Genomic DNA, 57,391 nt, shown 5'->3' with positions numbered 1-57,391 from the left:
CGTCAGACGACGACCAGCTCGCGCGGCGTGTTGTTGAGCCGCTCGTAGCCGCCGTCGGTGCAGACCACGATGTCCTCGATGCGCGCGCCGTGGCGGCCGGGCAGGTAGATGCCGGGCTCGACGGAGAACGCGAACCCGGGCTCCATCGGCTCGCCGTTGCCGGCCACGATGTACGGCTCCTCGTGCGTCTCGATGCCGATGCCGTGCCCGGTGCGGTGGACGAAGTGGTCGCCGTGGCCGGCGGCGGCGATGACGTCGCGGGCGGCGGCGTCGATCGACTCGCACGACACGCCCGGACGGACCGCGCGGCAGGCGGCGTCCTGGGCCTGGCGCAGCACCTCGTAGTAGGCGGCGAACTCGGCCGGCGGCTCGCCCACGCTGTACGTGCGGGTGGAGTCGGAGCAGTAGCCGTTGTGCAGCGCGCCGCCGATGTCGACCACGACGGGCTCGCCGGCCTGGATGACCCGGTCGGACACGTCGTGGTGCGGGCTGGCGCCGTTGGGGCCGGAGGCGACGATGACGAAGTCGACGGTGGCGTGGCCGGAGGCGAGGATGGCCTCGGCGATGTCCCTGGCCACCTCGCGCTCGGTGCGCCCGGCGCGCAGCAGCCCGGGCACCTGCCGGTGGACGCCGTCGATGGCCTCGCCGGCCTGCCGCAGCGCCGCCACCTCGGCGGGTGACTTGCGCATCCGCAGCTCTCGCAGCACGCTGCCGGCCAGCACCTGCTCGGTGCCGGGCAGCGCCTCTCGGAAGCGCAGCGACGACATGGCCCACATGCGGTCGGCCAGCCCCACCCTGGCCGGGCGGCCGAGGCGGGCGGCGGCGATCGCGTACGGGTCGTCGGTCTCGTCCCACGCCACGAACTCCAGCCCCAGCCTGGACGCCGGCGACGCCTCGGCGGCGGGCAGCTCGAGACGGGGCACCATCATGTACGCCTCCCCCGAGGCCGGCACCACCAGGCACGTCAGCCTCTCCAGCGGCTTGGCGTCGTAGCCGCTGACGTAACGCAGGTCGGGGCCCGGCGTGAGCAGCAGGGCGTCGAGACCGGCTTTGGCGGTGGCCTCCTGGACGGCGGCGAGACGGGACACGGGATACAGATCTGAGGACGTCACAGGCCCAATCTACTCGTACGTCCACCGCCTAAAATCCGCGAAAAGGTCTCACCACGCCGCATCTCATGGCTACTCCAGGTTCACGGTCGATCACGTATTGTGGGGCCAATTGTCCAGTTCCCTGCGCTTCGAGAGTGAGACCATGGTCGACGTCATAGGCGCGGCCGAGCTGCTCGGGCACGAGAGCGAGGCCGAGATGCTCGCCGTACGGCTGGCGCACGCCCAGCGGCTGGGCAACATGGGCTGGGCGGAGTGGCACCTGCACACCGGCGAGACGACCTGGTCCGAGCAGGTCTACGTGATCTTCGGCCGCGACCCCGACGACGGTCCCATCGCGCTGCCCGACCTGGCCGAGCACGTCGATCCCGCCGACGTGGCCACGCTCGACCGGCTGCTGTGGTCGGTGGTGCAGGGCGTAGAGCCGGTGCAGGCGGAGTTCCGCATCCGCCGCGACGCCGGGGACGTACGGGACCTGCGCGTCGTGCTCGAACCCCTGCCGGGCCCCGGCGGCACGATCGGCATGCACGGCGTCATCCAGGACATCACCGGCCGCCGCCGCGCCGAGCGCATGGTCTCCGAGTCGCGCCGCCAGCTCCTGGAGGCCCGCGAGCAGGCGGCCGAGGAGCGGCACGTGATGCTGGCGCTGCGCGAGGCGATCCTGCCGGCGCCGGTCGGCTGCCTGGACCTGCCGCACACCAGGGTCGCCGTGCGGTACGTGCCGGCCGAGAAGACCGCGAACCTGGGCGGCGACTGGTTCGAGACCGCGCCCGCCCCCGACGGCCGGCTGCTGCTCACCATCGGCGACGTCTCAGGTCACGGCCTGCCGGCGATCTCCCGGATGGCCCAGCTCCGCCACGCCCTGGTCGGCCTGGCGATGACGGGGCAGGCCGCCAACCGGCTGCTCGACTGGCTGAACGACCTGGTCATGCACCAGCTCAAGGACACCACCGCCACCGCGATCGTGGGCCACCTCGACCCGGCGACCCGGGTGTTCGCCTGGGGGCAGGCGGGGAACCTGGCGCCGATCCTGGTACGCGACGGGGTGGCCAGCCAGCTCGCCAAGCCCAGAGGGGTGCTGCTGGGGGCGGCGTCCGGCAGCCCGTACGAGCTGGCCACCACCCGGCTGCTGCCCGGCGACCTGCTGCTGATGTTCACCGACGGGCTGGTCGAGCGGCGGGTCCGCGACATCGACGTGGGCCTGGACCTGGTACTGGCCGCCGCCCGCCGGCTGTCCGCCCACGACCTGGACGACGGCCTCGACGCCCTCCTGACCGACATCGGCGGCCCGAACCCGGAGGACGACGCCTGCCTCGTCGCGGTCGGCATCCTCGACGCCTGACAAGGGCCTGTGAGCTGGGGTGGGCGGGATGTCGGTGCGGGGTGGCAGCATGGGTCGCGTGCTGATGCTCCTGGACACCCCGTCCCTCTACTTTCGCGCCTTCCACGGCGTCCCCGAGTCGATCAAGGCTCCCGACGGGTCGCCCGTCAACGCCGTGCGCGGGCTCATCGACATGATCGCCACCCTCGTCCGCCAATACGCGCCTGACCAGCTCGCCGCGACGATGGACGCCGACTGGCGGCCGGCGTTCAGGGTGGCGGCGATCCCCACGTACAAGGCGCACCGGGTGGCGCACGGCGACACGGAGGTGGTGCCCGAGGCGCTGGTGCCGCAGATCGCGGTCATCCAGGAGGTGCTCGACGCCCTCGGCATCGCCCGCCTCGAGTCGCCCGGCTACGAGGCCGACGACGTGATCGGCACGCTGACCGCCCAGGCCGGCGGCGCCGTCGACATCGTGACCGGCGACCGCGACCTGTTCCAGCTCGTCGACGACTCCCGCCCGGTCCGCGTCCTCTACACCGCGCGCGGCATCCGCAACCTGCAGATCGCCGACGAGGCGTTCGTCACGGCCAAATACGGCATCCCCGGCCGTTCCTACGCCGACTTCGCCACCCTGCGCGGCGACCCCAGCGACGGCCTGCCCGGCGTGTCCGGCGTCGGCGAGAAGACCGCCGCCGCGCTGATCACCCGGTTCGGCTCGCTCGCCGGCCTGCTGGACGCGCTCGACGCGGGCGAGACCGACGGCTTCCCGGCCGGCAGCCGCACCCGCCTGGCCGCCGCCCGCGACTACCTGCGCGTCGCCCCGGCGGTGGTCGAGGTGGCCAAGGAGGCGCCGCTGCCCGACGCCGACCTGACGCTGCCGTCCAAGCCCCGCGACGCGGAGGCCCTGGTCGCCCTGGCCGACCGCTGGGGCATCGACGGCCCGCTCAACCGCCTCCTCGACGCCCTCGCCAAGTGACTCGCCAAGTGACCCGCCAAGTGACCCGCCGAGGGAGGCTCAGGCGCTGAGGAAGGCCCGCACGGCGTCCTGGGCGGCCTCGCGCAGGCGGGCGTGCACGAGCGCGTTCTCCTCCCGGTCCGTACGCACCTCCACGATGCGCGGCCCCTCCCCCCGCAGCGCCTTGGGCAGCTCACCGATGTCGGAGACGAGCGTGTACGGCGTGCCGGTGGCGGCCGCCACATACCCGAGATCCACCCCGTGCGGCGTGCCGAAGACCCGCTCGAACGGATCCCGCACCGCCGCCTGGGGCAGCAGCGAGAAGATGCCGCCCCCGTCGTTGTTGACCACGACCAGGCACAGGTCGGGCCGCGGCTCGCGGGGCCCGAGTATGAGCCCGTTCTGGTCGTGCAGGAACGACAGATCGCCCATCAGCGCGTACGAGGGCCCGTTGTGCGCCAGCGCGGCCCCCATGGCGGTGGACACGAGCCCGTCGATGCCCGAAGCGCCCCTGTTGGCCATGAACCGGATGCCCCGCCTGGGCCGCATCGCCTGGTCGAGGTCGCGGATCGGCATCGAGGACCCGCAGAAGAGCAGGGCGCCGTTCGGCAGCGCGTCGACGAGGTCCCTGGCCAGGCGCGGCTCGCTGCTGCCGGTCAGGTCGAGCACCTCGTCCATGACCGACCTCACCGCGAGGTCGGCCTGCCGCCAGGCGTGCAGCCAGCTGTCGTCGCCGGAGGCGACCGGGATCTCCACGGCCTGCGCCACCTGGGTGGCTGAGCGGGTCGGGTCGGGCCAGCGGTCGAGGTCGGGCGCGACCACGATGTGCTCGCCGGCCCGCGCGAGCCACGACAGCAGCGGGCGCGACAGCCCTGGACGTCCGAGCGTCACCACGACGTCGGGCCGGTGGCCGTCGGCGAACTCGGGCGTGCCGAGCAGGTAGTGGTAGGTGGAGATGGCGTGGTCGCCGTAGCGGCCGCCGCCGCTGGGCTCCGACAGCACCGGCCAGCCCGCCATGCCGGCCGCGGCGACGTAGCGGCGCACGTTGGCGGCGCCGTCGCCGACCACGAGCACGCCGCGCCTGGTCGGCGGCAGGTGCAGGGCGATGGGCGGGGGCGCGACCCTGGCCCGCACCCACGGCCCGTTGGTGCCGCCGTCGAGCGGCTCGCACCACTCGGTGTCGCCGTCGGGGATCAGCGGCTCCCTGAAGGCCAGGTTGAGGTGGACGGGGCCGGGGTTGCCCGCCCCCGCGGCGCGCTGGTAGGCGCGGCAGGCCAGCGAACGCCAGTAGGCGACCTGGCCCGGACGGTCCTCGGGCACGCCGACCTCGGCGAACCAGCGGGTCGCGGAGCCGTACAGCTTGAGCTGGTCGATCGTCTGGTTGGCGCCGGTGCCGCGCAGCTCGGGCGGGCGGTCGGCGGTCAGCACGAGCAGCGGCACGCCCGACTCCGCGGCCTCGACGACGGCCGGGTGGAAGTTCACGGCGGCGGTGCCGGACGAGCAGATCAGCGCGACCGGCCGCTCTGAGCGCTTGGCGAGCCCCAGCGCCAGGAACGACGCCGAGCGCTCGTCGATGCGGACGTGCAGGCGCACCCGCGACTCGGCGTGCAGCGCCATGGCCAGCGGTGCGGAACGCGAGCCTGGCGCCAGCACCACGTCGGTCAGGCCGCAACGCACCAGCTCATCGACCAGCACCGTGGCCAGCGCGGTAGCGGGGTTCAACGGGACGCCTCCTGCTTCCGGCGAAGCCACTGGGGAGATTCAATCTCAAATGCCGACAAATCACGAAATTTCACCGAGGGACGGCGCGCCGACGCACCGGACCTGAGGGGCCGGTCGGGAAGCCGCGTGCGGGCCTGGATCGGCGACGGCAGGTGGGACCTGACGGTCTGCCCGGAAGGCCGCGCGGTCCGGCAGACCACGGGGGAACGCGTCACGACCCTCCCTGCACCCGCTGTCCGACCTGTCGCCATTAACCTTACGAGCATGTGGAGGAACCCGTCGCATCCGGACCGTCCGCTGCATGCCATCGTGCAGCCTCCGGGACCTGCTCTCTTCGCGGCGATCCGCGACGCGCTGGCGGGCGACGGGCCCGCCGTGCTCCCGCTCGTCCCCGGCCACGAGGGGCCCGCCATCGAGGCGCTGCGGCCCACCCACGTCGGCGGCGTCCCCCGCGACGACGGCGCCGGCGTGCCGGACGACGTGGCGGTCGTGATCTCCACCAGCGGCAGCACGGGCGCCCCCAAGGGCGTGCTGCTCTCGGCCGCCGCCCTGCGCGCCTCGGCGACGGCCTCGCTCCGCCGCGTCGGGGCGGTCAAGGGCGAGCGCTGGCTGTGCTGCCTGCCCGTCGCCCACGTCTCGGGCCTCCAAGTCCTGGTACGCGCCCTGCTCTCCGGCAGCGAGCCGGTGATCCACCCCTCGTTCGACCCCCACGCGGTGCTGGGCTCCGGCGCCGACCACGTCTCCATGGTCCCCACCCAGCTCCACCGGCTGGTCGAGATGGGGGCCGACCTGTCGGCGTTCAGGTCGATCGTGCTCGGCGGCGCCGCACCCCGTCCCGGCCTGCTCGACCGGGCCCGTGAGCTGGGCGCGCGGGTGGTGACGACGTACGGGAGCAGCGAGACCTCAGGCGGCTGCGTCTACGACGGACGGCCGCTCGACGGCGTCGACCTCAAGATCGGCGAGGACGGCCTGATCAGGATCGCGGGCCCGGTGCTGTTCTCCGGCTACCGCTTCGACCGGCCGCCCGCCCCGCTCGACGGCGGCTGGTTCGTCACCTCCGACCTCGGCGAGCTGGACGGCGGGCGGCTGCGCGTGCTGGGCCGTGCCGACGACGTCATCAACACCGGGGGCGAGAAGGTGGTGGCCGCCGCGGTGACCGCCGTCCTGGCCGCCCACCCGGAGGTGGCCGACGCGGCCGTGATCGGCGTACCCGACCCAGAGTGGGGCGAGCTGGTCACCGCCGTCATCGTCCCCGCCGACCCCGGCGCGCCTCCCACACTTTCGCAATTGCGGGCATTCTGCCGCGATAGGCTGCCTCCTCACGCTGCCCCGCGCGACCTGCGGCTGATGTCCCGGCTGCCCCTGCTGCCGAACGGAAAGACCGATCTGGTACGCCTGAGGGCAGGAACCTGACGAGTTGCGGCTGCGTCATAGTGGGGAGAAGGAGGGAGCCTTCATGGACCACACCCGCAAGATGTGGGCATCCGCGGCCGTCGTCGGCGTCATCGTCGTCGGAGGTGCCTCTGTCGCGGCGGCCGCTTCGGCGGGCAAGCTCGACCAGGTCGCGAGGGAGACCCGAGCCCAGATCGAGAAGACCGGCGAGCAGCCGCGTCCCGAGACCACCGACGGCGTCGTGGTCTCCACAGAGGTCAACCCCGACCCCCGCGAGGTGCTCAGATACTGGAGCGACCAGCGGATGGAGGACGCCCAGCCGATGCCGATGCCCGAGGTGGGCAGGCTGGAGACCAGTGACGCGGCCCCGGGCGGGCGTCGTTCCGGCGAGGTCGAGTCGGGAGAGATCGCCGGCCTGCCGGAATAAGACCAGGGGCGGGGCGGTTGCCTATGTGGGCGATCCGCCCCTTTTCACCCCGCATCGATGCGCACGGGAACAAATGACGGCGATTGGCGTTATTGATACTGGTGCGCCGTGCGGACGCGAACCCGCCCCACCACAACCTGCCTGATCGCTTCCACTCCGTACGGAGGAGGTGTCCTCATGCCCAGAACCGCCGTGGCGACCCCACCCGTAACTCTCGACCAGCTGATTGAACGAGGGCGAAACCAGGGTCACCTCTCTCTGGCGGAGCTGCGTGACGCTTTCGCGGAGGCCGGTATCAGCCCCTCTGAAGGCCGCACGATCCTGCGCGAACTGTCAGAGGCCGGCGTGAGCCTGGCCGCCGAGAACGAGCCGTCGCTCAGCACCACCGCCCCCACGCCCAAGAAGGCCACCACCAGGAAGAGCACCTCGCGGGCAAAGACTACCGGCCGCAAGGCCGGCGAGGCAAAAACCTCCGCGAAGACGCAGACGGGCTCCGAAACGAAGCCTGAGCACGTGGAGGACGTCCCCGAGGACCTCGCCGTCAACGGTGAGGACCCCGACGTCGACAACGAGCCGCTCGACCTGGACGACACCGCGTCCGTCATGGGCGACTCGGTGCACACCTACCTCAAGTCCATCGGCCGCCGCACCCTGCTCACCGCCGCCCAGGAGGTCGAGCTGGCCCGGCGCATCGAGGCCGGCCTCTACGCCGAGTACAAGCTGGAGACCCAGCCCGACCTGCCCGAATCCATGTGCGAGGACCTCCACCTCGTCGTCGAGGACGGCAAGCAGGCCAAGGACCACATGCTGGAGGCCAACCTGCGCCTCGTGGTGTCGGTGGCCAAGAAGTACACCGACCGCGGCATGTCCCTGCTGGACGTCGTCCAGGAGGGCAACCTGGGCCTCATCAGGGCCGTGGAGAAGTTCGACTACACCAAGGGCTTCAAGTTCTCCACGTACGCGATGTGGTGGATCAGGCAGGCCATCCAGCGCGGCTTCGCCGACTCCGCCAGGACGATCCGGCTGCCCGTACACGTGCTGGAGATGCTGTCCAAGCTGTCGCGGGTCGAGCGTGACATGCACCAGCGGCTGGGCCGCGAGCCCACGCCCGAGGAGCTGGCCGTCGAGCTCGACAAGACGCCCGACCAGATCGAGGAACTGCTGCGCACCAGCCGGCAGCCCATCTCCCTCAACGCGACGATCGGCGAGGACGGCGAGACCACGATCGGCGACCTCATCGAGGACGTCGACTCCCCCGAGGCTTCGGAGATCGTCGACCGCCAGCTGCTGGGCGACCAACTGCGCGGCGTGCTCGACAACCTCTCGCCGCGCGAGTCGAAGATCATGGCCCTGCGCTTCGGCCTCGTGGACGGCAAGCCGCACACCCTCGACGAGATCGGCAAGCACCTGGGACTGACGAGGGAGCGAATCCGCCAGCTCGAGAAGGAGTCGCTCTCCAAGCTCCGCCACCCCAGCAACACCCGCCCACTCCTGGACTGGGCAAGCTAGCACCACCCGCCCGGCCCGATCGGGCGTACACATGCGAAGAGCCCCGGTGACCCCACCGGGGCTCTTCGTCGTTCACGACCCTGACCGCCGAAGCGCCGTCAGGGCCGCGGGAGAGTCAGCGGGCGGCGGGGACGCGCGACGGGACGTGCGGGATGCCCCAGAGGCGGTTCTCCTCGCGCAGCGTGCGCAGCCGGTTGACCTCGGCCGTCCACATGGCGCCCTCGGGCGTCGCCCTGGCCTTGCGCCGGGCGATCCGGTCGTCGTAGGCCTTCACCCCGAACGTGGCCCGCTGCCCCGCCTCGGCGGCACGCAGCGCCTCGGTCAGCGCGCGGTCGAACGCCAGCCCCGCGGCACGCAGCTCGACCTCGTCGGCGTCGGCGGCCCGCAGCTCCCGCAGCGTGCGCTCGGCCTCCCTGGCCTTGTCGAGCAACTCGGGGAAGCTCTTGGCTATCTCCTGGTCCGCGTGGTAGCGGACCTCTGCCTCCCGGCTCACCCGCGGACGGAAAAACGCCATCGACCCGGCCCTTTCACACTGTCGGTACTCGTTCAACGGCCAAGGGTACGCCGTCCCGCGACACGTGCGGAAATCGCCCTGGCGCCAGCGCCTTTACATAGTAAGATGATCACCATGCCCGCCAAGAGACCTCCGGTCCCCCTCTCCCGTGAGCGGATCATCGAGGCCGCGCTGCACATCGCCGACAGCCAGGGCCTGCGCCGCCTCACGATGCGCCGGCTGGGCGACGCGCTGCAGGTCGAGGCGATGGCCATCTACCACCACCTGCCCCGGGGCAAAGAGGCGCTGATGGACGCGCTGGCCGAGCACGTCACGGCCGTCCACGTCGAGCCAGGCCCGACCTGGCAGGAGACGGCCAAGGCGTGGTGCCGGGCGAGCAGGGAGCTGCTGCGCGACCACCCCGGCGTGCTCGCCCTGGCGCTCACCAAGCCGCCCAAGGGCGCCACCATGATCACGATCAGGGAGCAGATCGACCAGCTCACCGACGCCGGCCTGCCCGACGCCGCCGAGGCCGTGCGCGCGCTGCGGGCCTTCGTCTTCGGCAGCGTGGCGGTCGAGGTGCAGCAGTCGGGCTGGGCGGACCCCGAAGTCGATGAATGGGTCAGGCGGGACGAAAGAGCCGATGTGGACTTCGAGCGCGGACTCGACGCTCTTCTCAAGGGTTTGCAAACGTGATGCGCGTGGCGCGCTTGGCCGGTTATCCTGCATAAGGCACGCTGTGTCGAAGGTCACACGGTTCGGGGACCCTCCTGTAACAGTCCTAACGGACTATGTCGAAACGTGTGACTCAGGTCGCACACTTGCCAGCACAACTACCCGAGCCGGCTCCCGCCCCTCCATCACGGGAGCATCCCACGAGATATCGGAGGCACGCCGATGTGCCCGCACGACCCGGCCTGTCCGGATGCCGAGGCGCCGGACCGCGAAGCGGCCCGCACCCTCGCCAGCCACCCCGAACAGGGGTGGAGCCTGCTCTGCAACGGCGTCGTCCTGTTCGAGGACACCGGAGAGCTCCTGCCCAGCGGCACCGCCATCGCTCCGCACCGCCCTGTCGTAGGCGCGGCCTGACCTCAAAGTCGGGCGCCGGGACACGCCGCCCCGGCACCACCGCCACCGGCCCGCCGAGGCGCGGCCGGACCCGCTGAGGCGCGGCGACGAGCGGCCGGCCGAGTGACCACACCTCCCGGCCGCCACCCCGCCCTCACGAACAGCGAAACGAGCGCCCGAACCTCCCGGCCTGGACGCCGCCTCTGTCGAAGAATCAGGCGGCCCGTACGTAGCTCCCGAGGGCTAGGCGTATCGGGTGATCCATTGTGCGACGATCTCGCCCACCCGGGCGGGGTCCCGTTTCAGGTCGTGCCCCTCCCCCGGCAGCACCACCAGCCGGGTCGCGTCCGCCGCGTCGGGCACACCGAACGGGTCGCGATCGCCGTTCACCACCAGCACGTCCACCCCGGCCGCACGCAGCTCGTCGGCGCGGGACCGTTCGGGCTTGCCCGGCGGGTGCAGCGGAAAGGCCAGCGCCACCACGGCGGCCGCGCCGACGGCCTCGGCCGTACGGCAGGCCACCCGCGCCCCGTTGCTCCGCCCGCCCTGCACGAGCGGCAGGTCCGGCAGGCGCTTGCGCAGCTCGTCCAGGACGACCTCCCACGCCTCGTCCTGCCGGGCGGGCGAGCCGGGCGCCCGCGCCCCCGCCACCCGGAACGCCTGCGTCACCCGGACCACCGTCGCCCCGGCCTCCAGCGCCGCCGCGCGCACGGCCAGCAGGTCGGGCGCGTCCACGGTGCCGGCCGAGCCGTGGGTCAGCACCAGCAGCAGCCGCGGGTCGCCGGCCTCGTCGATCTCGGCCAGCGCCGGCCCCCTCGGGGTCATCACCTGCATGGCAGCACCGTACCTGCGAAGGATCCCGCGCTAGCTCTCAGGTCGGATGACGGCGCGCCGAGATGGGAGCATGATGGATCTCATGCCAGAAAAATCCCTCCGGGACGACTTGCAGGCCACGCTCGAAGCTCGTCGTGATCTGGGCCCGGAGTACGAGGCCGCCCTCATCGACGCGTTCGTCGAGCGCCTCGACGCCACCATCGCCCACCGCGTGCACGCCGAGCTCGAACGGCACGACGCCGTTCCCAGGGGGAAGCAGACCAGCCCGGCCGCGCCGATGGTGCCCATCGTCCTCGGCTCGCTGGCTCTCGGCATCCCGCTGACCGGGGTCGCAGGGGCGACCGCGGGCGGCTATGGCCTGGTGATCGCCTGGCTCGCGATCGTCGTCGTCAACGTGGCAGCAGCCGCCGCCGTCATGCGCCGCCGCTGAGAGTCCCGTGACCAGGCCGCTGCTCAAGCGCCACCGAACGCCGCGACCAGACCCAGGCCGCACGCCCGGCATCCTTCGCCACTGAGCCGCCCGTGCCCGGACGCGGGGGCGCGGCCGTCCGGCACGGGTCTGAGTCGGTCTCAGCGGGGATCAGGCGTCGCGGTGGTAGCGGAGGCGGACTTCGGCGGCGAGGGCCTCGTTCTCGTGTTCCAGCCCGTACGTCCACACCCGGTCGGCGTCGTCCGCCCGCCCGCGTAGCGGCAGGGTGCGGGCCAGGAGCTCGATGGCGAGAGCGCCGGTCCGGGCGTCGGCGCCGCCTTCGACGCTCTCGGCGAACTCCGCGCAGGCGAGCTCCAGATGCGCGATGCCGAGCTGCACCCGCAGCCCCGGCACCTCGTCCTCGGGCGCGAACTCCAGGGCGTCCAGCAGCACCTCGGCCGCCGCCCCTGGCTCTCCGTGCTCGACCATCAGGTCGGCGAGCCGCTGGGCGGCGTGCGCACCGACCCGCTCGTCCCCCGCCTGCATGCCGGCCTCCATGGCCGCGCGCAGCTCCTTCTCGGCCTCCTCCAGGTTGCCGTCGCGGACGGCGAGCCGGGCCAGGGCGAGGTGGGCGAGCGGCACGTACGCGGGCGTGCCCACCCCCAGCACGGCCTGCCAGGCGGCCCTGGCCTGCTCGTCGCGCTCCTCGCGCTCGAACCCCTGGGCGAGATGGCAGGCGGCCTGGGCGGCGTATTCGGGGTGGCCGGTGGCCAGCGCGGTCCTGGCGGCCTTCCTGGCGGCCTCGACGTCGCCGCGCTGCTCCAGCACGACGGCGAGGCCCACGGCGGCCTGGGCCCTGTCGGGCTCGTCGGGGTCGCCGGCCAGCTCGCCCAGGATGGCCGCGGCGGCGTCGAGGTCGCCGCGTTCGGCCAGGCGGCGGGCGGTGTCGAGAGGCGAGGTCTCCAGCTCTGAGGACGTCAACGGAGCTCCTTGTGGGGACGGTCGCCCTGAGCCTAACGACTTCGAGCGATCATGTCTGCTCACTTGACGCCCTGCGAATGGCGGGCGGGTGGGAGCCCCGCCCGCCAGGAGCCGCTCAGTCCTCGTACGCCTCCAGCGGCGGGCAGGAGCACACCAGGTTGCGGTCGCCGTAGGCCTGGTCGATGCGGCGCACCGGCACCCAGTACTTGCCCTCGCGCAGCGACGGCACCGGGTAGGCGGCCTCGCTGCGGCTGTAGGGGTGCGGCCACTCGTCGGCGCTGACCGACTCGGCCGTGTGCGGCGCGTTGCGCAGCGGGTTGTCGGTCTTGTCGTAGTCGCCCGAGGCCACCTTGGCGATCTCGCCGCGAATGGCGATCATGGCGTCCACGAACCGGTCGAGCTCGGCGAGGTCCTCGCTCTCGGTGGGCTCGATCATCAGCGTGCCGGCCACGGGGAACGACATGGTCGGCGCGTGGAAACCGTAGTCGATGAGGCGCTTGGCCACGTCGTCCACGGTGACGCCGGTCTCCTTGGTGATCTGCCGCAGGTCGATGATGCACTCGTGCGCGACCAGGCCGCCGCGGCCGGTGTAGAGCACCGGGTAGTGCGGGGCCAGCCGGCGAGCGAGGTAGTTGGCCGACAGGATGGCCTGCTGCGTGGCGGCGGTGAGCCCCTCGGCGCCCATCATCCTGACATACGCGTACGAGATGGGCAGGATGCCGGCCGACCCGTACGGCGCCGCGGAGACGGGCCCGACCGGCGTGCCGCCGCGCAGCGGGTGGCCGGGCAGGTAGGGGGCCAGGTGGGCGCGGACCGCGACGGGCCCGACGCCGGGGCCGCCGCCGCCGTGCGGGATGCAGAAGGTCTTGTGCAGGTTGAGGTGGGACACGTCGGCCCCGAACTCGCCCGGCTTGGCCAGGCCGACGAGGGCGTTGAGGTTGGCGCCGTCGACGTAGACCTGGCCGCCGGCCTCGTGCACCTTGGCGCAGACCTCGGTGATGGACTCCTCGTACACGCCGTGCGTGGACGGGTACGTCACCATGATCGCGGCCAGCGCGTCGCGGTGCTTGCCGATCTTGGCGTCGAGGTCGGTCAGGTCCACGTTGCCGTCGTCGTCGCAGGCCACGACGACGACCCGCATGCCGGCCATGACGGCGCTGGCGGCGTTGGTGCCGTGGGCGGAGGACGGGATGAGGCAGACGTCGCGCTCGCCCTCGCCGTTGGCGCGGTGGTAGGCGCGGATGGCCAGCAGCCCGGCGAACTCGCCCTGGGAGCCGGCGTTCGGCTGGATGGAGACGGCGTCGTAGCCGGTCACCTCGGCCAGCCAGCTCTCCAGCGTGCCGATCAGCTCGCGGTAGCCCTCGGACTGCGCCTCGGGGGCGTAGGGGTGCACGGCCGCGAACTCCGGCCAGGTGATGGGCTCCATCTCGGTGGTCGCGTTCAGCTTCATCGTGCAGGAGCCGAGCGGGATCATCGACCGGTCGAGCGCGATGTCCTTGTCCTGGAGCCTGCGCAGGTAGCGCAGCATCGCGGTCTCGGAGCGGTGCTGGTGGAAGACCGGGTGGGTGAGGTAGTCGCTCTCGCGCAGCAGCGTGCCGGGCAGCGCGTCGGGGGCCTGCTCGGGCTCCATGCCGCCGGTCGTGCCGCCGGTCACGCCGCCGGTCACGCCGAACGCGGCGCGTACGGCGGCCAGCTCGCCGGCGCCGGTCTTCTCGTCGCAGGCGACGGAGACGTGGTCGGCGTCCACCTGCCAGAGGTTGACGCCCCGCTCGGCGGCGGCGGCCACGACCTCGGCGGCCCTGCCGGGCACGCGGGCGAGCACGGTGTCGAAGAACTCGCCGTGCACGACCTCGACGCCGGCGCCCTTGAGGCTCTCGGCCAGGGCGGTGGCGTGGCGGTGCACCCGGCGGGCGATGCCGCGCAGGCCCTCGGGGCCGTGGTAGACGGCGTACATGCTCGCGATGACGGCCAGCAGCACCTGGGCGGTGCAGATGTTGCTGGTGGCCTTCTCGCGGCGGATGTGCTGCTCGCGGGTCTGCAGGGCCAGCCGGTACGCGGGGTCGCCGTCGGCGTCCACGGACACGCCGACCAGGCGGCCGGGGAGCTGGCGCTGCAGCCCCTCGCGTACGGACATGTACGCCGCGTGCGGCCCGCCGAACCCGAACGGCACGCCGAAGCGCTGCGAGGACCCGACGGCGATGTCGGCGCCCAGCTCGCCCGGGGCCGTGATCAGCGTCAGGGCCAGCAGGTCGGCGGCGGCCACGACGAGCGCGCCGGCCTCGTGCGCGGCGGCGGTCACGGCGCGGAAGTCGCGCAGCCGCCCGGAGGCGCCCGGGTACTGCACGAGGACGCCGAAGCACTCGGGCAGCTCGCCGTCCAGCGAGTGCTCGACGAGCGTGATGCCGAGCGGCTCCGCCCTGGTGGCGAGCACGGCCTTGGTCTGCGGCAGCGCGTCGGCGTCCACCACGAACACGTCGCTCTTGCTCTTGCCGGCCCGCCGGGCCAGCGTCATGGCCTCGGCTGCGGCGGTGCCCTCGTCCAGCAGGGACGCGCCGGCGACGGGCAGGCCGGTCAGGTCGGAGACGACGGTCTGGAAGTTCAGCAGCGCCTCGAGCCGGCCCTGCGAGATCTCCGGCTGGTACGGCGTGTAGGCGGTGTACCAGCCCGGGTTCTCCAGCAGGTTGCGGCGGATGACGGCGGGGGTGACGGTGTCGTAGTAGCCCAGGCCGATCATGGAGGTGAGCACCTGGTTGCGGCCGGCCAGGGCGCGCAGCTCGGCGATGGCCTCGGCCTCGCCGATGGCGGCGGGCAGCCTGAGCCGGTCCTTGACCCTGATCGACTCGGGCACGGCGACGGCCACGAGGTCGGCGACGGACTCGAAGCCCACGGCCTCGAGCATGCGCTGCTGCTCGGGCTCGGAGGGGCCGATATGCCTGGACGAGAACGGCGGAGCTGACAGATCGGTCATGGGGTGTGCCTCCCGAGGCTTACGGAGACCGGCGCCGGGGCGCGGGCGAGTGCCGGATCTCCCCCTCTGTCAGCGCGGCCCCACGTGGTGTGCCGCGACCTGAGAGCTTCACCCCTGCGCAGGGCTTGCACCGTCGGTGAGGCACGCCTGGCGGGCGCGCCTGCTTTCCAGAGTTGCCTCGCCCGAGCGGTACCGGTTGCCTGAGAGATTCCGGGGAGGGTTGCTCCTTCGGCGCCCCGGACCGGAAGGACCGGGGACTCTCCCGCACGGGGTCGTCAGCCTTGCTGTCCTAGATTACTACGGTAAGCCGGGATTGCCGTGCACCGCACCCGCCGTTCCGGGCGCACTTCGCCGCAGGTCCGGCGGTGAGGGCCGGACCGCGGGTGACGCTCCGTCGCCGCTTCGCGCCGGTGCGTGCCCTGCCCTGGGCAGCGTGCGACCCGGCGCGAACGTGAGAAACGGAATCAGGTCAGCCGATGCGGCGGGCGCGCCGCCTGCGGGCCAGTTCGTCAGCGGGGTGGTCGGCCGGGACGGTGTCCTCGACCGCCGCGCGTTCCCCCGGCAGCTCCGCGAGGGAGCCCTCGACCTCCCGCCAGACCCGGCCGAGCGCGATGCCGAACACGCCCTGCCCGCCCTGGAGAAGATCTATGACCTCGTCCGCCGAGGTGCACTCGTAGACGCTGACGCCGTCGCTCATGAGCGTGATCTGGGCGAGGTCGGCGACCCCGCGGTCACGCAGGTGCTGGACTGCCGTACGGATCTGCTGCAGCGACACCCCGGTGTCGAGGAGCCGCTTGACGACCTTGAGCACCAGGATGTCGCGGAAGCTGTAGAGCCGCTGCGAGCCCGAGCCGTGCGCGGCCCTGATCGTGGGCTCCACCAGGCCCGTGCGCGCCCAGTAGTCGAGCTGCCTGTAGGTGATGCCGGCCGCGGCGCAGGCCGTGGGCCCGCGGTATCCGATGTCGTCCGGCAGCGCCGTCGGCTGCTCGTCGAAGAGCAGGCCCTGCTCCCCGGCACGCTGCCGCGCGCTCTCGCGCCGCACCGGATCTTCCTGGCCGGCCGTCTTTCCCTCGCCGCTGCTGACCGCCACGCGGACCTCCGGCTTTCTCTCATCCCGTGGCCTGATCTGGGGGTTCGTAAAAGGCGGCCACGGGTTTCACTTGCACCGTAGGACCGTGACCATGCTCAGTCAACGATCCGGCTCGGCGCGTCGTGAAGCGTAAATGCACTGAAATACCTACCCCGCCCTGCCGAAGTCCTCGGGAGTGATCGTGTCAAGGAACTCCCTGAACTTCTCCACCTCGTCCTCCTGGTCGTCGGGGATGATCACCCCGGCCTCCTGGACGACCTCTTCGCTGGCGAAGATGCGCGCCCCCGTGCGCAGGGCGAGCGCGATCGAGTCGGACGGCCGCGCGCTCACCTCCACGCCGTTGGAGAAGACCAGGTCGGCGAAGAAGATGCCGTCGCGCAGGGCGACGATGTTGACCGCGCGCAAGCCGACACCCAGGGCGCTCAGCACGTCCCGGAAGAGATCATGGGTGAGCGGCCGCGGCGGCGGCTCCTCCGCCTGGGCCAGGGCGATGGCCGTGGCCTCGGTCATGCCGATCCATATAGGAAGGAACCGCTCCCCGTGTGCCTCCTTGAGCAAGACGATCGGCTGATTTGTGGGCATTTCAACTCGTACGCCCACGACCTCCATCTGCAACACGGGCTGCTCCGTATTCCTGACCGGTCACCCGGCACAGCTCTTCGAACATCGCTTCTGCTGACTGGTTCAATTCAACGTAACACCCAGGGGGCCTGGAATGTGCCCTCGCCTCCCAGCTCGCTCCGGTATCAACGACCCAGGACCGACCGCACCCCCGTGCGCACAAGGGATGCGTGCAGGTCGAGCAGGAGAGTGGACAGTTCGCGGGCCACCTCGTCGGCCTCGCCGATGGCTCCGGGGCGGCGCCGTTTGAGTATCGGGGCGACGGTCTGCTCGACCAGCCCCGCCTCGCGCTCGGCCGCCGCCTTGACCGCCCGCAGATGACGGGCGTGCAGGCCGAACCTGGCCAGGGCGCCCACGGTGCGGGCCACCTTGAGCGCCTCTTCGTCGTAACGCCTGGCCACGGGGACCAGCAGGCCGTAGTCCTCCAGCTCGGTGAGCGTCTCGTCGTCGATGCCCGCCGCCTCGAGCAGCTCGGCCCGGCTGAGCCTGACCTCCTGCGCCTGCTGCACCGCGCGCGGGCGGCCGAAGCTCTCGGCCATCTTGTCCTTGATCACGCGCAGCGGCAGGTAGTGGTCGCGCTGCTCGGTCAGGATGAAGCGCAGCTGCTCGACGTGCAGGTGCGTGAACTTACGGTAGCCGGACGGGCTGCGCTCGGGCTCGATCAGCCCTTCGCCCTCCAAGAACCTGATCTTGGAGATCGTCACATCGGGGAACTCGCCCTGCAGGAGCGCGAGCACTTCCCCGATGCTCATGTGCGAGCGTGCCGCCTGAGAAGTCATACGCCGGAGTTGCCCCGCATCAGGAAGAGAAGGCGGAACTTGCCGATCTGCACCTCGTCTCCCGAGTGCAAAGGAACCTCCTCGATGCGTTCCCGATTGACATAGGTGCCGTTGAGGCTGCCCACGTCGCGCACGGAGAACTGGCCGCCGCGGTGGCGGTAGAACTCGACGTGGCGGCGCGAGACCGTGATGTCGTCGAGGAAGATGTCGCTCTCGGGATGGCGCCCCGTCGTGGTGAGGTCTTTGTCCAGCCGGAAACGGCTCCCCTGATTGGGGCCCCTGGTCACCGTGAGCAACGCCGCGCCGGGCGGGAGCTGCTCGACGATCGCCCGCTCGGCCAGAAGCATGTCACCGGTCTCAGCCTCGTACGCCTCGATTCCCGCTATGGAGATCGTCGAGGTGGTGTCCCCGGCGACCTCGGGTCTGGTCAGCGGCGACCCACAACGGGAACAGAAACGGGCATCCTCGGGGTTGGCGTGCCCGCACTGCGTGCAGTAGACGCTCGGCATCGATCGGCTCGGCCTCCTACCGCGAAGACGCGGCGACGGTGCTCTGGGCGCGCCTCGCTTCGCTTTTTCACGTTTGCGAATGCCGCAACTTACGCTGATCAGCGGCAAAGGTCAAGGCGGGGCGCTGCACTGTGGTTCGGACGCAGATAAAGTTACCGCCGCCCCCGCCCCGTGGTCCATGCCGCCGCGCGTTTCTACATTACGATCTTGCGGCACTCTCTGGGCACGTCATCGGCGAACACTTTCCGATCACTCTGCGTGCGGGCGTCACCCGGCCGCCTGCTCGACGACGCGGGCCCAGCGTTCGAGCAGGGCCTGGGCACCGTCCATGTCGCCCGCCTCGGCCCACAGGTCGGTGACCGGCTCGGCGGCGGCGGGCAGCACCAGCACCCAGCTCCCGTCCTCGCGCGCCACGCGCACGCCGTCGGTGGTGTCGACGCGGTGGCCGTCGGGCTCGGCCTCGGCCGCCTCGATGACCGAGCGCATGACCGCGCCCTTGGCCGCCCACGGGGTGGGCACCGTCCGCCTGAGCAGCCTGACCTCGGGGATGCGCGCGTCGATCTGGCTGAGCGACAGCCGGGTGCGGGCCACCAGCCCGAGCAGCCGCATGAACGCGGCCAGCCCGTCGATGGCCGGGCTGAACTCCGGCACCACGAACCCGCCGCGCCCGTCGGCGGCGAAAATCATGTCGGGCCCCGCGGCGGCGGAGGTGAGCGCGTCGAGCGCGGTGGGGGTCCACCGCACCTGGACGCCGTGGAAGCGGCAGACCTGCTCGGCGACCCTGGTGGTGGTGACCGGCAGCGCCACCTGGCCGCCCCGCCGCTCGGCGGCCACCAGGTCGAGCACGACGAGCAGGGCGCGTTCCTCGCTGATGAGCTGGCCCTTCTCGTCCACCAGGGCGATGCGCTCCCCCACCGGGTCGAACCGCACCCCGAACGCCGCCCTTGAGGAGCTGACCAGCTCCGACAGGCGCTGCAGGTCGCGGCGGCGCTCGGCCAGCGTCTCGGTGGGCGAGACGTGGTCGAGCCTGGCGTTGACCGTGAGCACCTCGACGCCGACCCTGCCCAGCAGCGTGGGCAGCACCAGCGATGAGGTGCCGCCCGCGCAGTCGACGACGACCTTCATGTCCCTGACGCCGCTCACGCCGACGTGGCGCAGCAGTTCGTGGGTGTAGTCCTCGACCGCCCGCGCCGGGTAGGTCAGCTCGGCGATCTCGCCGGGGAAGGCGCGGCGGAACTCCTGGCGGGAGAAGACCCGCTCCAGCTTGCGCTGGGCGGCCGGCGGCAGGTCGGCGCCGCGGTCGTCCATGATGACGATGTCCACGCTCTGCGGGTCGCCGGGCGTGGTGCGCAGCGCGATGCCGCCGGCCGCCGACACCCTGGCCGTGTGGAAGCGGGTGACGGGCAGCGGCGCGGCCTCCAGGTCGAGGACGTTGATGGCGCCCGCGGTCAGCGCGCCGATGACGGCCCGCTTGAGCGCCCTGGCCGCCAGCGAGCAGTCGCGGGAGGTGACGACGTGCTCGCCCTTCTTCAGGGTGGTGGCGTACGCGCTGGCCAGGCGGACGCACAGCTCGGCGGTGATCTCGACGTTGACCAGGCCGCTCACGCCGCGCGGGCCGAACAGGTTGCGCTGGCCGCGCGACTCCCAGATGACGCTGGTGTTGACCACCGCGCCGGCCTCGATGGTCTTGAACGGGTAGACGCGGACGCCGCTGGAGACGTACGCCTCGGCCTCGATGACGCACTCGTCGCCGACGATCGCGTTCTCCTCGATGCGGACGCCGGCCATCACGTCGGTGCTCTTGCCGATGACGCAGCCGCGCAGGTGGGCGCCCGGCCCCAGGTAGACGTTGTCGTGGACGATCGCGCGGTGCAGGAAGGCGCCCTCGCGGACGACGGCGTTGTTGCCGAGCACGGTGTACTCGCGCAGCTCGGCCCCCGCCTCGACCTTGGCGTAGTCGCCGATCAGGAGCGGGCCCTTGAGCACGGCGTCGGGGTCGACGGAGGCGGAGTCGGCGACCCACACGCCGGGTGAGAGCTCGAAGCCGCCGATGTCGAGGGCGACCCGGCCGGACAGGGCGTCGGCCTGGGCCTTGAGGTAGCTGTCGTGAGTGCCGACGTCCTCCCAGTAGCCGCCGGCGACGTAGCCGTAGATGGCGGCGCCGGAGTGGAGGAGGGCGGGGAAGACGTCCGAGGACCAGTCGACGGGCTCGCCGGTGGCGACGGCGTCGAGGATCTCGGGTTCCATGACGTAGATGCCGGTGTTGACGGTGTCGGAGAAGACCTGGCCCCAGGTGGGCTTCTCCAGGAAGCGCTGGACCCGGCCCTCCTCGTCCACGATGATGATCCCGAATTCGAGCGGGTTGGGAACCCTTTTCAGGCCGATCGTGACAAGCGCGCCTTTTTCGCGATGGAAACGGATCATGTCCGATAAGTCGATGTCCGTCAGGGCATCTCCGGAGATGACCAGGAAACGGTCGTCGCGCAGGCGATCGGCGGCGTTCTTGACGCTGCCCGCCGTGCCGAGCGGGACGTCCTCGGTGGCGTACTGCAGGCTCATGCCCAGCTCGTCGCCGTCGCCGAAGTAGTTGCGGACGAGGGCGGCGAGGAACTGCAGGGTCACCACGGTCTCGGTCACGCCGTGCCGTCTGAGCAGGCGCAGGACGTGTTCCATGATCGGGCGGTTGACGACAGGGAGCAGGGGCTTGGGCTGGTTGGCGGTCATCGGACGCAGCCGAGTGCCCTCCCCGCCCGCCATGACGACCGCCTTCACCCGATCATCCCCTTCTGGCCGCCGTTACCAGTTGACGCACCTGTACGACATACAGCGCCCCCGCCCACCAGTACAGGCCCGTTCCCCAGAGAGCGAACGCCCACCCGACAATGCGTGCTATTTCGGCATACCACCCGGAGTGCGAGGCAAGGAAGAGCAGGGGGAAGGCGTACATGAGGTTGAACATGGCTGCCTTGCCCAGGAAATGCACTTGAAGTGCCTTATAGCCATATTTGCGAAGAACGGGGGCGAAACAGGCAACGAAGACGTCGCGCCCCAGAACGACCACGACCAGCCACCACGGGATCACGTCGCGCAGCAGCAGGGCGATGATGGTGGCGAACACGTACAGCTTGTCCGCGGCAGGATCGATGATCCGGCCCAGCCTGCTCGTCTGGTTGAACGCCCGTGCGATCTTTCCGTCGAGCCAGTCCGTGAAACCGGCGACCGCGAGGATCCCGATCGCCCATCCGTCGGCTTTTGGCCCGAGAACCAGCCAGAAGAACACGGGCACGCCCAGGAGGCGCAGGAAGCTCAGCAGGTTAGGAACCGTCCAGATCCGGTCCTCGGCGGAAGTTTCGCTCACGCAGGAGACCCTACTGCGTGGAACTCCCTCGCAGCGGCCCGCGCTTCCCCCGTCTCATCGGCCTCAGGGGATCGTGGCGGCCCGTCAGGCGCGCAGGAAGGCGTGGGTGCGGGCCAGCTCGGTGAAGCCCAGCCGGCGGTAGAAGCCGTGCGGCCAGTCGCCGGCGTCGGCCAGCAGGAAGATCGGGCCGTCACCGAGCAGGGCCGAGGCTTCGGCGAGGAGCGCGGTCATGAGGGCGCGGGCGTGGCCGGCGCCCCGGTGGAGGTGACCGGTGAAGACGTTCTCGATCTGGGCGACGCCGTCGTGGACGTACAGGTCGGCGCGGGCGGCGATCTCGCCGGACGGGGTGCGTACGCCGTAGAAGCGCACCACGTCGGCGCCGGCCGCGCGGGCCTCGACGCGGCGGGCGAGGCCCTCGATCACCTCTTCCGGCGCCTCGGGGAGCGTGTGGCGCCAGTCGCGGCGCAGCACGGGGAGCAGCTCGTCCGGCTCCAGGCGCTCGGCCGGGGGCGGCGCCTCGGGAAGGCCGCCGGTGAAGGTCATGACGAGCGTGGTCTCCCGCTCGTAGCCGGCGGCGGCGAACACGGGCGTGTAGGTGGTGCCGAGGCGGTCGTCGTCCACGCAGACCAGGCGGTGGCCCCTGGTGGCCAGGAGGTCGTCGGCCGCCTTCAGCAGGAGAGCCGGGTCCGCGTCCTCGGTGACGATCAGCTTGTTGTCGTCGTACGAGCCGGGGAAACGGTCGTCGAGCACGGCGAAACCGCCCGGTGCGGGCAGCACGCGGGGCGCGCGCCGGCGGGCGAACCCGTGCAGGAAGCCGAGCACCCGCGCCAGGTCGCCGGTGACGGCGGGCGGCTGCTCAGGCGCGCCCGGGTCGCGTTCGGCGGTGGGGGCGGGAGGGAGGTCAGACATCGAGGCCGCGGGCCGCCTTGAGGAAGGACCTGATGAGGGCCGAGTCCTTCTTGCCGGGGGCGGTCTCGACGCCGCTGGAGACGTCGACGCCCCACGGACGGGCGGCGGCGACCGCCTCGGCGACGTTGCCGGGGGCCAGTCCGCCCGCCAGCATCCACTGACCCGAGGGGCGGCCGCGGACCGCCGCCCAGTCCCACGGCTGCCCGGAGCCGGCGTGGGGCGCGTCGACGATGAGCAGGTCTTCGTCGTAGGCGCCGCAGCGCAGGTCGGCCTGCGCGTCCACGGCCCTGACCAGGCGCACCCCGAGGTCCTTGAGCGCGGTGAAGTCGCCGTGGGGGTGCTTGCCGTGCAGTTGGACGGCGCGTACGCCGGAGGTCAGCGCGGCCTCGCGCACGGCCTGCGGGTCCTCGCCGCGGAAGACGCCGACGGTGAGGACGTGGGGCGGGACCGGCGCGGCCAGCTCGGCGGCCCGCTCGGGCGTGATGCGGCGCGGGCTCCTGGTCATGACGAACCCGATGGCGTCGGCGCCGGCCTCGACGGCGGTGGCGACGTGTTCCGGCTCGCTCAGCCCGCAGATCTTCACGTACACGCCTTCGACCTTAGCGGCGGCGGGCGGCCGCCGGTGACCAGACCCAGATGAGCAGCGCGGTGATGAGGCCGAACAGGATCACGCCGTTGGGCAGGTGGGCGCCCAGCCACAGCCAGGTGACGTGCTGGGCCAGGCCGACGACGAACAGCGCCACGCTCGCCAGGGCGGGCCAGCCCGCGCCGCGTCCCGGCCGCCAGAACAGCACCGCCAGCACGATCTGGACGAGCGCCACGAGGTGGACGACCATGCCGGCCATGACGTGGCTCTCACCCATCGACGCCGTCTCGACGGCCTGCCCGGCGAACGACGCCGCGACGACGAGCGCGACGCCCTGCGCCGTGACGGCCAGCCGCAGCCCGTAGAGCAGGCCACCGGAGATCCGGTCCGCGCCGCCGCCGCGCCGCTCCTGCGAACTGAGGGTCTCCTGCATGGGGGGTCCTTCCGCTCCTGCGATCAATGTGCGACCACATGCTCTCGGACCGCCCCCGCCCCGGTCGTCCGCCCACCGGCTGACGCGGGCGTCCACCCACAGGCGGACGCCCACGCGATGAGAGAGGGTCAGGGGCGGGGCTGGCGGACGGGACGGAAGGAGGCGTCCACCAGGCCGGTGCGGTGGGCGATGACGGCGGCCTGGATGCGGTTGCGCAGGCCGAGTTTCTCCATCGCGGCCGCGATGTGGGTCTTGACCGTGGTGACGCCGACGTGCAGCTCCTCGGCGATCTCCGCGTTGGACAGGCCGGTGCCGACCAGGGCGAGCACCTCCAGCTCGCGCTCGGTCAGTCCGGGTGGCGCGGCGGGCGCGGCCTGCTCCTCGGCGGCGAGGAAGCGTTCGACGACCCGGCGCAGCACCGAGGGGGCGAGGAGCTGCTCGCCCGCCGCGGCCCTGCGCACCGCCTCGACCATGCGCTCGGGGTCGTCGTCCTTGACGAGGAAGCCGACGGCGCCGGCGCGCAGGGCGGCGTAGACGTTGCCGTCCTCGGCGAACGTGGTCAGCACGACGATCCTGGCGCCCGGCCGGGCGGCGAGCACCCGCCTGATGGCCTCCAGCCCGTCGACTCTGGGCATGCGCAGGTCCATGAGGATGACGTCGGGCAGGTGACGCTCGGCCAGGCGGACGGCCTCGGCACCGTCCTCGGCCTCGCCCACGACCTCCATGTCGCCCGTGGCCTGCAGCAGCATGCGCACGCCCGCGCGGACGAGCGCCTGGTCGTCGGCCACCAGCACGCGGATCACGCGGCGCTCCCCGGGGTCAGACGGGTGGGCAGGTGGACGGCGAGCAGCCAGCCGCCCTCGCCGTCGGGCCCGGCGCTGAGGGTGCCGCCGAGGGTGCGGACCCGCTCGCGCATGCCCGCCAGGCCCCGGCCGGAGGAGGGCAGGCGCTCGATGGCGGTCGGCGGGCGGCCGTTGCGGACCTCGACGGCGAGCCCCTCTTGCGAGGGGGTCACGGATACGCGGACCCGGGTGCCTGGGCCGGCGTGTTTGAGCACGTTGGTGAGTCCTTCCTGGACGATTCTGGCCGCGGAGGCGCGGGCGATGAGCGGGGTCTGGTCGGTGGCCGGGTCGAGGTCGAGGTCCACGACGAGGCCGGCGGCGGCCATGCGTTCGGCGGACTCGCGGACGACGTCGGCCGGGTTGGCCAGCAGGTCGGGCTGGCGCTCGGGGTCGCGCAGCAGGTCGAGCAGGTCGCGCAGGTCCTGCAGCACCTGGTGGCCCGTCTCGCGGATGTCGTTGAGCGCGTCGGCGACGGGGCCGTCGGGCGCGGTGTAGCGGGCGGCGCTGGCCCGCAGCACCATGGCGCCGACGTGGTGGGCGACGATGTCGTGCACGTCGCGGGCGATGCGCTCGCGCTCGGCGAGCTGGTCGGCGCGCACCTGGGCGACGGCGGCGCGGGCGGCCTCCTCGGCGCGCAGCCGCTCGGACGCGGCGGCGGCGCGGCGCATGCCGAGGTAGCGGCCGATCGCGATGGGCGTGGCGACGAGCGTCATGAGCACGCCGACGCGGAAGCCGGTGATGGAGGTGTCGTCGCCGACGACGGCGATGGCGGTGAGCAGGCAGCCGGTCAGGTACGCGGCCACCGTCCAGGCCCACGACACCACCCGCATGGCGAACACGCCGATCGCGATCAGGGTGAGGATCACACAGGTGTTGACCGCCTGGTTGAGGTAGGCGTCGGCGGAGACGAGCAGCACGCCCTGCAGCAGGAAGACCAGCCCGGGCAGCCGCCTGGCGACGCCGAGCGACAGGCCGCCGACCACGGCGAGCAGCCCGACGACCCAGACGGGCTGGGCGCCGGAGTGCCAGGACGTCCACGTGCTGAGCACGGTGATGGCGACGCCCCCGGCGGCGAGCAGCGCGTCGGGGGTGACGTCGCGCTCGTCGAGCCGCTCGGCCGAGCTGCGCAGGTAGCCGCCGAGCACGGCGGGGAAGACGGGCAGCAGCACGGAGTACATCCACGTGTTGCCGGTGAGCGCGATGCCGGGGTCGGCGATGTTGAAGGCGGTGGCGACGATGGCGGCGACGACGGCGAGGGCGGTGGCGCGGGCGCTGGCGAGGTATCCGGCCACGCCGAGCGCCACGCAGAGCAGGATCTGCGCGGTGTTGGAGGTGAACGAGCCGAGCTGGTCGGTGGTGGCGAGCATGGCCGCCAGGTAGAGGGTGACGAGGACCGGCCGGTGGCGGACGAACCCCATGGGCAGGCCGACCAGCAGCGCCATGGGGATGTTCGCCTCGGCGGGCAGGACGTCGGTGTCGCCCGCGTGTGCCGTGGTCAGCAGGTCGAGGGCCACCCCCGAGGCCGCGAGCAGGACATCGAGCGGCACACCACGCCAACGCATGCACCACACCGTATCCGCACCGCTCCACCGGCTGATCCTCCGCGCGGAGGACCCCGCCTCCTCCAAGTGGCCGCAGGTCCGCCCGGAGGGCGGAGCGATCGGCGGCGACCAGCGCCTACATTCAGGGCATGCCCAACGACACCGCACTGTTCATCGGACAGTTCCTGCGCTCCCCCGCCACGATCGGCGCGGTCGCGCCCAGCTCGCGGCGGCTGGCGGCGGCCGTCTGCGCGCCGATCCCCGAGCGGGGCGAGCCGATCGTGGTCGAGCTCGGGCCTGGCACGGGCGCGTTCACCGCGGAGATCCAGCAGCGGCTGGACGGCCGGGGTCACCATCTGGCGGTGGAGCTGAACGAGCAGCTGGCGCGGCTGCTGGCCGAGCGTTATCCGGCGGTGGACGTCGCGCACGACGACGCGACGCGGCTGGGCGAGCTGCTCGGCGAGCGCGGGCTGCGGATGGCGGACGTGGTGGTGAGCGGGCTGCCGTGGGCGGCGTTCCCCGATGACGTGCAGCGGGAGCTGCTGGGCGCGGTGACGGGGGCGATGAGCCCGGGGGCGGCGTTCACCACGTTCTCCTACATCCACGCGATCCCGCTCAGCTCGGCGCGGCGCTTCCGCGCGCTGCTGGCCGAGCGGTTCGAGGAGGTCGTGCCGGGCCGTACGGTGTGGCGCAACACGCCTCCCGCCTTCGTCTTCCACGCCCGCAGGCCCCGCTGACCACCGGGCTGACCACCGGGCTGACGGCCGACCTGAGGGCCTGGCCGAGGGCCGGGCTGAAGGCCGGGCCGACGACCTGCTGGAACGGGCGACGGTAGGGAGGAGCGCGGGGTGTCCGGCCGCCCGATCGGCGCCAGGATCGGACGGGCCACGCCTTCGGCCGGGAGCTGCCTGCTCAACCCCTGGCGGCGCGAGCGTCCGGACCGCCCCCGCGGTTTCCCGCCGGCCTGCCGGCCGGCGTGCCCATCGCCGTACGGATCACGTCCCTGGTCCCGCCATGAGGCGAAGGGTGGACCGGCCGGTGGGCTGGTCGCCGTGAGATGATCACGGCGGCTGGATGACCTCCTCCCCCTGTGCGATGGACGCCCGGGCTCCGGGTGCCGGGGCGGCGTTCTCGACCTCGGCGGAAAGCGGCCCTTCGACGTCCACGCGCCCCGACTACCCGAGGGCGGGGGAAGCACACCAGGACGGTGGAAGCCGAGGTCAGCCGAACGCGGGCGGCCGCTTCCCGCGCAGGGCGCGCACGCCCTCGGCGGCGTCGGGCCCGGTGAAGCCGAGGAACTCCATGGCCAGCGAGGCGTCGAAGGACGGGCCGGCCAGGCGCACCCAGTTGTTGAGCGAGTATTTCGTCAGCCTGATCGCGTCCTGGGCGCCGGCGGCGAGCCTGACCGCGATCTCCATGGCCTTCTCGTGCACCTCGTCGTCCTCGACGCACAGGCTCACCAGGCCCATGCGCTCGGCCTGCTCGCCGGTGACCGGCTCGCAGAGCAGCAGGTGGTATTTCGCCTTGGCCATGCCGCACAGCAGCGGCCAGACGATGGCGGCGTGGTCGCCGGCCGCGACGCCGAGCCTGGTGTGGCCGTCGATGATGCGGGCGGTGCGGCCGGCCACGGAGATGTCGGCCAGCAGCGCCACCGCGAGCCCGGCGCCGACGGCGGGGCCCTGGATGGCGGAGACGATGGGCTTGGAGCAGTTGAGCACGTTGTAGACGATGTCGCGGGCCTCGGTGAACACCCGCATCCGGGTGTCGTGGTCGCGCATCATGTCCTCGATCATGGACAGGTCGCCGCCGGCGGAGAAGGCGGCGCCCTCTCCCCTGACCACGATCGCGCGTACGGACGCGTCGCGGTCGGCGTCGCGCCAGATCTCACCGAGCTCGCGGTGCGCGGTGGCGTCGACGGCGTTGAGCCTGGCGGGCTCGCTGATCGTGACGCGGAGCACGCCGTCGGCCGGGGTGTCGAGCCGCAGCTTGGTGTAGGCGTCTTTCACAGGTGCTCCCGCAGCCGCCGCGCCACGTAGTCGCGGGCCTCGACGGCCTGGTCGAACAGGCCGGGCAGGACGAAGAAGCCGTGGATGGCGCCGTCGTACCTGCGCAGCTCGGCGGGGACGCCCGCGTCGGCGAGGCGGGCGGCGTAGCGCTCGCCCTCGTCTCTGAGGACGTCGTACTCGGCGGTGACCACGGTGGCGGGGGCGAGACCTGAGACGTCGGGCAGGCGCAGCGGCGACAGGCGCGGCTCGGCGGGGTCGACGTCGCCGGCGTATCGGCTGACGAACCAGGCCATGTCGGCCGCGTCGAGGCCGTAGCCCTTGGCGTTCGCGGTGTAGCTGGGGGTGTCCATGGCGGCGTCGAGCACCGGATAGACGAGCACCTGGTGGGCCAGGCGCAGGCCGGCGTCGCGGGCCTGCCAGGCGGCCACGGCGGCCAGGTTGGCGCCGGCGCTGTCGCCGATCACGGCGACGCTGCCGTTGCTCTGGTAGAAGGCCGGGCGGGCGAACAGGTCGCGCACGACCGTCCATGCGTCGTCGGCGGCGGCCGGGAACGGGTGCTCGGGCGCCAGCCGGTAGTCGACGGAGACCACCACGGCGCCGGTGCGGATGGCGAGGTCGCGGCCGATCGCGTCGTTGCGCTTGACGCTGCCGAAGACCCAGCCGCCGCCGTGGAAGTAGACCAGGACCGGCAGGGGCGCGTCGCCCGGGTCGGCGCGGTAGATGCGGATGGGCACGCCCTCGGCCACCTCGTCGCGGACGAACGGCAGCTTGGTCAGCGGCCCCCGGTGGACGGCCATGGGGTCGCTCGCGCGCATCTCCTGGATGGCGGCCAGGTCGAGACCGGCCAGCCCTTCGTCGTCGGAGCCGGGAAGGAACTGGGCGACGTAATCCCGCGCCTGGGGGTGCAGCGGCATGATCAGCAGCCTAGCGGGCCGCCTCGATGAACGCATCGAAGAGCCGGGTGTCGGTGCCGCGTTCCGGGTGCCATTGGACGCCGACGCCGAAGCGGTGCCCCTGCAGCTCGATGCCCTCGACGATCTGGTCCTCGGCCCAGGCCACGGCCAGCAGGCCCGTGCCGAGCCTGCGTACGGACTGGCGGTGGGGCGCGCTGACCTCGACGCGGTCGCCGACGGCCTTGCCGAGCTTGCTGGTGACGCTGACCTGGATGACGTGGCCGCCGTCGGGCTCGGCGTGGCGGTCGCTGTCGAGGACGTCGGACAGCCACGGGATGAGGGTGCCGCCCTGGGCGACGTTGAGCACGTGCATGCCGCGGCCGATGGCGAGGACGGGCACGTCGGCCCGGATGGCGGCCCTGGCCAGGGCCAGCTCGAAGCGGTCGCGCTGGGGCTGCGGCTCGTCGGCCCTGGGGTCCTGCTCGCCGTTGTAGGTGTCGGCGGCCAGCTCGGCGCCGCCGGCCAGGACGACGCCGCGCAGGCCGCTGACGTAGTCGTCGACCGCGCTGGGGGCGATGGGCGGCAGCACGACGGGCGCGCCGCCCGCCCGGCCGACCATCTTGGCGTAGGAGGGGGGAGACAGCACGGCCTCGCGCACCCAGTCGCCCCAGCGGGCGGCCTCGAAGTAGGCGGTGACGCCGATCAGCGGTCGGGACATGCGATCTCCCAAGGGCATGGTGGAGTTCGTACGGCCGCCCTCCGCCGAGGTGCGGGGGCGGCCCCATGCACTCCCCCATCATGGCGCACAGTCTTTCCGATATGTCACCCCTCCCGAAGATCCCCTCGTGCGGCTTGCCTCCCGTCCGACACCCCCTTCCCGGGTTGTCCGGTTAGCCGGGCGTATCCCGCCGTTAAGGGCGACGATCATCCCGCCATACGCGCATTTTTCGTTGCTTGATATGAAAATTAGTTGTTTTCACATTCGACGACCGAAATTCCAGAGATCCCGAGCGCAGAGAATCACTGAGTCATTACTGATAGTTCTCCTTCGCACCGTATTGGGGGGAAACGGTTGTGGCGGGTCATCGCGGGTGTAAGACTCGATTTCGAGCGTACGGACATGCCGGGGAGGGGTCCCGCGCTCACGACCCGGAACGTCAGGGAGGTGAACGGCGAGACCGGAATGCGTTTCCGGTCAAGGGGTGGGGTTGTTTTCATGTCGTTGAATCCGCGCCTGGTGAAGGAGAGTTTCTCCCTCGTCGAACCCGTGGCCGCCAAGGCCACGGCCTACTTCTACGGCCGCTTGTTCGCCGAGAACCCGCACTTGCGGAGCATGTTCCCGCCCGCGATGAACGTGCAGCGGGACCGGCTGTTCAGCGCGTTGACCAGGATCGTGTGGAGCCTGGACAGCCCTGACGGCATGGCGGCCTACCTCGGCCAGCTCGGCCGCGACCACCGCAAGTACGGCGTCGTCGCCGAGCACTACACGGCCGTGGGCAACGCCCTGCTGGCCACGATCCGCCGCTTCGCGGCCGACGTCTGGAACGACGAGATCGAGGCGGCCTGGGTGGCGGCGTACTCGGCGGCCGCCAATCTCATGATCGGCTCTGCCGAGTCCGACTCGGGGGTGTCCCCCGCGTGGTGGCTGGCCGAGGTCGTCGACCACGAGCTGCGCCACCGCGACATCGCGGTCATCACGTTGCGGCCGACGCAGCGGCTGCCGTACACGCCGGGCCAGTACGTCACCGTGCAGACCGCGCGCTGGCCGCGCGTGTGGCGGACGTTCTCCATCGCCAACGCGCCGCGCCAGGACAACATGATCAAGCTGCACGTGCGCTCGGTGCCCGGCGGCTGGGTCTCGACCACGCTGATCAGGCACACCCGCATCGGCGACACGCTCATGCTGGGCCCGCCCATGGGCTCGATGACGCCGCGCGAGCACAGCGTGCGCGACGTGCTGTGCGTGGCGGGCGGCACGGGACTCGCGCCGCTGAAGGCGATCGTGGAGTCCATCATCGCCTCGGGCCGCCGCCCCAACATCCACCTGCTGTACGGCGCCCGCACCTCGGGCGAGCTGTACGACCTGCCGGACCTGATCAGGATGCAGTCGTCGTTCCCGTGGCTGCGGGTGCTGCCCGTGGTCTCGGACGAGCCGGGCTACGAGGGCATGCGCGGCCACCTGCCCGAGGTGACCCAGCGCTTCCACTCCTGGTCGGAGCACGACGTGTACGTGTGCGGCCCCTCCAGCATGGTCAACGAGACCGTGCGCCGCCTCCAGGGTGACGGCGTCCCGCTGGCCCGCATCCACCGGGACGCCGTGCACGGCGAACGCTGACACCAGTGATCGAAAGGTTGACAATCGGGCGTGGAAGAGGCCATCTGGAAGGTGACCCCCCACGCGGAGGTGGAGCGTGCCCCTTCCCGCCCGGCGCCGTACGATCGGCGGGCTCGTCGCCCTCGTGGCCGCGGCGTCGCTGATCGCGCCGGCTCCCGCCACGGCGTCCGAGGCGGTCCCCCTCACCGAGATCGGCCCCGAGGCCGGCGCCACCGCGCCGCGGCCCGGCCCGCAGGGCGGCGCCGACACCTACCAGTGGGGCGAGGTGATCGTGGCGGCGCACCAGACGGGCCGGTTGTCCGACGGAGGCGCGGCCGGCATCGCGTACGCGATGTCCGGCGACGGCGGCGCCACCTGGAGCAGGGGGACGCTGCCCGGGCTCACCACGGCGGCGGGCGGCGTGCACGCGCGCACCGCCGACCCCTCGGTGGCCTATGACGCCCTGCACGGCGTGTGGCTGATCACCTCGATCGGGCTGTCCGACACCGGCGGGGTGACCGGGGCGGCCGTGCTGACCAGCCGCTCCGCCGACGGGGTGGCGTGGTCGCCGCCGGTCGTCACCGCCGTGGGCGGCGACCTGGACAAGAGCTGGGTGGTCTGCGACAACGGGGACGGCAGCCCGTACCGGGGGCAGTGCTACGCCGTGTTCGACGACCACGCCGTGGCGAACGCGATCAGGGTGGCCCGCTCGGTCGACGGCGGCCTGTCCTGGACCGTCGCGGTCACCAGAGCGAGCGGGCTGGGCGGGCAGCCGGTGGTGCGGCCCAACGGGACCGTCGTGGTGCCGTACCTGAGCAACGACGGAGAGATCCGCTCCTTCCGGTCCCGCGACGGCGGGGCGGGCTGGAGCGAGAGCACGCTGGTCTCGCGGGTGGAGCGGCACACGCCGGCGGGCGGGCTGCGGGCGTTACCGCTGCCCTCGGCCGAGACCGACGCCGCCGGCACCGTCTACGTCGCCTGGCACGACTGCCGCTTCCAGCACGGCTGCGCCGGCAACGACATCGTGCTCAGCACGTCGGCCACCGGCGAGCGGTGGGGCGACGTGCTGCGGGTGACCGACGACGGCGGCGACCACGTCATCCCCGGGCTCGGCGTGGACCGCGCGAGCAAGGGCGAGCGGGCGCGGCTCGCGGTGACGTACTACCGCTACGCCGACGCCGCCTGCGTGCCCGCCACCTGCCGCCTCACCGTCGGCCACACCTCCTCGGCCAACGGCGGGGCGAGCTGGTCGGCGCCGCTGGAGCTGCACGGGCCGATGGCGGTCGGCTGGCTGCCGGTCACCGGCCAGGGCAGGACGGTGGGCGACTACATCTCCGTCTCCGTCGTCCCGGGCGGCGACGCCTTCCCGGTCTTCGCCGTCGCCGCGCCGCCCGCCGACGGCCTGCCGGACGTCCGCACGCACACCGTCACCGGCGGCCTGCCGATCGTGCCGGGCCCCGCCCCCCTGGCCTCGATCGAGGCCGCGGTCGCCGCCGGCGAGCCGCCACCCGCGCTCCCCCTCACCGCCCGCTGACGCGGAAGGCCGCCGCCGTCTCCTCGTCGGCCGGCCAGAACGTCTCGATGGCCAGCTCGGAGAGCGTGACGTCCATCGGCGTGCCGAACGTCGCGATCGTGGTGAACAGCGACAGCACCCTGTCGCCCGCGGCGATGCGCAGCGGGATGAGGAGGTCGGACGGCCCCGTCAGGTGCGCCACGTCGGCCTCGACGCCGGCCCTGTCCTTGTAGGTGTACGCGGCCAGCTCGTCGTGCAGCTCGGCCAGCCGCCCGTCGCCCGACGACTCGGCCTGGCGGCGCAGCTGGCGCAGCAGGTGGCCGCGTACCTCGGCCAGGTTGAGCAGCCGCCCGCCCATCGCGTCGGGGTGCAGCGACAGCCGCATCACGTTGACCGGCTCCTTCAGCAGCTCATCGGGCACGCCCTCCAGGAACATCCCGGCCGCCGCGTTGGCCGCCACCAGGTTCCACGCCACGTCCACCACGACCGCCGGATACGGCTCGTGCCCCGCCAGGATCGTGTCCAGCGCCTGCCGGACGGCGTGCAGCTCGGGCGCGCGCACCTCGCGTTCCGGATAGACCGGGGCGAACCCCGCGGCCACCAGCAGCCGGTTGCGGTGCCGCAGCGGCACGTCCAGCTCCTCGGCCAGCCGCGTCACCATCTCGCGGCTCGGCCTGGCCCGCCCGGTCTCCAGGAAACTGACGTGGCGGGCCGACACCCCCGCCTCGATGGCCAGGTCGAGCTGGCTCACCCGGCGCCGCTGCCGCCACGAGCGCAGCAGTGAACCGAAGGACTCCTCATGTACGGCGACCGCTTCCATGCCCCTCACCGTAGCGATCAGAGGGAAGCGTCTCGATTACCCCTCAGGTAAGCGAGACGCTTGCGAGCGGAATCGCCCAGTCCTCGGTAACTGTCGGTGGCGCGTGGCACGATGACCGCAAGCGAACATGGGAGCGAAGTCATGAGTGACGCAATGCTCGCGGTCGGCACCCGTAAGGGCCTGTTCCTGGCCCGCTCGACGCGCGGCGGCCCGTTCGAGGTCCAGCCGATCCAGTTCTCCACGGTCGCCGTGCACTCGGTGGCGATCGACACCAGGGGCGCCACGCCCCGGCTGCTGGCCGGCATCGAATACGGCCACTTCGGCCCGTCGGTGATGTACTCCGACGACCTCGGCGACACCTGGCACGAGGCCGACCACCCGCCCGTCGCCTTCCCCGAGAAGACCGGGGCGACGCTGGCCAAGGTCTGGCAGCTCGTGCCGTCGCCGTCCGAGCCCGACGTCGTCTGGGCGGGGGCCGAGCCGGCCGCGCTGTTCCGCTCGGAAGACCGCGGCGTCACCTATCGGCTGGTCGAGGGCCTGTGGGAGCATCCGCACCGCGAGCGGTGGGAGCCGGGCGGCGGCGGGCTGTGCCTGCACACGATCGTCAACCACCCCACCGACCCCGAGATCATGGCCGTCGCCGTCTCGGCGGCCGGCTTCTACCGCACCCGCGACGGCGGGCTGTCATGGGAGGCGGCCAACAAGAACATCAGGGCCCCGTTCATGCCGGAGGGCCAGCAATATCCTGAGTTCGGGCAGTGCGTCCACAAGGTGTCGATGCACCCGTCCCGGCCCGAGCGGCTCTACCTCCAGCACCACTTCGGCGTCTACCGCAGCGACGACTTCGGGGCCAACTGGCGCGACATCGGCACCTCGCTGCCGTCCGACTTCGGCTTTCCCATCGCGGTGCACCCGTCGCGGCCCGACACGGTCTACGTGCTGCCGCTCCACGCCGACATGGACCGCACGCCGGTCGGCCACCGCTACCGCGTCCACCGCAGCGACGACGGCGGCGCCGCCTGGCAGGCGTTCTCCCAGGGGCTGCCCGACGAGCCGGTCTACTCCACCGTGCTGCGCGACGCGATGACCGCCTCCGACGCCGGGGTGTTCTTCGGCACCCGTTCAGGCGAGGTCTACGGCTCGCGCGACGACGGCGAGACGTGGTCCACGGTCGCCCGCCACCTGCCCGACGTGCTCACCGTGCGTGCGGCGGTGCTCTAGATCATGGCCAGGCCGGTGACGATGGTCGTGTTCGTGCTGCCCAGCTCGCTGCGGCGGTGGGTGAGCGGGCGCCAGGAGGTCGCGGTCTTCGCCGTGGGCGACGACCGCGACTCGCCGCCCACCCTGCGCTCGGCGCTCGACATGCTGCGGCGCACCCACCCCATGCTGGAGGAGCGGCTGCGCGACGAATACGGCCGCATCCGCCGCCACATCAGCATGTTCGTGTGCGGGGAGAACTCCAGGGGGCTCGGCGGCCTCGACTGCGCCATGCCCCCGGGCGCCGAGGTCTACGTGCTGCCCGCCCTCGCCTGATCCCCCGGGGTCAGACCTTGCGCCAACCGGGGATCCAGGCCCCGTCCTCGACGACGTAGTCGCCGAAGAGGGCGGGCGCCTCCTCGCGCATCAGCTCGCCGATGCGCTGGAACAACAGGCGGATCTCCTCCTCCGCGCCGGCCGCGGTGCGGGCCTCGATGGTGTGCCGCAGGGTGCGCACGTTCGCGGTCCACACCAGGCCGGTCGCCACGCCCTCGGGGGCGAAGCGCCGCATGAACGACGTACGGTGCTTCTTCTCGGAGAACGGCACGCCCTCCTCGTCGAGCCCGAAGTGGCCGGCCATCCACATCTGGAACCGCTCCAGCTCCTCCAGCACGGCCGTGGCCCGCCGCATCAGCTCGTCGTCCTCGCGCGCCCACTCCGGGAACCAGAACGGCAGCTCGTCGAGGCGGACGAAGCGCAGCGACTCCTGCGAGATGGCCACGCCGGGCCGGTGGCGTACCAGCTCGTGGGTCAGCACCCGGCTGACGTCGTGCAGCACGAAGCTGAAGCTCACGTGCTCCAGGACCGAGCCGTGGGCGCTGGCCAGGATGTTGCGCAGGTAGTCGTCCTGGTTCTCCCTGATCTTCGTCACGTTGGGGTTCAGGCCCGGCTCGAACGAGCGGTAGCAGAGCCGGCCGGCGAACTCCGCGAGGTTCTGCGCGTCGAGGTCGCCGCGGTCGAGCCGCTCCAGCCAGCTCTCCCCGCCCACCTCGGCGAGATAGCGGGCCAGCTCGTCGTAGTCGAGCGCCGGGCGGGCGACGATGAAGACCTCGGGTTCGGCAGTGCGCATGGGAGCCCCCGCTCGGTTTCCGCAGTGAGACGCCTGACCAGGGCTCGGCGCCCGCCGCCCCCCTCGCATGGTGCGGCGGGCGCCTGCCCAGGTCAACCCGCGTGCGCGGGCCGTCGCCCGGCGGTCACCCGGCCCGGCGTCACGAGCCGGTACGGCAGCGCGGCGCGGGCCGGTCGCGGGTCACCAGGTCGGTGTTCCCGTCAGTGCCGTCGAGCCAGACGACGGTTCTGCCCTCTCCTGAGGCGAAGTAGTCCTGATATCCCCGGTTGCACGAGTAGCGCTGCGGGGTCCCGCCGCCGAGCGGCACCTGGTGGATCTTCGGCAGGATCGCGTTCGAGACCTCGTTCCCGCTGCCGTCGGGCCACAGGCCGAGGGTGGCGACCTCGTCGTTGGCGTCGAACCAGTTCGGCCTGGGCGCCTGCGGGCCGTCCTGCACGACGACGGCCCTGCGGGTGCCGTCGGGTGCGGCCCGCATGATGCCGTAGCGGCCGTCGTCGTCCGCGTCGTACATCCAGACGAGGTGACGGCCGGTCAGGGTCGGCTTCACGGTCCACGAGCCGGCCGGCATGGGGATGACGGTCTCGGCGCCGGTCCTGAGGTCGACGACGGCGGGTGCGCTGCGCAGCGCGCCGTCCTCCGTCCAGTACCGCTCGTAGGCGAGCCTGCCGCCCTTGAGCGACGGCGAGAACCCGTGCACGGCCGCCTCGGCGGTGACCTCGACGGGCGCCGCGGAGCCGCGCTTGACCCAGACCCCGTGCTCGCCGTCGGCGCCGACGCCGTCCCACACGATCGTGTCGCCGTCGATCGCCACCGAGTCGACGAGGCTCGGGGCGTCGAAGACCAGCTCGGGCGGCGAGCTGCGGTCGAGCGGGCGGACGTGGACCTGGTAATGCTCCTGCGCGGCGTCGAACGACGTCCACGCGGCCCGCCTGCCGTCGGTGACCGGGACGGAGTTCCACCGCTCGCCCTCCGACAGGCGCACCGGCTTGCCGCCGCCGATCCGGCCGGTGAGGATCACGCTCGGCGACAGGGCGTCAGGCGAGGTGTTGGAGATGACGTAGCGGTCGCCCGCCACGTCGGGGCGCGCCAGGCGGTCGGTGATGCCGTCGATCAGCACGCGCGAGTCGGTGCGCAGCGCGCGCTCCCAGCCCGGCCTGATGCCGTGCCGGTCGAACGCGCGGGCGACGGTCAGCTTGTCGCGGGCGGACATGCCGAGCGCGCGGGCCGCCGACTCGACGGCGCGGCGGCCGTCCACGAAGTCGTCCAGCGGCGTCATGTACTCGGTGAGCGCCTTGTAGACGAGCCGGTCGGTGACGGCGCCGCCCAGCGTCTCCCTGACGTCCCAGAGGGCGCCGGAGAAGATCGTGGAGTTGTAGTGCACGCCGCCGTTGTCGTAGCCGACGGCGAAGCCGAGGTAGTCCTCGCCGGCCACGCGGCCGTCGCCGAGGTCGCGGCCGGCGCACTCCTCCGGCGGGGCGGTCTTGCACAGCGTCTCGCCGAGCAGGCTCGCGTTCGGGTCGCTCATCGGGATGCCGTACGTGTCCACCTGGATGGCGTTGCCGAAGTAGTCGGCCAGGCCCTCGTTGATCGCGCCGGACTGGCCGATGTAGACCAGGTCGGCGCTGTGCGTGATGACGCCGTGGGTCATCTCGTGGCCGACGACGTCGAGCGCGGCGGCGAAGGAGTGGTAGTCACCGCCTCCGCCGTAGACCATCTTGGTGCCGTCCCAGAAGGCGTTGGTGTACGGCTCGCCGTCCGCCGTGACGTTGACCACCGAGTACATGGTGCCGCCCTGCCCGTCGAGCCCGTCGCGGCCGAGCCCGCGGTAGTACGCGTAGACCTGGCCCGCGCTCCAGTGGGCGTCCACGGCGCCGGTCTCGGTGTGCTCGGGGCCGAAGACGGGGGTGGCGGAGCGGACCAGCTCGGTGCCCTCCGGGATGCCTGGGGTGAAGAAGTCGAAGAAGGTGCGGCCGGCGGCGTCGTAGGTGAGGATCTCGCCGTCGGTGCCGTCCCACATCGGGCGGGTGCGGTCGCGCAGCTCGTAGGCGCCGTCGGCGCGCTCGTAGGCGTTCAGCTCCACCGTACGGCCGTGCGCGGTCTGCCCGCTGCCCGTCACCGGGCCCTCCATGCGCAGGCGGTCCACGGCGAACAGGGGGCGGCCCGAGTGGGCGTCCACGTACGCGTCGAGCAGCAGCGGCTTCTTCGCGACCGCGTCGCGGCCGGTGAGCACCACGTGCCAGGCCAGCTGGCCGGCGCCGCCCGGCACCACGACGAGCCCCGCGTCCTGGGCGGTGACGCCCTCGCGGGACCGGTGGTCGCGGATCATGGTGGTGTGGGCGATCCGCGCGGCGGTCTTCCCGGTGACGGTGGCGGTGGTGGAGACGGTCAGCTCGGTGAGGAACCGGCCGCCCGCGCCGACCACCTCGCGCCGGTCGCCGTCCTTACGGAAGTGCACCAGGTAGTGGGCGCCGAAGACGGGCACGCCTCGGTGGCGCTGGGCGAACCTGACCGTCTCGTCGGCGCCGTCCACGACCGTCCTGAGCGGGGCCAGGTCGGCGGGGTCGAGGTGGTAGCGGGGGTCGGCCAGGTGCGCCTTGGCGGCGGCCACCGGGTCGCCCGCCTGGGCGGGCTCGGACAGGCCGTGCACCTCTGCCGGGGCGCGGGTGCCCGCCCGCTGCTCCACCTCGGGCGGCGGGTCGTCGGCCGCCGCGGTGCCCGGCACGGTGAGCGCCAGGCATAACACGGCCACGAGGGTGATGGGACGCCAGGACACGGCACCTCCAAGGGGTAGGTTTGTCTGGCGCCACCGATCATGACAGCGATATTGACAAATCGACAAGAAACGATGGAGCTGTTTGGAAAACGGGAAATTTGGATTTTTATTCGGGTATTTCACCCCCAGAGCCCGGCACCGCGCGCGAAGGAGCCCGGCGACCTGCCCCAACGGTCGGCGAGGATGAGGACAGAGCCGCACAGACGCCCGCCGGGGCCCGGCAGGGGCCGACGGGGATACGGCCGCGCAGGAATGCCTCAGGACGAGAGTCAGGGGCACTGGGAAACGCTGCCTCGCGGGGCGCCGGGCGGCGCACGGCGGCAGCCGGCGTAGACACCGTGCGGCAATACGCCTGAGAGCGCAAAGCACCGCGCAACACAGCCACAACGCGCACCGATCGGCGCGCGGCAGAAGCCGGCGAAGATGCCGCCGTGCGCGATGCGCCTGACAGCGCGAGGCGCTGCCGAACGTGGCTTCGCTGAGCGTCAGGCGGCGTGTGGCGGAAGCCGTTCAGGGGGTGGGCGGGGGTGGTGCGTGTGCGGCCGTCAGAGGCGGTAGATGCGGCGGGCGTTTCCTGAGCCGATCATGTGGGCGATTCTGGAGGCGTCGGCGGTGCTCCACTCGCCCGAGTCGATTCTGGTGGCCAGGGCTCGGGACAGGGCTCGGCGGTAGGTGAGCGCGCCCAGGTAGGCGGTCTCGGCCAGGCCGCAGGCGCCGGAGCTGAACAGCTGCTTGTGGAACGGGGCCAGCTCCAGCAGCTCGTCGATGACGCGGGGCGCGGCGGCGGTGTGCGGCGGGGCGAGGCCGACGTCCACGTACACGTGCGGGAAGGCCGCCGCCAGATACGCGGCCTGACGGTGGAACGGGTAGCTGTGCAGCAGGATCATCGGGACGCCGAGCGGCTGCAGCGCGCCCGCGAACGCGCTCAGCCTGGCCGGGTCCGCCCGATGCGGCTCGCCGAGCGGCCCACCGAGCCCACCGCTGAACCCACCACTGAAGCCACCGCTGAACCCCCCGCCGCTGAAGCCACCGCTGGGCCCGTCCCCGGGCCCGGATTCGAGGCCGCCCTCGTAACCTCCGGCGAGGCCGCTTCCAAGGCCCCCTCCGAGGCCGCCCCCGAGGCCGCAGTGGAACTGCAGGGGGAGGCCGCGTTCCCTGGCCACGTCCACGGCGCTCCAGACCAGGTAGTGGAGCAGGACCGGGTCGGTGAGCGGGAGCTTGGGGTCGGCGAGGCGGCGGTTGGCGGCGGCGATCACGGCGCCCCGTGCGGGCCTGGACGGCTCCAGGTCGAGGCCGCACAGCGCGCCCGCGACGGTCTTGAGCCCGACCGCGCGCGCCGCCCGGGCGGTGAGCTGCTCGCCCAGGTCGTCGAGGTAGTCGACGGCGAGCTGGGCGGAGGCGGCGACGTCGCGTTCGATGTGCTCGACGCGGACCAGCTCGTCGGCGGCGGCCCCGCCGTGGCGGCCCATCTCGGTGGCGCTCAGCAGCTCGCCGTCCTGCGAGGCGGAGTCGACGAGGAACGCCACCACCCCGGCCCCGGCCAGCAGCCGCCGGTTGACCTCCCCGGCGCCCAGCTCCTCGCGGCGAGCCAGGTAGACGGCGGGCGGCGCGTGCGGCTCAAGGTCGAGCAGCGGCCCGCACCACCGCCGTACGGCGACGCCGAGCGGCGTGTCGAAGTGGGTGGTGCCGGGCGGCGCCGGGTTGCCGGCCCCGCTGATGAGCAGCTCGAAGCCGGCCCTGCCGAGGTCGTCGCGCCGCACCCCGTGGCAGTGGTGGTCGACGAGCGGGGCGAGCAGCGCGTCACGCACCGTGCCGGGCAGGTCTACGGGGAGCATGCGGAGACTCTAGGGGAGCCCCGCACGCCCCCGCCCGGGTTTTACTCATCTGCGGGCGAGCCGCAGGACGTTCGAGATGATCTTGGCGCCCGCGTTGCCCTCCTGGGTGAGGATCGACTCGGGGTGGAACTGCACGGCGAAGCGCCGCCGCGCGGTGTCCTCGATGGCCATGACGTTGCCGTCGGGCGTAAGGGCGGTCGGGGTGAAGCCGACCACGCCGGGCCGCTTGGCGTGCAGGGAGTGGTAGCGGGCCGCGGTGAACTCGTCGGGCAGCCCCTCCAGCAGCGCGCTCTCGCTCACCCTGGAGACCCGGCCGCGCTTGCCGTGCTCGGGGTAGTCGAGCAGCTCGAGGGTGCCGCCGGCCTGCTCGACCATGGCCTGCAGGCCCAGGCAGACGCCGAAGACGGGCAGGTCGCGGGCGTAGACCTCGTCGAGCAGCGCCGACATGCCGAAGTCGGTCGGCCAGCCGGGGCCGGGTGAGAGCACGACCAGGTCGGGCGCGATCTCGTCCATCATGTGGGTCGGGAAGCCGTGGCGCAGCGTGACGACGTCGGCGCCCTCCTGGCGGAAGTAGTCGGCCAGGGTGTTGACGAAGGAGTCCTCGTGGTCGACGAGCAGCACCTTCATGCCGAGGCCCGGCTGCTGCCTGGTCTCGGCGACCGGGACGACGCCGGGCTGGTTGACCGCGGCGAGCGCGCCGAGCAGGGCGCTGGCCTTGAGCTCGGTCTCGCGCTCCTCGGACTCGGGGTCGGAGTCGAACAGCAGCGTCGCCCCGGCCCTGACGGCGGCGACGCCGTTCTTGATCTGCGCGGTACGCAGGGTGAGCCCGGTGTTCATGGACCCGTCGAAGCCGATGAAGCCGATGGCGCCGCCGTACCAGCGGCGGGTGGTGGCCTCGTGGTCCTCGATGAACTGCATGGCCCACGTCTTGGGGGCGCCGGTGACGGTGACGGCCCACATGTGGGTGAGGAAGGCGTCGAGGGCGTCGAACTCGGGGCGCAGCCGGCCCTCGATGTGGTCGACGGTGTGGATGAGCCGGGAGTAGAGCTCGATCTGGCGGCGGCCGATGACCTTGACCGTGCCGGGGACGCAGATGCGCGACTTGTCGTTGCGGTCGACGTCGGTGCACATGGTCAGCTCCGACTCCTCCTTCACGCTGGACAGGAGGGTGCGGATGGCCTCGGCGTCCTCGACCGGGTTGCGGCCGCGGGCGATGGTGCCGGAGATGGGGCAGGTCTCGACGCGCTCGCCGGTGACGCGGACGTACATCTCGGGTGAGGCGCCGACGAGGTGCTCGCCCTCGCCGAGGCTGATGATGAACTCGTACGGGGCGGGGTTGCTGGTGCGCAGGCCGCGGTAGAAGGCGGACGGGTCGGTGCAGGTGGCGTGGAAGACCTGGCCGGGCACGACCTCGAACAGGTCGCCGCGCTTGAACTTCTCCTTGGCGGCGGCCACGACCTTGGCGTATTCGCCCCTCGGCGGGTTGGGCGGGACCTCGGCGGGCGTGACGGGCGGCGCGGTGTCGCCGGTGCGCTCGAGGCCGCGGGTGGTGGCGCCGTCGACGGTGAACTCGTAGCGGTGCTCGACGCTGGTCTCGCGCTGGCGGTCGATGACCACGAGCCGGTCGGGCAGGTGCAGCACGAGGTCGCGCTGGTCGTCGGGGCGGACGAGCTCCTGCCTGATGGGCTCGAACTGGAAGGCCAGGTCGTAGCCGAAGGCGCCGTAGAGGCCGAGGTGCGGGTCGTCGCCCTTGAAGGCGGCGATCACCTCGCGGATGGCGGTGAACACGGTGGGCCTGCGGCTGCGCATCTCCTCGGGCAGCAGGTCCTCGGACTCGGGGACGTGGACCTCGACCCGGTCGGCGGTGGGCTCGGTGACGGGCTTGCCGGCGGCCAGCAGGCACGTGGTGATCGCGGGCAGCACGACGCGGCCGCGCTCGTTCAGCGCGGTCGCCGAGATCGTCCGGCCCTTGGCGACGATCTCGAGGCACGGATCGACGTAACCGAACGCCCATCGGCTGTAGCGGCCCGGGTAGTCCATGCCGGAGGAGAAGGCGCCGCCGCGCCGCTCCGACAGGGCTGTCACGATCTCTTCGAGTGCGGCCTCGTCCACCTCGCGCGTCTCGCGCTCGACACCGATGCCCCCGGCAGTGGTATATCCGCTCTTCTCCACTTCCTGCCCCTTCAAATGATCGAGCCCCGGGGGCGGACACGAGAAAGGCCGCCATCCGGGGCGGCCGTCCGTTGTGGAATGCGAAACACGCGCCGCCTAGAAGCGGCGCCACCACTGGAGCTGAGCGTGATTTCGCATGTGGTCAAGGTTAACCCCCCGACCATGATCGCGCAACGCGCCCCCTACCGGTGTGGCGCACCTGGGCACACTACCCCCTCTCACTGGATGCCCCCTATTTCAATACAGAGCAGTACTGTATCGTTTCTCGGTGAAGGGAGACCCCCATGACCGAGACGATCATCATGCCCGCCGGGCGGCCCACGCCGTTCGACCCGCCGGCCGAGCTGGCCCTGCTGCGCGAGCGCGGCCCCATCGTTCCCCTCGCCTATCCCGACGGGCACCAGGGGTGGCTGGTCACCGGCCACGCCCTGGCCCGCGAGGTGCTGGCCGACCCGCGGTTCAGCGCCCGTTCCGAGCTGCGGCACCTGCCCACCGCGTCGGAGGCGCCGCAGGGGCGGCCCGCGCCGCCCGGGCTGTTCGTCGCGATGGACCCGCCGGAGCACACGCGCTACCGCCACCTGCTCACCGGCGAGTTCACCGTACGCAGGATGCGCCGGCTCACCGAGCGGATCGAGGAGGTCACGCGCACGTGCCTCGACGCGATGGAGCGGCAGGGGCCGCCGGCCGACCTGGTGGCGGCGTTCGCCGCGCCGATCCCGGCGGTGGTGATCTGCGAGCTGCTGGGCGTGCCCGAGACCGACCGGCCTGCCTTCATCGCGCAGATGACCAGGCTGAGCGGTCCCGAGCTGACGATCGAGGAGAAGTACGCCGCGTTCGCCGCCGTCCAGGGGCAGATCAAGGAGCTGGTGGCGGCCAAGCGGGCGGCGCCCTCCGACGACCTGCTGAGCGGGCTGACCCGCGGCGACCTCGACGACGACGAGCTGGCCACCATCGGGTTCATGCTGCTGGGCGCGGGCCTGGACACCACCGCGAACATGCTGGCGCTGGGCACGTTCGCGCTGCTGGAGCATCCGGGCGCGGCCGCCGCGCTGCTCGACGACGTGGACCGGGCGGTGGAGGAGCTGCTGCGCCATCTCAGCATCGTGCCGTTCCTCGTCCGCACCGCGCTGGAGGACCTCGACCTGGGCGGCGTACGGGTCGCCAAGGGCGAGTCGGTGACCGTCTCGCTGGCGGCGGCCGACCGCGACCCCGGCCGCTTCCACTCGCCCGATCTGCTCGACCTGTCCCGGCACTCCGGGAGCCACGTGGCCTTCGGGCACGGCGTGCACCAGTGCCTGGGCCAGCAGCTGGCGCGGGTGGAGATGCGGGTGGCCTTCCCCGCGCTGTTCGCCAGGCTCCCCTCGCTGCGGCTGGCCGTGCCGGCGGCGGAGGTGCCCCTGCGTACGGACATGGCGATCTACGGGGTGCACCGGCTGCCCGTCGCCTGGGACGCGCCTCAATAGACTCCTGCGGGACGACGGGACGCTGACCGGAGGGGCATGATCGACGACCAGGCGCCGCGGGTGCGGGCGGCGGGCCGGCCGCGCAGTCAGGAGGCCGACCTGGCCATCCTGGCGGCCGCGCTCGACCTGCTGATCGAGCAGGGCGCCCAGCAGACCAGCATCGAGCAGGTGGCGCGGCGGGCCGGGGTGACCAGGGCGACGGTCTACCGCAGGTTCGCCGACAAGACGGCGCTGCTGGTGCGCACGCTGGAGTGGGCCAACCACGACGACGACCCGGCGCTGACCGGCTGGCCCGACCTTGAGGCGATGTTCGCCGACTGGGGCCGCTACCTCGCCGTCCCCCGTAACAGGCGGCTGCTGCGCCGCCTGTACGGCAGCCGCGACGACTACCCGGAGCTGCTGGACACCTACAGGAAGGTCAACGGCGGGCGGCGCGCGGCGGCGGTGCGCGAGGTGCTGACGCGCGCCCGCGACCGCGGCCGCCTGCCCGCCGAGGTGGACGTGGACGTCGTGCAGGAGGTGCTGACCGCGGCGGTCATGCTGCACGTGGGCCTGGGCCCGGACAACGAGGACCCGGAGCGGATCGCGGCGCACTTCATGGCCATCATGGCGCAGTTCGGCCACCGTTCCGCGTGAGACGGCTGAGGTCATCGGCAGTTCGCCTGACCAGATTACATTTCTGTCCGCAAAGTAACTTTTTGCGACACCTATTGCTTTCCCGACATGATCAATTCACTCTTCTCGACAGAGGCGGAAAGATCACGCCTTCGCCCGTCGAGAAGGAGAGCACGTGCCCCAAACCCCCCGCTGGCGGATGATCCTCACGGGGATCGTCGTGGCCGCCACCGGTCTGCTGGTCCCGCAGACCGCGGCACAGGCGGCGCCAGAGTCCGACAAGATAGACGCCGCCGTGCAGGCGCGGCTGGCGCAGGACGACAAGGCAACCTTCTGGGTCAGGATGAAGGGCTCCGCCGACCTCAGCGGCGCCCGCAGGGCCGCGACCAAGGAGCTGAAGGCCGAAGCCGTCTACGAGGCCAAGAGCGAGCGGGCGAAGTCCTCCCAGGAGGGCTTACGCACGTTACTCGACGCCCGCAAGGCCGAGTACACCCCCTACTGGATCGTCAACGCGGTCAAGGTGACCGCCGACGAGAAGCTGGCCGGCGAAATCGCCAAGCTGCCCGAGGTCGAGCGCATCCAGCCGATCCGCGTGCTGAACGTGCCGAAGCCGGACGAAGGCCAGGCGCAGAACCGGGTGAACGCCGTCGAGTGGAACATCGACCGGGTGAACGCCCCGCGCGTCTGGGAGGAGCTGGGCGACCGCGGTGAGGGCATCGTGGTGGCCAACATCGACACCGGCGTGCAGTTCGACCACCCCGACCTGACGGCCACCTACCGGGGCAGGAACCCCGACGGCAGCTACAGCCACGACTACAACTGGTTCGACCCGGCCCGCGTGTGCCCCTCGACCGCGCCGTGCGACAACAACGGCCACGGCACCCACACGATGGGCACGATGGTCGGCGCCAACGGCATCGGCGTGGCGCCGGGCGCGCAGTGGATCGCGGCCAAGGGCTGTGAGCTCAACACCTGCACCGACGCCTCGCTGCTCGCGGCCGGCCAGTGGATCGTGCGGCCGACCGACCTGAACGGCGACAACCCGCGCCCCGACCTCGCGCCGGACATCGTCAACAACTCCTGGGGCGGTGACGGCTTCGACCCCTGGTACAAGGAGGTCGTCGACTCCTGGATCGCCGCGGGCATCTTCCCCGCCTTCTCCAACGGCAACGAGGGCCCGTCCTGCCGCACCAGCGGCTCGCCCGGCCAGTACGTGACCGCCTACAGCGCCGGCGCCTTCGACGTGAACAACGCCCTGTACGCCCGCTCCAGCAAGGGCGAGGGCGAGAACGGCGAGATCAAGCCGAACATCGCCGCCCCCGGCGTCAACGTGCGCTCCTCGGTGCCCGGCAACGGCTACGACTCCTACACCGGCACCTCGATGGCATCGCCGCACGTGGCCGCCACGGTCGCGCTGATCTGGTCGGCGGCCCCGGGCCTGACCGGGGAGATCGAGACCACCAGGTCGCTGCTCGACGGCACCGCCGTGGACACCGCCGACACCAGCTGCGGCGGCACCGCGGCCGACAACAACGTGTGGGGCGAGGGCAAGCTCGACTCCTACGCCGCCGTCCAGGCCGCGCCCAAGGAGGGCCTCGGCGACCTGTCCGGCACGATCACGGCCGGCGGCGAGCCGCTGTCCGGCGTGACGGTCACCGTCACGGGCCCGCTGACCCGCACGGTCACGACCGGCGCCGACGGCACGTACGCGCTGCCCCGCCTGCTGCCCGGCGACTACCGGCTGACCGCCGCCAAGTTCGGCTACGCCGAGGCCACGGCGGACGTGACGATCACCGCCGAGCAGGCGACCACCTCCGACCTGACCATGACGGCCCAGGCGAACGCCGTGGTGTCGGGCACGGTCAGCACGGCGGGCACGCCCGAGGCGGGCGCCACCGTCGCGGCCGCGGGCACGCCGGTGAGCACGGTGACCGACGAGGCGGGCCGCTACAGCCTGACGCTGCCGCACGGCTCGTACGAGCTGACCGTCACGCCCTCCTCGCGCTGCTCCAGCACCGCGACCGCGGAGATCACGCTGGACGGTGACCTGACCGAGGACATCGAGCTGCCGCTGCGCGGCGACAACTTCGGCTACACCTGCGCCTCCGGCGCGCAGGCGTTCGTCGAGGGCACCGAGAAGCTGGCGCTGACCGGTGACGACGAGGCCGTGCAGGTCACGCTGCCGTTCCAGGTGCCGTTCTACGGAACCGGCCAGAGCCGGGCGTGGGTCGCCACCAACGGCTTCCTCACCTTCGCCACCGACCGGGCCACCGCCGCGGGCAACGTCCGGCTGCCGGCGAGCGGCACGCCGAACAACGCGGTCTACCCGTACTGGGACGACCTCATCGTGGACGCACAGGGCGGCGTCTACACGGGCGTGACGGGCACCGCGCCGCACCGGCAGTTCGTGGTCGAGTGGCGCGACGTCACCTTCTACAACGAGACCGCGCAGCGGGTGTCGTTCGAGGCGCTGCTCGGTGAGGACGGCTCGATCGCGTTCCGGTACAAGGACATCGAGAGCGAGCGCGACAAGGGCCTCAGCGCCACCATCGGCGTCGAGAACGCCGCGGGCGACGACGCGCTGCAGTACTCCTACCAGGAGCCGGTGGTCGAGACCGGGCAGGGCCTGACCTTCACGGCCAGCCGGCACGGCCTGGTCACCGGCGCCGTCACCGACGCCAACGACGGCGAGCCCATCGCCGGGGCGACGGTGAAGGTGGGCGACGTGGCCACGTTCACGACCGGCGAGAACGGCACGTTCTACGGGCAGGTGCTGGCCGGCGACTACGACGTCGAGGTGTCCAAGGAGCACTACGGCACCTTCACCCAGCCCGTCACGCTCGCGCCGACCACGGTGACGCGGGTGGACACGGCCCTGGTCACCGGCCGGGTGAGCGCGTCGTCGGCGGAGCTGACCGTGGTGCAGCCGACCGACACCACCCGCAAGCGCACGATCGAGCTGACCAACCTCGGGGCGGCGACGCCGTACACGGTGACCGGCGGCTCGTGGTTCACGGTGTCGCCGGCGTCCGGGCAGCTCGCCAAGGGACAGAAGGCGAAGCTGACCGTGGAGGTGTCGAGCGCCGGGGTCGCCGCGGGCACGTACCGCTCGGGCACGCTGCTGGTGAAGTCGGCCAGCGGGCGGCAGCCGACCATCGAGGTCGCGGTGACCGTCGTGGTGCCCAAGCTGCAGGTCGCCGTGGACGTCGGCGCCAAGAAGAACACGGTGGACGCCGCCGGTGACACCTGGACGCCCGACAGGAAGTACAGCACCGGCGGTCACGGCTACGTGGCCGGCAGGAACAAGACGGTGAGCACGTCCAAGAGCATCTCCGGCACCACCGACCAGACGCTGTTCAAGACGGCGCGGGAGGACATGCTGGAGTACCGCTTCGACGACGTGCCGAACGGGACGTACACCGTCGAGCTGAACTTCGCCGACCTCGAGCGCACGCAGATGGGCAAGCGGGTGTTCGACGTGCTGGTCGAGGGAGAGCTGGCGATCCCGGCGCTCGACCTGGCCCTGGAGGCGGGCACGTACACGGCGGTGAGCAGGCAGTACACGGTGCGGGTGACCGACGGGCAGCTCAACGTGCGGTTCGCGGCCCGGCAGGGCTCGACGCTCGTCAACGGGCTGCGCATCTCGGAGCGTCCCGACAGGACGACGCCCTAGTGGTGCGCCCCTGAGATGACCCTGATGTGCGCCGCCCCGGGCTACTCGCCCGGGGCGGCGTATGTTACTGGTTGGTATATGAGACGCGTGCGGATAAGACGCGACCTTCCCGTGCCGATGCCCGACGGCGTGACGCTGCTCGCCGACCACTACGCGCCGCCGCACGGCGGTCCCGCCCCCGTCGTGCTCATGCGCTCCCCGTACGGGCGGCGCGGCATGCTCGGCTGGTACTACGGGCGCGGCTTCGCCCGGCAGGGCCTGCACGTCGTCATCCAGAGCTGTCGCGGCGGCTTCGGCTCGGGCGGCCTGCTCGACCCGCTCGGCGACGAGCACGACGACGGCCTGGCCACCATCGCCTGGCTGCGCGAGCAACCCTGGTACGGCGGCTCGTTCGCCATGTTCGGCCCCTCCTATCTCGGCTACACGCAGTGGGCCGTCGCGCCCTTCGCAGGACCCGAGCTGAAGGCGATGGCCACCCAGATCACCGCCTCCCAGTTCAGGGACGCCGCGTACGTGGGCGGCGCGTTCGCGCTGGAGTCGACGCTGAGCTGGACCACGCTCACCGACGGCATGTCGCGCAGGTTCGGCGGCGCCTCGGTGCTGACGGCGCCCCGCCTGACCCGCCGCGCGGTGCTGTCGGGGCGGCCGGTGGCGGAGCTCGACCTGGTCTCGGCGGGCCGGCCGCTCCGCTTCTACCAGGACCTGCTGGCCCATCACGCCGACCCGGCGGTCCCGTATTGGCACAAGCGGGATTTCTCCGCCAAGGTGGGCGAGGTGGAGGCGGCGGTGACGATGCTCGGCGGCTGGTACGACGTGTTCCTGCCGTGGCAGCTCAAGGACTACGCGGCGCTGCGGGCGGCCGGGCGGCGGCCGTACCTGACGATCGGCCCCTGGTACCACATCGACGCCAGGCACGGCCGCGCCACCATGGAGGAGGCGTCGGCATGGTTCCGCGCCCACCTGCTCGGCGACCGGTCGCGGCTGCGGCCCGACCCGGTGCGGATCCACGTCACGGGGGCGGGCGAGTGGCGCGACTACCCCGACTGGCCGGTGCCGGGCATGCGGGAGACGCGCTGGCACCTCCAGGACGGCTTCGGGCTCGGGCCCGGCGGGCCGCTGGAGGGCGGGCCCGACCGGTTCCGCTACCACCCGGACCACCCGACGCCGCGCATCGGCGGGCCCGTGCTGCTGGGCGACTCCAGGCCGCGCGACCAGCGGCGGCTGGAGGAGCGGCGCGACGTGCTGGTCTACAGCTCCCCCGCGCTGCGCTCGGCCGTGGAGGCGATCGGGCCGGTGCGCGCCGAGCTGTACGTCCGCTCCAGCACGCCGTACGTGGACGTGGTGGTGCGGGTGTGCGACGTGCATCCGGACGGGCGGTCGTACAACGTGTGCGAGGGGGTCAGGCGGTTGGGACCTGGGGCCACCGACGAGGACGGCGTGCGGCGGGTGGAGGTGGATTTGTGGCCGATCGGGCACCGGTTCAGGCGCGAGCACCGGATCCGGGTGCACGTGGCGGCGGGGGCGTACCCGACGATCGCCCGCAATCCCGGCACCGGCGAGCCGCTCGGCTCAGGGGGCGGGCGGATGGTGCTGGCCGACGTCGAGGTGTTCCGTTCGACCGAGCGGCCGTCGGCCGTGGTGCTGCCGCTGTGCGCGCCGCGCGGCTGATGTCGCTGGTCCTGCTGCTGCAGGCCAGGGGCGGGATGACGGCGGCCGAGCTGGCCAGGGAGCTGGAGGTCTCCGAGCGCACGGTGCACCGCGACGTGCTCGCGCTGTCGGAGGCGGGCGTGCCGGTCTACGCCGATCGGGGGCGCGGCGGGGGGTACCGGCTGCTCGACGGGTACCGTACCCGGCTGACCGGGCTGGACAGGGCCGAGGCCGAGGCGCTGTTCCTGTCGGGGGTGCCGGCGGCGCTGCGCGAGATGGGGCTGCAGGACGTCGCGGCGGCGGCCCGGCTGAAGGCGGCGGCGGCGCTGGCCCCCGCGCTGCGCGACGCGCCCGCGACGGCCGCGCAGCGCTTCCACCTCGACGCGCCGGGCTGGTTCGCGGGCGACGACCCGCCGCCCGCCGCGCTGGCGCCGCTGGCCAGGGCGGTGTGGCGGGACCGGCGGGTCTCGGCGGTCTACAAGGACGTGCTGCGGGTGCTCGAGCCGTACGGGCTGGTGCTCAAGGCGGGGGTCTGGTACCTGGCGGCGCGGCACAGGGGGCGGTTCCTGATCTTCCGGGTGCACCGGTTCGGCGAGGTGTCGGTGCTGCGGGAGACGTTCGACCGGGACCAGGACTTCGATCTCGCGGCCTTCTGGGCGGGGCAGGCGGCGCTGTTCGCCAGGTCGCTGCTGCGGGAGGAGATCACGCTGCGGCTGACCGGGCGCGGCGTGCGCATGCTGCGGCACGTGGCCGACCCGGCGGCGGTCGAGGACGCGATGGCCTCGCTGCGCGAGGACGGGACCGTGCGGCTGGCGGTGGAGTCGCTGCCGGTGGCGTTCTCGCAGGTGCTGCGGTTCGGGCCGGAGGCGGAGGTGCTCGGGCCGCCCGAGTTGCGGGCGATGATCGCCGACGCCGCCGCGCGCATGGCCCGCCTGTACGGATCTGACCGCCCGTCCTGACAGGGCCTCACTGACTGTTGTGGACGGATGACCGCTCGTCGCGGGCAACCGACCACTCGCCGATCAATGGCGGCACTCCCCACCGGGGCGGAGTTATGGTGCTGAACGTCGCGCCCGCATGGTCGTCTCATATGCCGAGATATCAATTCGGCATTTAGGCCAAACCGTAACATGCCGTTCATTGGGATTAATCCCCATGAAAAGCTAATCTCCCTCCGTTGACGCAAAGTCAGGAGCATGGTCACCGCCAGCGCCTGATCTACCCATCGGAGGGCCGGATGACTATCGGGGATCCCGGGCAGCCACGCACCGACCGCAGCCCCTGGAACTGGCTGCTGATCGTGCCCATCGTGCTGCCGTTGCTGACGTTCCTGTACAACTTCGACGAGCCGCGCCTGTTCGGCTTCCCGTTGTTCTACTGGCTGCAGATCGCCTTCATCATCGTCGGCGTCGGCACCACCACTCTCGTCTACCGGATGACGAAGTGAGCGCTCACACGACCGAGCTGGTCGTCTTCATCCTGCTGTTCCTCATCGTCAGCGGCATGGGCTTCGTCGCCGCCCGCTGGCGCCGCCCCACCGACCTCGCCAGCCTCAACGAGTGGGGGCTCGGCGGGCGCAGCTTCGGTTCCTGGATCACCTGGTTCCTCGTCGGCGGCGACCTCTACACCGCCTACACCTTCGTCGCGGTGCCCGCGCTGGTGTTCAGCTCGGGCGCGCTCGGGTTCTACGCGCTGCCGTACACCGTGGTCGTCTACCCGCTGGTGTTCCTGGTGCTGGCCCGCATGTGGTCGGTCTCGCACGTGCACGGGTTCGTCACGCCCGCCGACTTCGTCAGGGCCCGCTTCGGCTCGCCCACGCTGGCGCTGGCCATCGCGATCACCGGGCTCATCGCCACGATGCCGTACATCGCGCTGCAGCTCGTCGGCATCGAGGCCGTGCTGAAGACGATGGGCATCACCGGGCACCTGCCGATCATCATCGCGTTCGCCATCCTGGCCGCCTACACCTACCAGTCCGGCCTGCGGGCGCCCGCGCTGATCGCGTTCGTCAAGGACTCGCTCATCTACATCGTGATCCTGGCCGCGGTCATCTACATCCCGGCCAGGCTCGGCGGCTGGGACTCGATCTTCGACGCGGCCAAGGCCAAGTTCGACGCCACTCCGGCCGAGGGTGACGGCTTCATCCTCAACGCCAACAACCAGCTCCAGTACGTGACGCTGGCCTTCGGCTCGGCGCTGGCGCTGTTCCTCTACCCGCACAGCCTCACCGGCGTGCTCGCCTCCAAGAACCGCAACGTCATCAAGCGGAACATGTCGGCGCTGCCCGCCTACAGCTTCGTGCTCGGCCTGATCGCGCTGCTCGGCTTCATGGCCATCGCGGCCGGCACCAAGCCGGTCGTCACCGACGGCAAGGCCGACGCCAACACGATCGTGCCGCAGCTGTTCAACGACATGTTCCCCGACTGGTTCGCGGGCGTCGCGTACGCCGCCGTCGGCATCGGCGCGCTCGTGCCGGCCGCCATCATGTCGATCGCGGCGGCCAACCTGTTCACCCGCAACATCTACCGCGAGTACATCAACAAGACCGCCACCGACGCCCAGGAGGCCAACGTCTCCAAGATCGTGTCGCTGCTGGTCAAGGTGGGCGCGGTGCTGTGCATCCTGCTGCTCGACCCGCAGTTCTCGATCGACCTGCAGCTCATCGGCGGCGTCATCATCCTGCAGACGCTGCCGTCCGTGGCGCTCGGCCTCTACACGCGCTGGCTCCACAAGGGCGGGCTCATCGCGGGCTGGGCGCTCGGCCTGGCGGCCGGCATGTGGATGCTGTACCTCATCCCCAACCCGGCCAACGGCAAGGCGCACTTCGGCGGGTCGGCGTTCCCGCTGGCGAACTTCGGCTTCGACACCAAGATGACGATCTACGCCGGGTTCCTGGCGCTGATCGTCAACCTGGTGGTGGCGGTGCTCGGCACGGTCATCCTGAAGGCGGCCAAGGTCGCCGACGGCGGCGACGCCACCAAGCAGGACGACTACTTCGCCGACGAGGGCGACCCGAAGGTCAAGGACCTGGACCTCACCGGTTCCCACTGATCCCAGGGGTTTTCGCGGCCCGCTTCCCGCATGGGGGGCGGGCCGCTGCTCATTGCGTCTGGAGGTAGGCGGGGTTGGCGACCTCCAGCTTCGCGCGTACGGACTCCTCCAGGGCGGCGAGCAGGCGCTCGTCGTCCGGGAGGCGGCCCGCGCGGATGGCCTCCGCCAGCTCGGCCTCGTCCGCGACGCCCAACCCGGCCAGGCGGGCCGCGTGCCGATCGGCCTGGGCGGGGCCCAGGTCGATCTCCCGCTCGACCATGGCCAGCACGTTGACGGCCACCCGGGTGTGGAAGCGGACCCGGCCCTCCACGGCCGGAAGCACGTCGGTCTGCAGGAACTCGCGGACGGCGGCCACCAGCTGCGCCGCGCTCGGGACGTCATGCGGGTCGATACCTGTCACACCGTCCTCCCTAACACGCCACCCGCCCGATCCCAAGGCCCGTCCAGCACAGCACGCGCCCGATCCCAGGACCTGTCCAGCGCAGCACGCGCCCGGCCCCAAGGCCCGCCCCGCACGCCACCCGCCCGGCCCCGGGCCGGGCCGGTACGTCGGGGCTCGCCGCCATAGCCTGTGGGGCGAGCCCCGACGTACCGGAAATGTCTCCTTTTATCTGGGTCCGATCATGTCGGGGTTAGTCTGCGGCCATGCAGACACAGTCCCCCCTTGCTCCGCCCCACCTGCTCACCCCCCGCCTGATCCGGGCCGAGATCTTCGTCGTGTTGTCGGTGTCGCTCGGGGCGAGTGCGCTGGTGGCGTTCGTCCGGCTGATCGGGGCGCTCACCGCTCCCCGAGAGCTGAAGGGGCAGCAGGCCGTGCTGGTCGGGTCGATGGCGCCCGGCCGGCCGTGGCTGGATCTGACGCTGCAGCTGGTGCAGATCGCGGTGGCGGTGGCGCCGGTGGGGCTGGTGGCGTACCTGATGGTGCGCTCGAACGAGTCGCTGCGGACGATCGGCGCCGACTTCCGCCGGCCGGGCGGCGACCTGCTGCGCGGCGCGGCGCTCGCGGCGGCGATCGGCGGGTCGGGGCTGGCGTTCTACCTCGCGGTGTGGGCGGCCGGGGTGAACCTGACCGTCGTGCCGGGAGCGCTGCCGGAGGTGTGGTGGCAGGTGCCGGTGCTGCTGCTGGCCGCGGCGCAGAACGGGGTGCTTGAGGAGGTCGTGGTCGCCGGCTACCTGCTGCACCGGCTGGGGCAGGCCGGGTGGACGCCGTGGAAGGCGGTCGTGGTGTCGTCGCTGCTGCGCGGGTCGTACCACCTGTATCAGGGTTTCGGGGGGTTCGTCGGGAACGTGGTGATGGGGCTGGTGTTCGGGCGGCTCTACCAGCGGTGGGGGCGCGCGATGCCGCTGATCGTGGCCCACACGCTGATCGACGCGGTCGCCTTCGTCGGGTACGCGTTCCTGCGCGGCAAGGTGAGCTGGCTGCCGTGAGACCGTTGACCAGAACGACGTTCTGTTGTTGGGTCGGTGCATGACCTTCGCGGTGCCCGACAGTGTCCGGCCGGTGCGTGAGGCGGTGCACGCGTTCATCACCGAGCGGGTCGAGCCCGCCGAGCCCGTGCTCCACCGGGGCGGGCCCGAGGCGGCGGCGGTGCTCGGCGAGCTGCGCGAGCAGGCCAGGAAGGAGGGCCTGTGGGCGCTCGGCCACCCGCGCGAGCTGGGCGGGGGCGGGCTGCCGTTCCTCGACTACGTGTACGTCAACGAGGTGCAGGGACGCAGCGAGTACGGGCAGCTCGCGCTGGGGACGTACACGCTGCAGGACTCGCTGATGCTGCACGAGCACGCCTCGCCCGAGCAGCGCGAACGCTACCTGGAGCCGCTGGTGCGCGGCGACATCTCGCCGAGCTTCGCGATGACCGAGCCGGCCGTCTCCAGCAGTGACCCCACCCAGCTCGCCACCACCGCCGTGCTCGACGGGGACGAATGGGTGATCAACGGGCACAAGTGGTTCACGACGGGGGCGTCGCGGGCGGCGTACACGACCGTGATGTGCCGCACCGAGCCCGACGCGCCGCCGCACCTCGCCTTCTCCATGATCCTGGTGCCGACGGACACGCCGGGCTACACGATCGTGCGCGAGACGCCGGTGCTGGGGCTCGACGGGGCGCACTGCGAGGTGCGGTACGAGGACGTCCGCGTACCGGCCGCCAACCTGCTCGGGCCGCGCGGGCAGGGCTTCGTCATCGCCCAGAAGCGGCTCGGCCCCGGGCGGATCTTCCACTGCATGCGCTGGCTCGGCCAGGCGCAGCGGGCCTTCGACCTGATGTGCCGGCGGCTGCACGAGCGGCGCGCGTTCGGCGAGCCGCTGGCGGCCAAGCAGCTCATGCGGCAGCACGTGTTCGACTCCTACACCGAGATCCAGTCGGCGCGGCTGCTCACGCTGCAGGCCGCCGAGGCGATCGACGCGCGCTCGCAGGCGCGCGTCGAGATCGGGGCGATCAAGGTGGTGGGGGCGCGGATGCTGCACAACGTCATCGACCGGGCCATTCAGGTGTACGGGGCGGCGGGCCTCACCCCGGACACCCCGCTCGACCGGATGTACCGGCACGCGCGCGCCGGGCGCGTCTACGACGGGCCTGACGAGGTGCACGTCGACTCGGTGGGGCGGCGCATCCTGGGCGTGTACGCGGCGGGCGGCACCTGGGAGTTCGGCCTGCGATGAGCGACCCGTACGCGATCGTCGAGGCGGCGTTCGGGACGGGAGCCGAGGTGGTGACGTGCACCCGCCTGCCCGGCGGCGCGTCCCGGGAGACCTGGTCCCTCGACGTGGTCACGGGGACCGGCGACCGGCACGACCTGATCCTCCGGCTCGACTCCCCCGGCCTGCCCGCCGCGCCCGGCCCGGCCGCGACCACAACCGCCCCAGCGGCAGATGGTGCGGCTGCGGGTGTGGGGCTGTGGCTGGGGCTGGGGCTGGCGGCGGAGGCGCGGCTGATGCGGGCCGCCGCCGAGGCCGGGGTGCCGGTGCCGGAGATCGTCGCGTGCGGGCCGTCGTACATCCTGATGACGCGCGTGGCAGGCGAGACGATCCCGCGCAAGATCCTCCGGGACGACGCCTTCGCGGCGGCCCGGCCGCTGCTGGCCCGGCAGTGCGGGCAGGCGCTGGCGGCGATCCACCGCATGCCGCTGTCGGTGGCGCCGCCCGGCGGGCCGCCCGGCGGGCCGGAGGATCCGTTGGTGCGCTGGCGGGCGGTGCTTGATCAGCTGGGCGAGCCGCATCCGGTGTTCGAGCTGGCGCTGCGCCGGCTGGCGGCGGACCGGCCGCCCGCGCGCCCGCCCGCCGTGGTGCACGGCGACTTCCGCAACGGCAACCTCATCGTCGGCCCCGAGGGCATCAGGGCGGTGCTCGACTGGGAGCTGGCCCATGCCGGCGACCCCCTTGAGGACCTGGGGTGGCTGTGCGTCAAGGCGTGGCGGTTCGGCTCGCCGCTGCCGGTGGGCGGGTTCGGCGGGTACGACGAGCTGATCCGCGCGTACGAGGAGGCCGGCGGGCGGCCGGTGGACCGCGAGTCGCTGCGGTGGTGGGAGACGTTCGGGGTGCTGAAGTGGGGCGTCATCTGCGTCATGCAGACGATGCGGCACCTGCGCGGCGGCACCCGTTCGGTGGAACTGGCCGCGATCGGGCGGCGCGTGTGCGAGACGGAGTGGGACCTGCTGGGCCTGCTCCGCGAGAAGTGACCGCCCGCGTGCTCAGAGTGGGGTCACCGCGGCGGTGACGGCGTCCACGAGGCTCTGGACGACGCGGTCGCGCGGGACCTCCGGGTGGTCCAGCCACCAGTCGCAGGTGGACTGCACCATCCCGACGAACGCGTGCCCGAGCACCTGCGCCCGCACCGGGTCGGGCACCACCCGTTCCGCGGCCAGCACCGCGCCCAGCTCCTCGCCCAGGCTGCGGACCAGGGAGGTCATCTGGGAGCGGACCCGGCTGTCCTCGGCGCCGGCGCGGTGGAACAGGGAGCGGTAGAGGTTGAGGTTGGCCGAGACCAGGTCGAAGTAGAGGTCGACGGCCGCCGTGGCGCGGCCGCGCAGATCCGTGCCGGCTTCGGCGAACCGGGGCTTGAGCTGCGCGACGACCGTGCCGACGTGGCGGTCGGCCAGCGCCTGATAGAGGCCGTGACGGTCGCCGAAGTGGCGGTAGAGGACGGGCTTGGTGATGCCGGCCGCGGCGGCGATGGCGGCCATCGAGACGCCGGGGCCCTCGGCGGCGATGGCGCGGTCGGCGGCGTCGAGCAGCGCCCTGCGCCGATCAGGATCCCGCCCGCTCACCCGCCCAGGATAGATCGCCTGCGGGCCGGGAGCAGTGCGGAGAGCACGAGGAAGGCGCCGGTGAGCGCGTACAGGCCGGTCATCCCGGCGCCCGCCGCGGCCGGCCCCGTGCCCAGCCGCCTGAGCTGGTCATCGAGTCGGCCGTCACGTCGCTCGGCGTGGACCGGC

At 72.2% G+C, this 57,391-nt stretch carries 50 protein-coding genes and 1 riboswitch; of the genes, 23 read left to right on the top strand and 27 right to left on the bottom strand.

Going from position 1 to position 57,391, the window contains the following annotated elements; all coding sequences use genetic code 11:
* Positions 1-2: 2 nt before the first annotated feature.
* Complete coding sequence (locus tag AB0K28_RS28525; protein ID WP_364375968.1) at positions 3-1,112, bottom strand: Xaa-Pro peptidase family protein; 1,110 nt, start codon at positions 1,110-1,112, stop codon at positions 3-5.
* A 142-nt stretch (positions 1,113-1,254) separates the two neighbouring features.
* On the opposite strand from AB0K28_RS28525, the gene AB0K28_RS28520 reads away from it, so the two are divergent.
* Complete coding sequence (locus AB0K28_RS28520; RefSeq protein WP_364375965.1) at positions 1,255-2,451, top strand: SpoIIE family protein phosphatase; 1,197 nt, start codon at positions 1,255-1,257, stop codon at positions 2,449-2,451.
* A 64-nt stretch (positions 2,452-2,515) separates the two neighbouring features.
* Complete coding sequence (locus AB0K28_RS28515; RefSeq protein ID WP_364376383.1) at positions 2,516-3,409, top strand: 5'-3' exonuclease; 894 nt, start codon at positions 2,516-2,518, stop codon at positions 3,407-3,409.
* Between the two features lie 39 nt (positions 3,410-3,448).
* Here AB0K28_RS28515 and menD read toward each other — a convergent pair whose 3' ends face one another.
* A complete protein-coding gene (gene menD, locus AB0K28_RS28510; RefSeq protein WP_364375962.1) occupies positions 3,449-5,110 on the bottom strand; it encodes a 2-succinyl-5-enolpyruvyl-6-hydroxy-3-cyclohexene-1-carboxylic-acid synthase in 1,662 nt (553 codons plus the stop codon).
* 264 nt (positions 5,111-5,374) lie between these two features.
* Here menD and AB0K28_RS28505 point away from each other — a divergent pair, with 264 nt between their 5' ends.
* The 3 genes from AB0K28_RS28505 (at position 5,375) to AB0K28_RS28495 (ending at position 8,438) form a co-directional block, all read left to right on the top strand.
* Complete coding sequence (locus AB0K28_RS28505; RefSeq protein WP_364375959.1) at positions 5,375-6,523, top strand: AMP-binding protein; 1,149 nt, start codon at positions 5,375-5,377, stop codon at positions 6,521-6,523.
* 43 nt (positions 6,524-6,566) lie between these two features.
* Positions 6,567-6,929: a hypothetical protein gene (locus AB0K28_RS28500; RefSeq protein WP_364375956.1), complete on the top strand. Its 363-nt coding sequence runs from the start codon at positions 6,567-6,569 to the stop codon at positions 6,927-6,929.
* A gap of 177 nt (positions 6,930-7,106) precedes the next feature.
* A complete protein-coding gene (locus AB0K28_RS28495) occupies positions 7,107-8,438 on the top strand; it encodes an RNA polymerase sigma factor (protein WP_364375953.1) in 1,332 nt (443 codons plus the stop codon).
* A gap of 115 nt (positions 8,439-8,553) precedes the next feature.
* Here the strand turns inward: AB0K28_RS28495 and AB0K28_RS28490 are convergent, their stop codons facing one another.
* Positions 8,554-8,931: a hypothetical protein gene (locus tag AB0K28_RS28490; protein ID WP_345403587.1), complete on the bottom strand. Its 378-nt coding sequence runs from the start codon at positions 8,929-8,931 to the stop codon at positions 8,554-8,556.
* 135 nt (positions 8,932-9,066) lie between these two features.
* Here AB0K28_RS28490 and AB0K28_RS28485 point away from each other — a divergent pair, with 135 nt between their 5' ends.
* Together AB0K28_RS28485 and AB0K28_RS28480 are read left to right on the top strand one after the other, a co-directional pair.
* Positions 9,067-9,627 carry a TetR/AcrR family transcriptional regulator C-terminal domain-containing protein gene (locus AB0K28_RS28485; RefSeq protein ID WP_355422528.1) on the top strand — a complete coding sequence of 187 codons (561 nt, stop codon included), beginning with the start codon at positions 9,067-9,069 and terminating at the stop codon, positions 9,625-9,627.
* A 201-nt stretch (positions 9,628-9,828) separates the two neighbouring features.
* Entirely contained in the window at positions 9,829-10,020 is a 192-nt protein-coding gene (locus tag AB0K28_RS28480) for a DUF5999 family protein (RefSeq protein ID WP_043616949.1), read from the top strand.
* Positions 10,021-10,242: 222 nt separating this feature from the next.
* Here AB0K28_RS28480 and AB0K28_RS28475 read toward each other — a convergent pair whose 3' ends face one another.
* A complete protein-coding gene (locus AB0K28_RS28475) occupies positions 10,243-10,833 on the bottom strand; it encodes an alpha/beta family hydrolase (protein WP_364375948.1) in 591 nt (196 codons plus the stop codon).
* Between the two features lie 82 nt (positions 10,834-10,915).
* On the opposite strand from AB0K28_RS28475, the gene AB0K28_RS28470 reads away from it, so the two are divergent.
* Positions 10,916-11,263: a hypothetical protein gene (locus AB0K28_RS28470; protein WP_364375945.1), complete on the top strand. Its 348-nt coding sequence runs from the start codon at positions 10,916-10,918 to the stop codon at positions 11,261-11,263.
* 150 nt (positions 11,264-11,413) lie between these two features.
* Here AB0K28_RS28470 and AB0K28_RS28465 read toward each other — a convergent pair whose 3' ends face one another.
* From AB0K28_RS28465 to AB0K28_RS28405, 13 genes are all read right to left on the bottom strand, one after another.
* The gene (locus AB0K28_RS28465; protein ID WP_364375942.1) at positions 11,414-12,223 is read right to left on the bottom strand and encodes a tetratricopeptide repeat protein; all 810 of its coding nucleotides are present in this window, start codon (positions 12,221-12,223) and stop codon (positions 11,414-11,416) included.
* A gap of 115 nt (positions 12,224-12,338) precedes the next feature.
* Positions 12,339-15,191, bottom strand: a complete 2,853-nt coding sequence (gcvP, locus tag AB0K28_RS28460) for an aminomethyl-transferring glycine dehydrogenase (protein WP_364375939.1) — start codon at positions 15,189-15,191, stop codon at positions 12,339-12,341.
* 177 nt (positions 15,192-15,368) lie between these two features.
* A riboswitch (glycine riboswitch) is annotated at positions 15,369-15,466 on the bottom strand.
* A gap of 194 nt (positions 15,467-15,660) precedes the next feature.
* Positions 15,661-16,281: a MerR family transcriptional regulator gene (locus AB0K28_RS28455; protein ID WP_345403573.1), complete on the bottom strand. Its 621-nt coding sequence runs from the start codon at positions 16,279-16,281 to the stop codon at positions 15,661-15,663.
* 147 nt (positions 16,282-16,428) lie between these two features.
* Positions 16,429-16,899: a bifunctional nuclease family protein gene (locus AB0K28_RS28450; protein ID WP_090771501.1), complete on the bottom strand. Its 471-nt coding sequence runs from the start codon at positions 16,897-16,899 to the stop codon at positions 16,429-16,431.
* Positions 16,900-17,027: 128 nt separating this feature from the next.
* On the bottom strand, positions 17,028-17,654 hold the full coding sequence (locus AB0K28_RS28445) for a MerR family transcriptional regulator (RefSeq protein WP_364375936.1): 627 nt from the start codon (positions 17,652-17,654) through the stop codon (positions 17,028-17,030).
* A 23-nt stretch (positions 17,655-17,677) separates the two neighbouring features.
* Positions 17,678-18,190 (bottom strand): FHA domain-containing protein, encoded by a 513-nt coding sequence (locus AB0K28_RS28440; protein ID WP_345403567.1) that lies wholly within the window; start codon positions 18,188-18,190, stop codon positions 17,678-17,680.
* A 267-nt stretch (positions 18,191-18,457) separates the two neighbouring features.
* Entirely contained in the window at positions 18,458-20,962 is a 2,505-nt protein-coding gene (locus AB0K28_RS28435) for a mannose-1-phosphate guanyltransferase (protein ID WP_364375932.1), read from the bottom strand.
* 4 nt (positions 20,963-20,966) lie between these two features.
* On the bottom strand, positions 20,967-21,548 hold the full coding sequence (locus AB0K28_RS28430) for a CDP-alcohol phosphatidyltransferase family protein (protein WP_364375929.1): 582 nt from the start codon (positions 21,546-21,548) through the stop codon (positions 20,967-20,969).
* Positions 21,549-21,632: 84 nt separating this feature from the next.
* Positions 21,633-22,457 (bottom strand): GNAT family N-acetyltransferase, encoded by an 825-nt coding sequence (locus tag AB0K28_RS28425; RefSeq protein WP_364375926.1) that lies wholly within the window; start codon positions 22,455-22,457, stop codon positions 21,633-21,635.
* Complete coding sequence (locus tag AB0K28_RS28420) at positions 22,450-23,046, bottom strand: phosphoribosylanthranilate isomerase (RefSeq protein WP_364375923.1); 597 nt, start codon at positions 23,044-23,046, stop codon at positions 22,450-22,452. Before AB0K28_RS28420 ends, AB0K28_RS28425 begins: the two co-directional genes overlap by 8 nt.
* Positions 23,047-23,056: 10 nt before the next feature.
* A complete protein-coding gene (locus AB0K28_RS28415) occupies positions 23,057-23,476 on the bottom strand; it encodes a hypothetical protein (RefSeq protein WP_345403555.1) in 420 nt (139 codons plus the stop codon).
* A gap of 128 nt (positions 23,477-23,604) precedes the next feature.
* On the bottom strand, positions 23,605-24,279 hold the full coding sequence (locus tag AB0K28_RS28410; RefSeq protein ID WP_345403552.1) for a response regulator transcription factor: 675 nt from the start codon (positions 24,277-24,279) through the stop codon (positions 23,605-23,607).
* A complete protein-coding gene (locus AB0K28_RS28405; RefSeq protein ID WP_364375919.1) occupies positions 24,276-25,880 on the bottom strand; it encodes a histidine kinase in 1,605 nt (534 codons plus the stop codon). Before AB0K28_RS28405 ends, AB0K28_RS28410 begins: the two co-directional genes overlap by 4 nt.
* 128 nt (positions 25,881-26,008) lie before the next feature.
* Here AB0K28_RS28405 and AB0K28_RS28400 point away from each other — a divergent pair, with 128 nt between their 5' ends.
* Entirely contained in the window at positions 26,009-26,596 is a 588-nt protein-coding gene (locus tag AB0K28_RS28400; protein ID WP_364375916.1) for an SAM-dependent methyltransferase, read from the top strand.
* A gap of 483 nt (positions 26,597-27,079) precedes the next feature.
* Here the strand turns inward: AB0K28_RS28400 and AB0K28_RS28395 are convergent, their stop codons facing one another.
* From AB0K28_RS28395 to AB0K28_RS28385, 3 genes are read right to left on the bottom strand one after another with little or no spacing between them, the layout of a single operon-like run.
* Positions 27,080-27,865 carry an enoyl-CoA hydratase/isomerase family protein gene (locus AB0K28_RS28395; protein WP_364375913.1) on the bottom strand — a complete coding sequence of 262 codons (786 nt, stop codon included), beginning with the start codon at positions 27,863-27,865 and terminating at the stop codon, positions 27,080-27,082.
* A complete protein-coding gene (locus AB0K28_RS28390) occupies positions 27,862-28,779 on the bottom strand; it encodes an alpha/beta hydrolase (protein WP_364375910.1) in 918 nt (305 codons plus the stop codon). Before AB0K28_RS28390 ends, AB0K28_RS28395 begins: the two co-directional genes overlap by 4 nt.
* A 10-nt stretch (positions 28,780-28,789) precedes the next feature.
* Complete coding sequence (locus AB0K28_RS28385; protein WP_364375907.1) at positions 28,790-29,476, bottom strand: gamma-glutamyl-gamma-aminobutyrate hydrolase family protein; 687 nt, start codon at positions 29,474-29,476, stop codon at positions 28,790-28,792.
* A gap of 498 nt (positions 29,477-29,974) precedes the next feature.
* Between AB0K28_RS28385 and AB0K28_RS28380 the strand changes: the two genes are divergently transcribed.
* Both AB0K28_RS28380 and AB0K28_RS28375 read left to right on the top strand, forming a co-directional pair.
* Positions 29,975-31,093, top strand: coding sequence for a globin domain-containing protein (locus tag AB0K28_RS28380; RefSeq protein WP_364375904.1), 1,119 nt, complete (start codon positions 29,975-29,977; stop codon positions 31,091-31,093).
* Between the two features lie 76 nt (positions 31,094-31,169).
* Positions 31,170-32,606 carry a sialidase family protein gene (locus AB0K28_RS28375; RefSeq protein ID WP_364375901.1) on the top strand — a complete coding sequence of 479 codons (1,437 nt, stop codon included), beginning with the start codon at positions 31,170-31,172 and terminating at the stop codon, positions 32,604-32,606.
* On the opposite strand, the gene AB0K28_RS28370 is transcribed toward AB0K28_RS28375, so the two are convergent.
* Complete coding sequence (locus AB0K28_RS28370; protein WP_345403514.1) at positions 32,593-33,405, bottom strand: helix-turn-helix transcriptional regulator; 813 nt, start codon at positions 33,403-33,405, stop codon at positions 32,593-32,595. The two genes, AB0K28_RS28375 and AB0K28_RS28370, sit on opposite strands and share 14 nt — an antisense overlap.
* Positions 33,406-33,546: 141 nt before the next feature.
* On the opposite strand from AB0K28_RS28370, the gene AB0K28_RS28365 reads away from it, so the two are divergent.
* Positions 33,547-34,626 carry an exo-alpha-sialidase gene (locus AB0K28_RS28365; protein ID WP_364375898.1) on the top strand — a complete coding sequence of 360 codons (1,080 nt, stop codon included), beginning with the start codon at positions 33,547-33,549 and terminating at the stop codon, positions 34,624-34,626.
* A gap of 3 nt (positions 34,627-34,629) precedes the next feature.
* Positions 34,630-34,938, top strand: coding sequence for a molybdopterin synthase sulfur carrier subunit (locus tag AB0K28_RS28360; protein ID WP_345403508.1), 309 nt, complete (start codon positions 34,630-34,632; stop codon positions 34,936-34,938).
* Positions 34,939-34,948: 10 nt separating this feature from the next.
* Here AB0K28_RS28360 and thyX read toward each other — a convergent pair whose 3' ends face one another.
* From thyX to AB0K28_RS28340, 4 genes are all read right to left on the bottom strand, one after another.
* Entirely contained in the window at positions 34,949-35,731 is a 783-nt protein-coding gene (thyX, locus tag AB0K28_RS28355; RefSeq protein ID WP_364375895.1) for an FAD-dependent thymidylate synthase, read from the bottom strand.
* A gap of 139 nt (positions 35,732-35,870) precedes the next feature.
* Positions 35,871-38,504, bottom strand: coding sequence for a M4 family metallopeptidase (locus AB0K28_RS28350; RefSeq protein WP_364375892.1), 2,634 nt, complete (start codon positions 38,502-38,504; stop codon positions 35,871-35,873).
* Positions 38,505-39,049: 545 nt separating this feature from the next.
* Positions 39,050-40,339 carry an amidohydrolase family protein gene (locus tag AB0K28_RS28345; RefSeq protein WP_364375889.1) on the bottom strand — a complete coding sequence of 430 codons (1,290 nt, stop codon included), beginning with the start codon at positions 40,337-40,339 and terminating at the stop codon, positions 39,050-39,052.
* 45 nt (positions 40,340-40,384) lie between these two features.
* A complete protein-coding gene (locus AB0K28_RS28340; protein WP_364375886.1) occupies positions 40,385-42,511 on the bottom strand; it encodes an anthranilate synthase component I in 2,127 nt (708 codons plus the stop codon).
* Positions 42,512-42,795: 284 nt separating this feature from the next.
* Between AB0K28_RS28340 and AB0K28_RS28335 the strand changes: the two genes are divergently transcribed.
* From AB0K28_RS28335 to mctP, 7 genes are all read left to right on the top strand, one after another.
* The gene (locus AB0K28_RS28335; protein ID WP_345403493.1) at positions 42,796-43,974 is read left to right on the top strand and encodes a cytochrome P450; all 1,179 of its coding nucleotides are present in this window, start codon (positions 42,796-42,798) and stop codon (positions 43,972-43,974) included.
* Between the two features lie 36 nt (positions 43,975-44,010).
* The gene (locus AB0K28_RS28330; RefSeq protein ID WP_345403490.1) at positions 44,011-44,610 is read left to right on the top strand and encodes a helix-turn-helix domain-containing protein; all 600 of its coding nucleotides are present in this window, start codon (positions 44,011-44,013) and stop codon (positions 44,608-44,610) included.
* Positions 44,611-44,764: 154 nt separating this feature from the next.
* Positions 44,765-48,262 (top strand): S8 family serine peptidase, encoded by a 3,498-nt coding sequence (locus tag AB0K28_RS28325; protein WP_364375882.1) that lies wholly within the window; start codon positions 44,765-44,767, stop codon positions 48,260-48,262.
* 78 nt (positions 48,263-48,340) lie between these two features.
* A complete protein-coding gene (locus tag AB0K28_RS28320; RefSeq protein WP_364375879.1) occupies positions 48,341-49,930 on the top strand; it encodes a CocE/NonD family hydrolase in 1,590 nt (529 codons plus the stop codon).
* Positions 49,912-50,868: a WYL domain-containing protein gene (locus tag AB0K28_RS28315; RefSeq protein ID WP_364375876.1), complete on the top strand. Its 957-nt coding sequence runs from the start codon at positions 49,912-49,914 to the stop codon at positions 50,866-50,868. Before AB0K28_RS28320 ends, AB0K28_RS28315 begins: the two co-directional genes overlap by 19 nt.
* Positions 50,869-51,146: 278 nt before the next feature.
* Positions 51,147-51,356, top strand: a complete 210-nt coding sequence (locus tag AB0K28_RS28310; RefSeq protein ID WP_364375873.1) for a DUF3311 domain-containing protein — start codon at positions 51,147-51,149, stop codon at positions 51,354-51,356.
* Complete coding sequence (mctP, locus tag AB0K28_RS28305; RefSeq protein WP_364375870.1) at positions 51,353-52,960, top strand: monocarboxylate uptake permease MctP; 1,608 nt, start codon at positions 51,353-51,355, stop codon at positions 52,958-52,960. The genes AB0K28_RS28310 and mctP overlap by 4 nt, the downstream gene beginning before the upstream one ends.
* Positions 52,961-53,009: 49 nt before the next feature.
* Here the strand turns inward: mctP and AB0K28_RS28300 are convergent, their stop codons facing one another.
* A complete protein-coding gene (locus AB0K28_RS28300) occupies positions 53,010-53,360 on the bottom strand; it encodes a DUF6285 domain-containing protein (RefSeq protein ID WP_364375867.1) in 351 nt (116 codons plus the stop codon).
* A gap of 245 nt (positions 53,361-53,605) precedes the next feature.
* Between AB0K28_RS28300 and AB0K28_RS28295 the strand changes: the two genes are divergently transcribed.
* The 3 genes from AB0K28_RS28295 to AB0K28_RS28285 are packed head-to-tail and all read left to right on the top strand — an operon-like array spanning position 53,606 to position 56,635.
* Positions 53,606-54,388, top strand: coding sequence for a CPBP family intramembrane glutamic endopeptidase (locus tag AB0K28_RS28295; RefSeq protein ID WP_364375864.1), 783 nt, complete (start codon positions 53,606-53,608; stop codon positions 54,386-54,388).
* Positions 54,389-54,428: 40 nt separating this feature from the next.
* On the top strand, positions 54,429-55,619 hold the full coding sequence (locus AB0K28_RS28290; RefSeq protein WP_364375861.1) for an acyl-CoA dehydrogenase family protein: 1,191 nt from the start codon (positions 54,429-54,431) through the stop codon (positions 55,617-55,619).
* Positions 55,616-56,635, top strand: coding sequence for a phosphotransferase family protein (locus AB0K28_RS28285; RefSeq protein ID WP_364375858.1), 1,020 nt, complete (start codon positions 55,616-55,618; stop codon positions 56,633-56,635). The genes AB0K28_RS28290 and AB0K28_RS28285 overlap by 4 nt, the downstream gene beginning before the upstream one ends.
* Positions 56,636-56,647: 12 nt before the next feature.
* On the opposite strand, the gene AB0K28_RS28280 is transcribed toward AB0K28_RS28285, so the two are convergent.
* A complete protein-coding gene (locus AB0K28_RS28280) occupies positions 56,648-57,223 on the bottom strand; it encodes a TetR family transcriptional regulator (RefSeq protein WP_364375855.1) in 576 nt (191 codons plus the stop codon).
* Positions 57,224-57,391 lie beyond the last annotated feature (168 nt).

Origin of the sequence: Nonomuraea sp. NPDC049504 (assembly GCF_040676845.1) — a bacterium.
GTDB lineage: Bacteria > Actinomycetota > Actinomycetes > Streptosporangiales > Streptosporangiaceae > Nonomuraea > Nonomuraea salmonea.
This window is presented reverse-complemented; position numbering and strand designations above follow the sequence as displayed.

What these genes read in the sequence shown, in the direction of transcription:
- AB0K28_RS28520 (WP_364375965.1), top strand. Translation starts at nt 1,255, where the DNA reads ATGGTCGACGTCATAGGCGCGGCCGAGCTGCTCGGGCACGAGAGCGAG.
- AB0K28_RS28515 (WP_364376383.1), top strand. Translation starts at nt 2,516, where the DNA reads ATGCTCCTGGACACCCCGTCCCTCTACTTTCGCGCCTTCCACGGCGTC.
- AB0K28_RS28505 (WP_364375959.1), top strand. Translation starts at nt 5,375, where the DNA reads ATGTGGAGGAACCCGTCGCATCCGGACCGTCCGCTGCATGCCATCGTG.
- AB0K28_RS28500 (WP_364375956.1), top strand. Translation starts at nt 6,567, where the DNA reads ATGGACCACACCCGCAAGATGTGGGCATCCGCGGCCGTCGTCGGCGTC.
- AB0K28_RS28495 (WP_364375953.1), top strand. Translation starts at nt 7,107, where the DNA reads ATGCCCAGAACCGCCGTGGCGACCCCACCCGTAACTCTCGACCAGCTG.
- AB0K28_RS28485 (WP_355422528.1), top strand. Translation starts at nt 9,067, where the DNA reads ATGCCCGCCAAGAGACCTCCGGTCCCCCTCTCCCGTGAGCGGATCATC.
- AB0K28_RS28480 (WP_043616949.1), top strand. Translation starts at nt 9,829, where the DNA reads ATGTGCCCGCACGACCCGGCCTGTCCGGATGCCGAGGCGCCGGACCGC.
- AB0K28_RS28475 (WP_364375948.1), bottom strand. Translation starts at nt 10,833, where the DNA reads ATGCAGGTGATGACCCCGAGGGGGCCGGCGCTGGCCGAGATCGACGAG.
- AB0K28_RS28470 (WP_364375945.1), top strand. Translation starts at nt 10,916, where the DNA reads ATGCCAGAAAAATCCCTCCGGGACGACTTGCAGGCCACGCTCGAAGCT.
- gcvP (WP_364375939.1), bottom strand. Translation starts at nt 15,191, where the DNA reads ATGACCGATCTGTCAGCTCCGCCGTTCTCGTCCAGGCATATCGGCCCC.
- AB0K28_RS28445 (WP_364375936.1), bottom strand. Translation starts at nt 17,654, where the DNA reads ATGAGCATCGGGGAAGTGCTCGCGCTCCTGCAGGGCGAGTTCCCCGAT.
- AB0K28_RS28440 (WP_345403567.1), bottom strand. Translation starts at nt 18,190, where the DNA reads ATGCCGAGCGTCTACTGCACGCAGTGCGGGCACGCCAACCCCGAGGAT.
- AB0K28_RS28425 (WP_364375926.1), bottom strand. Translation starts at nt 22,457, where the DNA reads ATGTCTGACCTCCCTCCCGCCCCCACCGCCGAACGCGACCCGGGCGCG.
- AB0K28_RS28415 (WP_345403555.1), bottom strand. Translation starts at nt 23,476, where the DNA reads ATGCAGGAGACCCTCAGTTCGCAGGAGCGGCGCGGCGGCGGCGCGGAC.
- AB0K28_RS28405 (WP_364375919.1), bottom strand. Translation starts at nt 25,880, where the DNA reads ATGCGTTGGCGTGGTGTGCCGCTCGATGTCCTGCTCGCGGCCTCGGGG.
- AB0K28_RS28400 (WP_364375916.1), top strand. Translation starts at nt 26,009, where the DNA reads ATGCCCAACGACACCGCACTGTTCATCGGACAGTTCCTGCGCTCCCCC.
- AB0K28_RS28390 (WP_364375910.1), bottom strand. Translation starts at nt 28,779, where the DNA reads ATGCCGCTGCACCCCCAGGCGCGGGATTACGTCGCCCAGTTCCTTCCC.
- AB0K28_RS28385 (WP_364375907.1), bottom strand. Translation starts at nt 29,476, where the DNA reads ATGTCCCGACCGCTGATCGGCGTCACCGCCTACTTCGAGGCCGCCCGC.
- AB0K28_RS28380 (WP_364375904.1), top strand. Translation starts at nt 29,975, where the DNA reads ATGTCGTTGAATCCGCGCCTGGTGAAGGAGAGTTTCTCCCTCGTCGAA.
- AB0K28_RS28370 (WP_345403514.1), bottom strand. Translation starts at nt 33,405, where the DNA reads ATGGAAGCGGTCGCCGTACATGAGGAGTCCTTCGGTTCACTGCTGCGC.
- AB0K28_RS28365 (WP_364375898.1), top strand. Translation starts at nt 33,547, where the DNA reads ATGAGTGACGCAATGCTCGCGGTCGGCACCCGTAAGGGCCTGTTCCTG.
- AB0K28_RS28360 (WP_345403508.1), top strand. Translation starts at nt 34,630, where the DNA reads ATGGCCAGGCCGGTGACGATGGTCGTGTTCGTGCTGCCCAGCTCGCTG.
- thyX (WP_364375895.1), bottom strand. Translation starts at nt 35,731, where the DNA reads ATGCGCACTGCCGAACCCGAGGTCTTCATCGTCGCCCGCCCGGCGCTC.
- AB0K28_RS28345 (WP_364375889.1), bottom strand. Translation starts at nt 40,339, where the DNA reads ATGCTCCCCGTAGACCTGCCCGGCACGGTGCGTGACGCGCTGCTCGCC.
- AB0K28_RS28335 (WP_345403493.1), top strand. Translation starts at nt 42,796, where the DNA reads ATGACCGAGACGATCATCATGCCCGCCGGGCGGCCCACGCCGTTCGAC.
- AB0K28_RS28330 (WP_345403490.1), top strand. Translation starts at nt 44,011, where the DNA reads ATGATCGACGACCAGGCGCCGCGGGTGCGGGCGGCGGGCCGGCCGCGC.
- AB0K28_RS28320 (WP_364375879.1), top strand. Translation starts at nt 48,341, where the DNA reads ATGAGACGCGTGCGGATAAGACGCGACCTTCCCGTGCCGATGCCCGAC.
- AB0K28_RS28310 (WP_364375873.1), top strand. Translation starts at nt 51,147, where the DNA reads ATGACTATCGGGGATCCCGGGCAGCCACGCACCGACCGCAGCCCCTGG.
- AB0K28_RS28295 (WP_364375864.1), top strand. Translation starts at nt 53,606, where the DNA reads ATGCAGACACAGTCCCCCCTTGCTCCGCCCCACCTGCTCACCCCCCGC.
- AB0K28_RS28290 (WP_364375861.1), top strand. Translation starts at nt 54,429, where the DNA reads ATGACCTTCGCGGTGCCCGACAGTGTCCGGCCGGTGCGTGAGGCGGTG.
- AB0K28_RS28285 (WP_364375858.1), top strand. Translation starts at nt 55,616, where the DNA reads ATGAGCGACCCGTACGCGATCGTCGAGGCGGCGTTCGGGACGGGAGCC.